At 66.8% G+C, this 54,160-nt stretch carries 59 protein-coding genes and 1 tRNA gene (2 of these 60 running past the window's edge); 27 read left to right on the plus strand and 33 right to left on the minus strand.

Annotated features, from left to right (window positions below; translation table 11 throughout):
* Together parC and CHB69_RS07700 are read right to left on the minus strand one after the other, a co-directional pair.
* Window positions 1-396: the start of a DNA topoisomerase IV subunit A gene (parC, locus tag CHB69_RS07695; RefSeq protein WP_089215413.1), read on the minus strand. The gene continues 1,905 nt to the left of window position 1, outside the view; only the first 396 of its 2,301 coding nucleotides appear in the window; it begins with the start codon at window positions 394-396; the stop codon falls past the left edge of the window.
* Between the two features lie 58 nt (window positions 397-454).
* Window positions 455-1,867 carry a M20/M25/M40 family metallo-hydrolase gene (locus CHB69_RS07700; RefSeq protein ID WP_089215414.1) on the minus strand — a complete coding sequence of 471 codons (1,413 nt, stop codon included), beginning with the start codon at window positions 1,865-1,867 and terminating at the stop codon, window positions 455-457.
* 120 nt (window positions 1,868-1,987) lie between these two features.
* Between CHB69_RS07700 and CHB69_RS07705 the strand changes: the two genes are divergently transcribed.
* From CHB69_RS07705 to CHB69_RS07715, 3 genes are read left to right on the plus strand one after another with little or no spacing between them, the layout of a single operon-like run.
* A complete protein-coding gene (locus tag CHB69_RS07705; RefSeq protein WP_089215415.1) occupies window positions 1,988-2,614 on the plus strand; it encodes a lysophospholipid acyltransferase family protein in 627 nt (208 codons plus the stop codon).
* Window positions 2,611-3,438: a DUF1295 domain-containing protein gene (locus tag CHB69_RS07710; protein ID WP_089215416.1), complete on the plus strand. Its 828-nt coding sequence runs from the start codon at window positions 2,611-2,613 to the stop codon at window positions 3,436-3,438. Before CHB69_RS07705 ends, CHB69_RS07710 begins: the two co-directional genes overlap by 4 nt.
* On the plus strand, window positions 3,405-3,830 hold the full coding sequence (locus CHB69_RS07715; protein ID WP_089215417.1) for a ribose-phosphate pyrophosphokinase: 426 nt from the start codon (window positions 3,405-3,407) through the stop codon (window positions 3,828-3,830). Before CHB69_RS07710 ends, CHB69_RS07715 begins: the two co-directional genes overlap by 34 nt.
* Window positions 3,831-4,083: 253 nt before the next feature.
* On the opposite strand, the gene wrbA is transcribed toward CHB69_RS07715, so the two are convergent.
* Both wrbA and CHB69_RS07725 read right to left on the minus strand, forming a co-directional pair.
* Complete coding sequence (gene wrbA, locus CHB69_RS07720; RefSeq protein ID WP_089215418.1) at window positions 4,084-4,686, minus strand: NAD(P)H:quinone oxidoreductase; 603 nt, start codon at window positions 4,684-4,686, stop codon at window positions 4,084-4,086.
* 82 nt (window positions 4,687-4,768) lie between these two features.
* Window positions 4,769-5,464, minus strand: a complete 696-nt coding sequence (locus CHB69_RS07725) for a pirin family protein (RefSeq protein WP_089215543.1) — start codon at window positions 5,462-5,464, stop codon at window positions 4,769-4,771.
* Between the two features lie 236 nt (window positions 5,465-5,700).
* On the opposite strand from CHB69_RS07725, the gene CHB69_RS07730 reads away from it, so the two are divergent.
* Together CHB69_RS07730 and ctrA are read left to right on the plus strand one after the other, a co-directional pair.
* Window positions 5,701-6,627, plus strand: a complete 927-nt coding sequence (locus tag CHB69_RS07730; RefSeq protein WP_089215419.1) for a LysR family transcriptional regulator — start codon at window positions 5,701-5,703, stop codon at window positions 6,625-6,627.
* A 139-nt stretch (window positions 6,628-6,766) separates the two neighbouring features.
* Entirely contained in the window at window positions 6,767-7,474 is a 708-nt protein-coding gene (gene ctrA / locus CHB69_RS07735) for a response regulator transcription factor CtrA (protein WP_089215420.1), read from the plus strand.
* Between the two features lie 377 nt (window positions 7,475-7,851).
* On the opposite strand, the gene CHB69_RS07740 is transcribed toward ctrA, so the two are convergent.
* From CHB69_RS07740 to CHB69_RS07750, 3 genes are read right to left on the minus strand one after another with little or no spacing between them, the layout of a single operon-like run.
* On the minus strand, window positions 7,852-8,265 hold the full coding sequence (locus CHB69_RS07740; protein WP_089215421.1) for a hypothetical protein: 414 nt from the start codon (window positions 8,263-8,265) through the stop codon (window positions 7,852-7,854).
* 15 nt (window positions 8,266-8,280) lie between these two features.
* Window positions 8,281-9,564, minus strand: a complete 1,284-nt coding sequence (locus CHB69_RS07745; RefSeq protein ID WP_245836621.1) for a glycosyltransferase — start codon at window positions 9,562-9,564, stop codon at window positions 8,281-8,283.
* 1 nt (window position 9,565) lies between these two features.
* Window positions 9,566-10,126: a helix-turn-helix domain-containing protein gene (locus CHB69_RS07750; protein WP_089215422.1), complete on the minus strand. Its 561-nt coding sequence runs from the start codon at window positions 10,124-10,126 to the stop codon at window positions 9,566-9,568.
* 89 nt (window positions 10,127-10,215) lie between these two features.
* Here CHB69_RS07750 and CHB69_RS07755 point away from each other — a divergent pair, with 89 nt between their 5' ends.
* Window positions 10,216-10,698 (plus strand): DUF6456 domain-containing protein, encoded by a 483-nt coding sequence (locus CHB69_RS07755; RefSeq protein WP_425442410.1) that lies wholly within the window; start codon window positions 10,216-10,218, stop codon window positions 10,696-10,698.
* 113 nt (window positions 10,699-10,811) lie between these two features.
* Here the strand turns inward: CHB69_RS07755 and CHB69_RS19655 are convergent, their stop codons facing one another.
* Window positions 10,812-11,756: an RNA-binding protein gene (locus CHB69_RS19655; RefSeq protein WP_141133933.1), complete on the minus strand. Its 945-nt coding sequence runs from the start codon at window positions 11,754-11,756 to the stop codon at window positions 10,812-10,814.
* A gap of 104 nt (window positions 11,757-11,860) precedes the next feature.
* On the minus strand, window positions 11,861-13,642 hold the full coding sequence (locus tag CHB69_RS07760; RefSeq protein ID WP_089215423.1) for an ABC-F family ATP-binding cassette domain-containing protein: 1,782 nt from the start codon (window positions 13,640-13,642) through the stop codon (window positions 11,861-11,863).
* Between the two features lie 133 nt (window positions 13,643-13,775).
* Here CHB69_RS07760 and CHB69_RS07765 point away from each other — a divergent pair, with 133 nt between their 5' ends.
* Window positions 13,776-14,519 carry an SIMPL domain-containing protein gene (locus tag CHB69_RS07765; RefSeq protein WP_089215424.1) on the plus strand — a complete coding sequence of 248 codons (744 nt, stop codon included), beginning with the start codon at window positions 13,776-13,778 and terminating at the stop codon, window positions 14,517-14,519.
* Window positions 14,520-14,653: 134 nt separating this feature from the next.
* Here the strand turns inward: CHB69_RS07765 and CHB69_RS07770 are convergent, their stop codons facing one another.
* Window positions 14,654-15,334 (minus strand): prolyl hydroxylase family protein, encoded by a 681-nt coding sequence (locus CHB69_RS07770; RefSeq protein WP_089215425.1) that lies wholly within the window; start codon window positions 15,332-15,334, stop codon window positions 14,654-14,656.
* 104 nt (window positions 15,335-15,438) lie between these two features.
* Between CHB69_RS07770 and CHB69_RS07775 the strand changes: the two genes are divergently transcribed.
* The 3 genes from CHB69_RS07775 to CHB69_RS07785 all read left to right on the plus strand — a co-directional run bounded on the left by CHB69_RS07775 (window position 15,439) and on the right by CHB69_RS07785 (window position 17,188).
* Window positions 15,439-15,515 (plus strand) — tRNA-His (locus CHB69_RS07775).
* A gap of 100 nt (window positions 15,516-15,615) precedes the next feature.
* Complete coding sequence (locus tag CHB69_RS07780; RefSeq protein ID WP_089215426.1) at window positions 15,616-16,665, plus strand: Glu/Leu/Phe/Val family dehydrogenase; 1,050 nt, start codon at window positions 15,616-15,618, stop codon at window positions 16,663-16,665.
* A 172-nt stretch (window positions 16,666-16,837) separates the two neighbouring features.
* Complete coding sequence (locus tag CHB69_RS07785; RefSeq protein WP_089215427.1) at window positions 16,838-17,188, plus strand: YbaN family protein; 351 nt, start codon at window positions 16,838-16,840, stop codon at window positions 17,186-17,188.
* 430 nt (window positions 17,189-17,618) lie between these two features.
* On the opposite strand, the gene CHB69_RS07790 is transcribed toward CHB69_RS07785, so the two are convergent.
* The 8 genes from CHB69_RS07790 to CHB69_RS07825 form a co-directional block, all read right to left on the minus strand.
* Window positions 17,619-18,059 carry a PilZ domain-containing protein gene (locus tag CHB69_RS07790; protein ID WP_089215428.1) on the minus strand — a complete coding sequence of 147 codons (441 nt, stop codon included), beginning with the start codon at window positions 18,057-18,059 and terminating at the stop codon, window positions 17,619-17,621.
* 103 nt (window positions 18,060-18,162) lie between these two features.
* Entirely contained in the window at window positions 18,163-19,488 is a 1,326-nt protein-coding gene (locus tag CHB69_RS07795) for a M28 family metallopeptidase (protein ID WP_089215429.1), read from the minus strand.
* Between the two features lie 96 nt (window positions 19,489-19,584).
* Window positions 19,585-20,109, minus strand: a complete 525-nt coding sequence (locus CHB69_RS07800; RefSeq protein ID WP_089215430.1) for a hypothetical protein — start codon at window positions 20,107-20,109, stop codon at window positions 19,585-19,587.
* Window positions 20,110-20,236: 127 nt separating this feature from the next.
* The gene (locus CHB69_RS07805) at window positions 20,237-20,770 is read right to left on the minus strand and encodes a hypothetical protein (protein ID WP_089215431.1); all 534 of its coding nucleotides are present in this window, start codon (window positions 20,768-20,770) and stop codon (window positions 20,237-20,239) included.
* 165 nt (window positions 20,771-20,935) lie between these two features.
* Entirely contained in the window at window positions 20,936-21,538 is a 603-nt protein-coding gene (locus CHB69_RS07810; protein WP_089215432.1) for a hypothetical protein, read from the minus strand.
* A 127-nt stretch (window positions 21,539-21,665) separates the two neighbouring features.
* A complete protein-coding gene (locus CHB69_RS07815; RefSeq protein ID WP_089215433.1) occupies window positions 21,666-22,157 on the minus strand; it encodes a GAF domain-containing protein in 492 nt (163 codons plus the stop codon).
* 35 nt (window positions 22,158-22,192) lie between these two features.
* On the minus strand, window positions 22,193-24,352 hold the full coding sequence (locus tag CHB69_RS07820) for a prolyl oligopeptidase family serine peptidase (protein WP_170935475.1): 2,160 nt from the start codon (window positions 24,350-24,352) through the stop codon (window positions 22,193-22,195).
* A gap of 89 nt (window positions 24,353-24,441) precedes the next feature.
* Window positions 24,442-24,837: a YkvA family protein gene (locus tag CHB69_RS07825; protein WP_089215547.1), complete on the minus strand. Its 396-nt coding sequence runs from the start codon at window positions 24,835-24,837 to the stop codon at window positions 24,442-24,444.
* Between the two features lie 24 nt (window positions 24,838-24,861).
* Here CHB69_RS07825 and dgcA point away from each other — a divergent pair, with 24 nt between their 5' ends.
* Window positions 24,862-25,854: an N-acetyl-D-Glu racemase DgcA gene (gene dgcA / locus CHB69_RS07830; protein ID WP_089215434.1), complete on the plus strand. Its 993-nt coding sequence runs from the start codon at window positions 24,862-24,864 to the stop codon at window positions 25,852-25,854.
* Between the two features lie 470 nt (window positions 25,855-26,324).
* Here dgcA and CHB69_RS07835 read toward each other — a convergent pair whose 3' ends face one another.
* On the minus strand, window positions 26,325-26,720 hold the full coding sequence (locus CHB69_RS07835) for a VOC family protein (RefSeq protein ID WP_089215548.1): 396 nt from the start codon (window positions 26,718-26,720) through the stop codon (window positions 26,325-26,327).
* Window positions 26,721-26,807: 87 nt separating this feature from the next.
* On the opposite strand from CHB69_RS07835, the gene soxR reads away from it, so the two are divergent.
* Complete coding sequence (gene soxR / locus CHB69_RS07840) at window positions 26,808-27,320, plus strand: redox-sensitive transcriptional activator SoxR (RefSeq protein ID WP_089215435.1); 513 nt, start codon at window positions 26,808-26,810, stop codon at window positions 27,318-27,320.
* Window positions 27,321-27,429: 109 nt separating this feature from the next.
* Complete coding sequence (gene aqpZ / locus CHB69_RS07845; RefSeq protein WP_089215436.1) at window positions 27,430-28,155, plus strand: aquaporin Z; 726 nt, start codon at window positions 27,430-27,432, stop codon at window positions 28,153-28,155.
* Window positions 28,156-28,192: 37 nt separating this feature from the next.
* On the opposite strand, the gene galU is transcribed toward aqpZ, so the two are convergent.
* The 6 genes from galU to CHB69_RS07875 all read right to left on the minus strand — a co-directional run bounded on the left by galU (window position 28,193) and on the right by CHB69_RS07875 (window position 33,156).
* Window positions 28,193-29,056, minus strand: a complete 864-nt coding sequence (gene galU, locus CHB69_RS07850; RefSeq protein WP_089215437.1) for a UTP--glucose-1-phosphate uridylyltransferase GalU — start codon at window positions 29,054-29,056, stop codon at window positions 28,193-28,195.
* A 118-nt stretch (window positions 29,057-29,174) separates the two neighbouring features.
* Entirely contained in the window at window positions 29,175-29,672 is a 498-nt protein-coding gene (gene yfiB, locus CHB69_RS07855; RefSeq protein WP_089215438.1) for an outer membrane lipoprotein YfiB, read from the minus strand.
* Between the two features lie 22 nt (window positions 29,673-29,694).
* The gene (dgcN, locus tag CHB69_RS07860) at window positions 29,695-30,894 is read right to left on the minus strand and encodes a diguanylate cyclase DgcN/YfiN (protein ID WP_089215439.1); all 1,200 of its coding nucleotides are present in this window, start codon (window positions 30,892-30,894) and stop codon (window positions 29,695-29,697) included.
* The gene (gene yfiR / locus CHB69_RS07865; RefSeq protein ID WP_089215440.1) at window positions 30,891-31,427 is read right to left on the minus strand and encodes a regulatory sequestration protein YfiR; all 537 of its coding nucleotides are present in this window, start codon (window positions 31,425-31,427) and stop codon (window positions 30,891-30,893) included. The genes dgcN and yfiR overlap by 4 nt, the downstream gene beginning before the upstream one ends.
* A gap of 135 nt (window positions 31,428-31,562) precedes the next feature.
* The gene (gene msrA, locus CHB69_RS07870; RefSeq protein ID WP_089215549.1) at window positions 31,563-32,099 is read right to left on the minus strand and encodes a peptide-methionine (S)-S-oxide reductase MsrA; all 537 of its coding nucleotides are present in this window, start codon (window positions 32,097-32,099) and stop codon (window positions 31,563-31,565) included.
* A gap of 55 nt (window positions 32,100-32,154) precedes the next feature.
* Complete coding sequence (locus CHB69_RS07875) at window positions 32,155-33,156, minus strand: M48 family metalloprotease (RefSeq protein ID WP_089215441.1); 1,002 nt, start codon at window positions 33,154-33,156, stop codon at window positions 32,155-32,157.
* Window positions 33,157-33,571: 415 nt separating this feature from the next.
* On the opposite strand from CHB69_RS07875, the gene CHB69_RS07880 reads away from it, so the two are divergent.
* From CHB69_RS07880 to rpsI, 3 genes are all read left to right on the plus strand, one after another.
* Entirely contained in the window at window positions 33,572-34,624 is a 1,053-nt protein-coding gene (locus CHB69_RS07880; protein WP_089215442.1) for a COX15/CtaA family protein, read from the plus strand.
* 178 nt (window positions 34,625-34,802) lie between these two features.
* Window positions 34,803-35,282, plus strand: a complete 480-nt coding sequence (gene rplM, locus CHB69_RS07885; RefSeq protein WP_089215443.1) for a 50S ribosomal protein L13 — start codon at window positions 34,803-34,805, stop codon at window positions 35,280-35,282.
* Window positions 35,282-35,779, plus strand: coding sequence for a 30S ribosomal protein S9 (gene rpsI / locus CHB69_RS07890; protein WP_089215444.1), 498 nt, complete (start codon window positions 35,282-35,284; stop codon window positions 35,777-35,779). Before rplM ends, rpsI begins: the two co-directional genes overlap by 1 nt.
* Window positions 35,780-36,085: 306 nt before the next feature.
* On the opposite strand, the gene CHB69_RS07895 is transcribed toward rpsI, so the two are convergent.
* Window positions 36,086-37,132, minus strand: a complete 1,047-nt coding sequence (locus tag CHB69_RS07895) for a phosphotransferase family protein (RefSeq protein ID WP_089215445.1) — start codon at window positions 37,130-37,132, stop codon at window positions 36,086-36,088.
* Entirely contained in the window at window positions 37,129-38,223 is a 1,095-nt protein-coding gene (locus CHB69_RS07900; RefSeq protein ID WP_170935477.1) for an Rv3169 family protein, read from the minus strand. The genes CHB69_RS07895 and CHB69_RS07900 overlap by 4 nt, the downstream gene beginning before the upstream one ends.
* A 200-nt stretch (window positions 38,224-38,423) precedes the next feature.
* Between CHB69_RS07900 and CHB69_RS07905 the strand changes: the two genes are divergently transcribed.
* The 3 genes from CHB69_RS07905 to CHB69_RS07915 all read left to right on the plus strand — a co-directional run bounded on the left by CHB69_RS07905 (window position 38,424) and on the right by CHB69_RS07915 (window position 41,002).
* Window positions 38,424-39,350 carry an alpha/beta hydrolase gene (locus tag CHB69_RS07905; RefSeq protein WP_089215447.1) on the plus strand — a complete coding sequence of 309 codons (927 nt, stop codon included), beginning with the start codon at window positions 38,424-38,426 and terminating at the stop codon, window positions 39,348-39,350.
* A complete protein-coding gene (locus tag CHB69_RS07910) occupies window positions 39,347-40,117 on the plus strand; it encodes a nucleotidyltransferase family protein (protein ID WP_425442411.1) in 771 nt (256 codons plus the stop codon). Before CHB69_RS07905 ends, CHB69_RS07910 begins: the two co-directional genes overlap by 4 nt.
* A gap of 120 nt (window positions 40,118-40,237) precedes the next feature.
* The gene (locus CHB69_RS07915) at window positions 40,238-41,002 is read left to right on the plus strand and encodes a phosphocholine cytidylyltransferase family protein (RefSeq protein WP_089215448.1); all 765 of its coding nucleotides are present in this window, start codon (window positions 40,238-40,240) and stop codon (window positions 41,000-41,002) included.
* On the opposite strand, the gene CHB69_RS07920 is transcribed toward CHB69_RS07915, so the two are convergent.
* From CHB69_RS07920 to CHB69_RS07940, 5 genes are all read right to left on the minus strand, one after another.
* Window positions 40,990-41,418, minus strand: coding sequence for an HIT family protein (locus tag CHB69_RS07920; RefSeq protein WP_089215449.1), 429 nt, complete (start codon window positions 41,416-41,418; stop codon window positions 40,990-40,992). The genes CHB69_RS07915 and CHB69_RS07920 overlap by 13 nt on opposite strands.
* A complete protein-coding gene (locus CHB69_RS07925) occupies window positions 41,415-42,509 on the minus strand; it encodes a CDP-alcohol phosphatidyltransferase family protein (protein ID WP_089215450.1) in 1,095 nt (364 codons plus the stop codon). The genes CHB69_RS07920 and CHB69_RS07925 overlap by 4 nt, the downstream gene beginning before the upstream one ends.
* The gene (locus CHB69_RS07930) at window positions 42,506-43,579 is read right to left on the minus strand and encodes a glycosyl transferase (protein ID WP_089215451.1); all 1,074 of its coding nucleotides are present in this window, start codon (window positions 43,577-43,579) and stop codon (window positions 42,506-42,508) included. Before CHB69_RS07930 ends, CHB69_RS07925 begins: the two co-directional genes overlap by 4 nt.
* Window positions 43,580-43,644: 65 nt before the next feature.
* Window positions 43,645-44,346 (minus strand): HAD family hydrolase, encoded by a 702-nt coding sequence (locus CHB69_RS07935; RefSeq protein WP_089215452.1) that lies wholly within the window; start codon window positions 44,344-44,346, stop codon window positions 43,645-43,647.
* A 34-nt stretch (window positions 44,347-44,380) separates the two neighbouring features.
* A complete protein-coding gene (locus tag CHB69_RS07940) occupies window positions 44,381-45,937 on the minus strand; it encodes a lipopolysaccharide biosynthesis protein (RefSeq protein ID WP_089215453.1) in 1,557 nt (518 codons plus the stop codon).
* A gap of 228 nt (window positions 45,938-46,165) precedes the next feature.
* On the opposite strand from CHB69_RS07940, the gene CHB69_RS07945 reads away from it, so the two are divergent.
* From CHB69_RS07945 to zapE, 3 genes are all read left to right on the plus strand, one after another.
* Window positions 46,166-46,948: a succinate dehydrogenase iron-sulfur subunit gene (locus tag CHB69_RS07945; RefSeq protein WP_089215454.1), complete on the plus strand. Its 783-nt coding sequence runs from the start codon at window positions 46,166-46,168 to the stop codon at window positions 46,946-46,948.
* Window positions 46,949-47,012: 64 nt separating this feature from the next.
* Window positions 47,013-47,504: a PaaI family thioesterase gene (locus CHB69_RS07950; RefSeq protein ID WP_170935478.1), complete on the plus strand. Its 492-nt coding sequence runs from the start codon at window positions 47,013-47,015 to the stop codon at window positions 47,502-47,504.
* Window positions 47,505-47,510: 6 nt separating this feature from the next.
* Window positions 47,511-48,632, plus strand: coding sequence for a cell division protein ZapE (zapE, locus tag CHB69_RS07955; protein WP_089215552.1), 1,122 nt, complete (start codon window positions 47,511-47,513; stop codon window positions 48,630-48,632).
* A gap of 227 nt (window positions 48,633-48,859) precedes the next feature.
* Here zapE and CHB69_RS07965 read toward each other — a convergent pair whose 3' ends face one another.
* On the minus strand, window positions 48,860-49,903 hold the full coding sequence (locus tag CHB69_RS07965; RefSeq protein WP_089215456.1) for a polysaccharide deacetylase family protein: 1,044 nt from the start codon (window positions 49,901-49,903) through the stop codon (window positions 48,860-48,862).
* Between the two features lie 305 nt (window positions 49,904-50,208).
* Here CHB69_RS07965 and mdh point away from each other — a divergent pair, with 305 nt between their 5' ends.
* The 5 genes from mdh to CHB69_RS07990 form a co-directional block, all read left to right on the plus strand.
* On the plus strand, window positions 50,209-51,171 hold the full coding sequence (gene mdh / locus CHB69_RS07970) for a malate dehydrogenase (protein ID WP_089215457.1): 963 nt from the start codon (window positions 50,209-50,211) through the stop codon (window positions 51,169-51,171).
* Complete coding sequence (locus CHB69_RS07975; protein WP_141133935.1) at window positions 51,168-51,731, plus strand: hypothetical protein; 564 nt, start codon at window positions 51,168-51,170, stop codon at window positions 51,729-51,731. Before mdh ends, CHB69_RS07975 begins: the two co-directional genes overlap by 4 nt.
* Window positions 51,728-52,618, plus strand: a complete 891-nt coding sequence (gene sucD / locus CHB69_RS07980) for a succinate--CoA ligase subunit alpha (RefSeq protein ID WP_089215459.1) — start codon at window positions 51,728-51,730, stop codon at window positions 52,616-52,618. Before CHB69_RS07975 ends, sucD begins: the two co-directional genes overlap by 4 nt.
* Before the next feature lie 106 nt (window positions 52,619-52,724).
* Window positions 52,725-53,015, plus strand: a complete 291-nt coding sequence (locus tag CHB69_RS07985; protein WP_089215460.1) for a GIY-YIG nuclease family protein — start codon at window positions 52,725-52,727, stop codon at window positions 53,013-53,015.
* A gap of 51 nt (window positions 53,016-53,066) precedes the next feature.
* Window positions 53,067-54,160: the start of a 2-oxoglutarate dehydrogenase E1 component gene (locus tag CHB69_RS07990; protein WP_089215461.1), read on the plus strand. The gene runs 1,720 nt beyond the window's last position; only the first 1,094 of its 2,814 coding nucleotides appear in the window; it begins with the start codon at window positions 53,067-53,069; its stop codon lies off the right edge, out of view.

Raw genomic sequence — 54,160 nt, forward strand, 5'->3', positions numbered from 1 at the left:
TTCGGTATAGCGGTAGGCGGCGGCGTTATCGCCGTCGATATTGCCGAAATTGCCCTGGCCATCGACGAGCGGATAGCGCAGCGAGAAGTCCTGCGCGAGGCGGACCATCGCGTCATAGACGGCGGTGTCGCCGTGCGGGTGGAACTTGCCGATCACGTCGCCGACGACGCGCGCCGACTTCTTGTAGCCCTGGCTCGGGTCGAGCCGCATCGCGCGCATCGCCCACAGCAGGCGGCGATGGACCGGCTTCAACCCGTCGCGCAGGTCGGGCAGCGAGCGCGCGGTGATCGTCGACAGCGCATAGACGAGATAGCGCTCCGACAGCGCGCTGTCGAAGGGAGTGTCTATGCTGTCGCCGGGCTGCGGAGAAGGAAAGTCGTCGTCGTTGGTCGCCATTGTTCGCGGCGGATAGCAAGGCGCGGGTCACATGGCAAAGGGACTGTTGCGCCCGCCGTCAGGGATTGTCGGCATAGGCTTTGATTAGGTCGTAGAGATAGTCGCGCCCGACATAGACCGAGCGCACCTCCATCCGTTCGTCGAGGCCGTGGACGCCGTTGCCGTCGGGGTCGCCCCACATGCCCGGAACGCCATAGGCCGGGATGCCGACGGCGCCGAGGAAGGTCGCGTCGGTATAGCCGTTCGCCATCGAGGGTATGACTTTCAACCCGGGCCAATATTTGTCGACGAGCGTTTGCATCGGGCCGATCACCCTGGCGTCGAGCGGCGGCGCGGGCGGCGCCGGGCGCTTCGGCGGCAATTGCGTCACGGTGACGCCCGGATCGTCGATGATCCGTTCGAGCTCGGCCTTGATCTCCTCGATCGGATGGCCGGGGAAGATGCGGCAATTGATGTTCGCGCCCGCGCGCTGGGGCAGCGCGTTCGCCGCGTGGCCGCCGTCGAGCAGGGTCGCGACGCAGGTGGTGCGCAGGTTCGAATGGAGGAAGCGGTCGCTGTTGACGAGCGCTTCGGCCTCCTTGTCGTCCGGGTCGCGCGCCAGCGCCGCCATCGCGTCGCCGATCGCGTCGCCGCGCACCGCGCCCGCCTCGGCAAAGAAGCGGCGCGTCGTGTCGGTCATTTCGAGCGGAAATTCATGGGCCTCGATCCGCGTCAGCGCGTGGGCGAGCTGATAGATCGCATTGTCGGGGACCGGGACCGAGCTGTGCCCGCCGGGGTTGCGCGTTTCGAGGCGGAAGTTGGCGAAGGTCTTTTCGCCGATCTGCACCGTCTGGCCGAGCACCTTCCCCTTGCCGTCGCTGTCGCCGCCGCCGCCCTCGTTGAGCGCGAATTCGGCGTCGATCAGCTCGCGCCTGTTGGCGGCGAGCCACTCGGCGCCGTTGAACGCGCCGTTGGTCTCCTCGCCGCAGGTCAGCGCGACCTTCACCGCGCGCTTCGGCTGATAGGCTTCCTGCTTGAAGCGGATCAGCGTGTCGATCCACACCGCCGCCTGCGCCTTGTCGTCACCCGTCCCGCGGCCATAGAAATAGCCGTTTTCCTCGACCATCCTGAACGGATCGCGCTGCCAGTCCTCGCGCTTCGCCTCGACGACGTCGATGTGCGCGATCAGCAGGATCGGCTTCGCCGCCGGGTCGCTGCCCGGATAGACGGCGACGAGGCCGCCCTCCTTCGGATGGTCGGGCGCCGCGAACAGCGTGAGTTGATCTTCCGTGAAGCCGGCCGTCCGCAGCCGCGCCGCCATGCGCTCGGCGGCGAGGGTGCAGCTGCCCGACGACAGCGTCGTGTTGGTCTCGACCAGCTCGCGATAGAGGTCGCGAAAGGCGAGCTGGTCGGGGCGCGGCGACGCCTGTGCTGCGATCGCCGGGGTTGCCAGCAGCAAGGTCGAGGTCAGCAGCGCGGTCAATGTCTTCATCTTCGTCGATCTCCCTTAGGTGCCTAAGGAAGCAGAACGGCCGATACGCCGCAAGCGCTATCGCTTTCGCTTGCGCACCATTCGCGTTTCGCGCAAGCCCGGCGCGGGAGAGGAGAGCAGGTGACGACGATCGAAGACCAACCGCCGGGCCGGCTCGCCCGGCTGGTGCGCGCCGCGATGCTGGGCTTCTATCGCCGCCGGGGCTGGACCGCGGTGGGCGAGGTGCCCGCGCCGCGACGCTTCGTCATCATCGCCGCGCCGCACACGAGCAACTGGGATTTCCTCTATTATCTGGGCCTCACCGCCGACCTCGGCATTCGCGCGCATTTCATGGGCAAGCATTCGCTGTTCCGCTGGCCGATCGGCGGCTTCATGCGGCAGATGGGCGGCATTCCCGTCGACCGGCGCGGCGGGCTCGACCATGTCCGGCAGATGGTCGCCGAATTCGCGCGGCGCGACGAATTCATGCTGACCATCGCGCCCGAGGGGACGCGCGGCAAGACGAAGAAATGGCGCACCGGCTTTTACCACATCGCGGTCGCGGCGAAGGTGCCGATGGTGGTCGGACTGATGGATTATGGCCGGAAAGCCGGCGGTCTCGGTCCGCTGATCTGGCCGACCGGTGATTTTCGCGCCGACATGGAAAAGATACTTGCCGTCTATCGCGATTGCACGCCAAAATATCCCGATCGTGCTGTCCGCTCGATTTCGGATATAGTGGGCGATGCGGAAGGAGCGATGACATGATCGGCGTCTGGCAGGTCCTGGCGGTCAACTTCGTCTGCCTGTCGATCGTGATCGTCGGGTTGTGGCTCGGCGCGCGCGAGATTCGCGACGTGTCGTTCGTCGACGCCTTCTGGCCTTTCGGGATGGTCCTGCTCGCCTGGGGCACGGTCTTGCAAGCCGGAATCGAGGGGCAGCGCACGCAGATATTGCTGTTGCTCGTCACCCTCTGGGGGCTGCGTCTTGCGACCCACCTGCTTTTGCGCTGGCGCGCGCAGGGCGAAGATTTGCGCTATCGCAGGATATTGGCCGGCGCGATGGAATCGCGTGGCTGGAGCTGGGACACCGCGGCGCTCGTTGCGGTGTTTCTGGTTCAGGCGCCGCTGCTGTTCGTCACCTGCCTGCCCGCGCAAATCGGCCTTTATGCCAGCGCCACCGCGATCGCCGGCCCGATCGGGGCACTCGCGAAAATCGGGGCGCTTGCCGCGATCGCCGGCATCGTCTTCGAAAGCGTCGGCGATGCACAGCTCGCCGCCTTCCGGCGCAATCCGGCGAACAGGGGCAAGGTGCTCGACGCCGGCCTGTGGCGCTACACCCGCCATCCCAATTATTTCGGCGATGCGCTGACCTGGTGGGGGCTATGGCTGATCGCCGCCGACGCCGGGCTGTGGGCCGCGCTCGCCAGCCTGATCGGTCCCGTCTTCCTGACCTTCACCCTGACGCGCTGGTCGGGCAAGGCGTTGCTCGAAAAGGGGCTGCACAAGACGCGTCCCGGCTATGCCGATTATGTCGAACGCACCTCGGGGTTCGTCCCATGGCTGCCAAAGCCGCGCGCGATCAAGGCCTAGGCGATGCGCCGGTTGCGGCGGACGCGCGCGCGCTCGGCGATGCGCCGCGCATCCGCGCGATCCTGACCAATGCGGCACGCGAGGGACGCAGCGTCAGCTATTCGGAACTGCTCGGCGACCTCGGATTTCGCTTCACGCGTCCCAAGATGCGGGCGCTGTGCAAGACGCTGGGCGAGGTAGACCGGCTCTGCGCGCTTGACGACGAGCCCGATCTGGCGGTGCTGGTCGTGCGCGAGAGCGACCGCTTGCCCGGTCAGGGCTGGTGGGTCGGCGGCACGGCGCTGCTCCTCGGCTATGACGGCCCGTGGGAGGGCGCGGCGGCGGCACGCTTTATCGCCGAACAGCAGCAGTTGGCCTTCGATTACTGGGCGTCTCGACGGCGCCCCGATTGAGTATGGATCCCGGGGCCAGAACCCTCGTCAGGGTTGATACCCAAGCGTTCGGTTCTTGCCTGAACGGCTGGGTTGGGGTGGGGCCTCGAAACCTTGCGCGAGGTCGATAGGCCCCACCCCACTGCGACTAGGCAGCCCTTCGACAAGCTCAGGACTGCCAAGTCTTCGTTGCCCCTCCCCTTAAGGGGAGGGGCTCCCTTGTCCCTACGGCCGCAATCGCCCGTCAGCGGACGTCACGCGGTCCGTTCCGGAACTACGCCGAAAGCTTCGCCGCGGTCTTCGCGACGCGTTCGCCAAGGTAGCGCGCGCCGCCCAGGTCGGCTTCGCTCGGCTGGCGCGATCCATCGCCGTCGGCGAGCGTCGTTGCGCCATAGGGGGCGCCGCCCTTGACCTCGTCGACGCCCATCTGGCCGGCATAGCCATAGTCGAGCCCGACGATCGTCATGCCGAAGTGGAGCAGGTTGGTGAGGATGCTGAACAGCGTCGCTTCCTGCCCGCCATGCTGCGAGGCGGTCGAGGTGAAGGCTGCACCAACCTTGCCCGTGAGCAGCCCCTGCGCCCAGACGCCGCCGGCGGTATCCCAGAAGCTCGCCATCTGGCTGGCCATCCGGCCGAAGCGCGTCGGCGAGCCGACGACGATCGCGTCATAGTTCGTCAGCTCCTTGGGGTCGCTGAGCAGCGTATGTGCGGTGTCGGTCTTGAAACCCGCCGCCTTCACCACCGCCTCGGGGGCGGTTTCGGCGACACGGCGAATATCGACTTCGGCACCCGCGGCGCGCGCGCCTTCGGCGACGGCGTCGGCCATCTGCTCGATATGACCATAGCTCGAATAATAGAGCACCAGAACCTTTGCCATGTTGAATTTCCTTTCAGTCGGGAGGGGAAGGGGGTGGGCCGCCGCCGCAAGGGAGGGGGATTTGGCGGCGGCCCGGGGCTCGTCACAGGCTGTCGACGAGCACGAGTTCGGCGTCGTCGAGCGCTTCGACCTCGATCCGTTCGACGTCACGGATCGCGATGCCGTCGCGCGGGTCGGCGTCTTCGCCGTTGACGCGGATGCGGCCCTTGGCGGCGACCAGATAGGCGTGGCGGCCGGCGCGGAGGTCATAGGCGACGCGGTCGCCTGCATTCACCGTCGCTGCGGCGACGCGGGCGTCGGCGCGGATCGGCAGGGCATCATCGCCTTCGATACCGCTCGCCAGGGTCACAAAGCGCCCCGAACGATCGGCCTTCGGGAACTGGCGTGCGCCCCAGCCGGGATTGCCGCCCGCACGGTCGGGGATGATCCAGATCTGGAACAGCGTCGTTTCCTCGTCCTCGAGGTTGAACTCGCTGTGGGTGACGCCGGTGCCGGCGCTCATCACCTGAACGTCGCCCGCGGCGGTGCGACCGGCGTTGCCCATCGAGTCGCGATGGCTGATCGCGCCGGTGCGGACATAGGTGATGATCTCCATGTCGCGGTGCGGGTGCGGCGGAAAGCCCGACTGTGCGGCGATCGCGTCGTCGTTCCAGACGCGCAGCGCCCCCCAGCCCATGCGGTCCGGGTCGTGATAGTTTGCGAAGGAAAAATGGTGGCGGGCGTCGAGCCAGCCGTGGTTGGCATGACCCAGCGTATCGAATTTGCGGATGTCGATCATCGGATAGCCTTTCGCACGCGCCGCCTTTGGCGATCTTGCCGGCGGCGCTCTCTCGTTGCAGCCAAGATAGCGATTGGGGTCGTTTCGAAAATAGCGTAGATAGAAACTGATCGTTTCCATTATGCTCGTCATTGCGAGGAGCCGAAGGCGATGCGGCAATCCAGAGCGCGCGTAAACCGCCCTGGATTGCTTCCCCCGGCTTTCGCCGGGGTCGCAATGACGAAGGAGTAACAAGGATGGCGCTACCCGATTATGAAGGCTGGGCCTGTTTCGTTGCGGTGGCGGAGAGCGGCAGCTTTACCGCCGCGGCGCGCTCGCTCGGGCTGTCGAAGGCGAGCGTGTCGAAAGCCGTGACGCGGCTCGAAGCGTCGCTGGGGGTCACCTTGCTCCACCGCACGTCGCGCACCGTCACCGTATCGACCGCGGGCGAGCGGCTGCTCGGCGATGCACGCGCGATGGTCGCGGCGGCGACCGCGGCGACCGAGGCGGCGCGCGGCGACCGGAACGACCTTGCCGGGCCGATCCGGCTCGCGGCGCCGATGAGCTTCGGGATCAAGGTGCTCGGCGCGCCGCTCGCCGCCTTCATGGCGCAGCATCCCGCGGTCGAGGTCGAATTGACGCTGAGCGACGCGCGGCACGATCTGGTCGCCGAGGGGATCGACCTCGCGCTGCGTATCGCGCCGCTCGACGATTCGAGCCTGCTCGCACGGACGATCGCGCCGGTCGCGGCGTCGGTGATCGCGAGCCCGGCCTATCTCGAGCGCCACGGCACGCCGCGCCATCCGCTCGACCTCGCGGCGCACCGGCTGATCGGCTATGGCCACCGCGAACGCGCACGCCCGCTGCGGTTCGAACGCAAGGGCGAGGAAGCGACGGTCGTTCCGGCGGGGCCGCTGTTCACCAACAATGGCGATGTGATGATCCCGCTGCTCGTCGCGGGCGGCGGCATCGCGGTCCTGCCCGACTTCATTGCGGAGGCCGAACTCGCGTCGGGCGCGCTGGTGCCTATCCTCTCCGACTGGTCGCTGCCGCAGGCCTTTCTGCACCTCCTGTCGCCGCCATCGCGGCTCCGTCCGGCGCGGGTCAGGGCGCTCGCCGATCACCTCGTCGAGACGCTGAAACGCAGCTGCGCGGGCCGCGACTCGCCGGAATCAGGCGATTAAATCAAAATTAACCTTTCCCCTTCATTGCTTTCATGGTTAATATTCCGGCAGTCCCGAAACGGGGGCGCGTCGGCATATCGCGGAATGATCGTGCGGACGGGTCGCGGGGTCATCGGGCGAAACAAAATAGGGGCGGCCAATGCGCGTATTGCTGATCGAGGACGAGCCGACGACCGCGAAAGCGATCGACACGATGCTCACCACCGAGGGCTTCAACGTCTACACGACCGATCTGGGCGAGGAAGGCCTCGATCTGGGCAAGCTCTATGATTACGACATCATCCTGCTCGACCTGAACCTGCCCGACATGCACGGCTATGACGTGCTCAAGAAGCTGCGCACCGCAAAGGTGCAGACGCCGGTGCTGATCCTGTCGGGCATTTCGGAAATGGATTCGAAGGTGCGCTCGTTCGGCTTCGGCGCCGACGATTATGTCACCAAGCCCTTCCACCGCGACGAACTGATTGCGCGCATCCATGCGGTCGTGCGCCGCTCGAAGGGGCACAGCCAGAGCGTCATCAAGACGGGCAAGCTCGCGGTCAATCTCGACACCAAGACGGTCGAGGTCGACAGCGTGCGCGTGCATCTGACCGGCAAGGAATATCAGATGCTCGAGCTTTTGAGCCTGCGCAAGGGCACGACGCTGACCAAGGAAATGTTCCTGAACCATCTCTATGGCGGGATGGACGAGCCCGAGCTGAAGATCATCGACGTCTTCATCTGCAAGCTCAGGAAGAAGCTGGCGCTCGCGTGCGGCGGCGAAAATTACATCGAGACGGTCTGGGGTCGCGGCTATGTGCTGCGCGACATCGACGACGAAGGCAATGAGGTGCGCCGCGTCGCCTGACGCGCCGGCTTTCCCTCGACAGTCTGGTAGTGAAGACCGGCGCGGAGCGATCCGCGCCGGTTTTCTTTTTGGGGAGTATGCCGTTCGGGCGGATGGCGGTTTTGGGGTGGCCGGTTGCCATCGCCGTCTTTGGCGATCGCGGGCTGGGTCCGCTTCGCCGTTTCAAAGTTCAGCAAAGTTCAGCCTTGTGCGGCCGCCGATGGGTCGCGTTCGGCGAACATGCCGCGCCGGCTCCCGCCCGCATCCATAAACCGGGGTGTGACCGCTTTTATCTACATGTCGAAAGAGCCGATACGAAGGCTGGCACAGCCGAATGATGTAGGACAGCGGTTTTTGCGGCGGATGTCCGGCTTGGGGTGGGACGCGGCCGTGCCAGATTAAGGCCAAGCGATAGGATTGGAGGGCTCGCTTTCTTCGATTTCTTCCGAAAACCTGCCTCTTTCCATCAGATGTGCGAGAGCGCCACGAGCGACTGGCGCAATGTTCTCGGGCCAGTCGCTACGGATTACCTGATCAGCGGTGGGATTCTTCGGGATACGTTCATCTGCGATAGCCTGCTGCATAAGCTTGCATACTTGCCGTACCGCTTCGGCCTCGCTGTCCGTCATCGCAGGATACCAGTCAGGCTCACCCTCATACGGGAACCAGTCAAAAAATGACTCGAACCATTCGACCGGACCAGACTCTTCAACACCCCGATCACCCTCAGAAAGGCCGAGTAGGCTCTCCATAATGCGGTTGCGGACGCGTTGCGCGACCAGTCGTTCGGAAGGTTGTTCGTCGTTAGCCATTGCAGGCCTTGTGCACTAATTGAAGATGTCCGCAATCGGTCGTTTTCCGACACCGGACAAAGGGGCTTCGCCCCTTTCGCCCGCTTTCGAAGACGCGCTAATTCTTCCGGTGCCGGCCGTAGTGACCGCGCAGCGTCGCAGATGCTCGGCGAGTTCGCGGCCGTTGCGGTCCCAGTTGAAGCGGCCCGCGAGGCTCGCGGCGACGGCCGACGGTAGCGGTGGGGCGGCGAGGATGGCGGAAATCGCGGCCGCGATCGCGTCGGGGGTCCGCGCGGCGATCCGGCCCGCTGCATCGGATGTAACGAGCTCGGCCGCGCCGCCCGCGTCGCTGATGACGATCGGCGTTCCGCACGCGAGCGCCTCGACCCACGCATTGGCCAGACCCTCGCTTTCCGATGGCATGACGACGACGTCCGCGGCGCGGTAGTGCGCGGCGAGGTCGGTGTGCGCGACGGGTCCCTCGAAATGGACGCGGTCGGCGACGCCGAGCCGCTGCGCGAGCGCCCGGTAGCGGCCTTCCTCCTCGCCCGCGCCGACGAGACGATAGCGGACCCCCGGCAGCGCAGCGAGCGCCTCGATCACCAGCGCTTGCCCCTTGCGCGGGATCAGCGCGCCGACGGTGAGGATCGTCGGCGCGTCGCCGATGCCGAGCGTGGCGCGCGCCGCGGCGCGATCGCCGGGGCCGGGCATGAAGCGGTCGGTGTCGATTCCCGTATAGTGAACCGCGATCTTTGCAGCGTCGATGCCGATTGCCGCCATATCGCGGCGCATCGCTTCGGAGACCGCGAGCAGCCCGGCGGCGTCGCGGGCGGCTTCGAGCAGTTGCGGCCGGCTCGCCGGATCATGGCCGAAATGGCCGATGTCGGCGCCGCGCGCCTTGATCGAGAAGGGCAGGCCGAGCGCTTTCGCGACGCGCATCGCGGCGGGACCGTCGGGGTAGAAGAATTGCGCGTCGATGATGTCTGGCCGCAGGTCGCGCGCGATCGGCAGCACCGCGCGGGCGATCGCGGCGGGGTTGAGGCGGGTGCCGATGCGGGGAAGGAGCCTGAAGCGCGGACGATGGACCGAGAGGCCGTTCCACGTCTCGCGCCGCGGCAGATGGCGCAGCGCCGCATAGCGCGGGTGGAGCGACAGCGGCCAGGGCGGCAGGCCTATGGGCGCAACGACGCTGAGCTCAACGTCGGACTGCGCCGCGAGCGCGCGCAGGCTGCGCTCGACGAAGAGGCCGAAGTTCGGGCGCGCCGCGTCGGGAAAGAGCGTCGCGATCGACAGGACGCGCAAATTGGGAGCGGGGTCCACCTTAGAGGGTGCGGATCAGCCGCACCGCGACCGCGGCCCATGGCGGGTTGCTGACCACCTGTTGCCGCTGGCCGGTGCCGAGCGGGAGGAGGTGGAGCTTCTCCCCGTCGACGTTGAGCAGTCGCGCGAAGAAGAAGCGCCCGGCGGGGCGCGGGACGAGGAGGTCGCGGTTGAGCGCCTGTCCCCAGTCGCCTTCGATGCGGCGGCACCATATTTCGTCGCCGGCGCGATAGTCGCCGATCGACGAGGTGACGCGCACCGCGACCATATCCTCGCTCGGCCGGGCGGTGAGTGCCTGTTCGGTGCGGGTGGGCGCCTGCGCGCCGTCGGCGCCGAGCAGCGCGGTGATGGTGAGCTGCGTATCCTGCGGCAGCTGGACGAGTTCGGCGGCATCGACGCCGAGCGCCCTGGCGATGCGGTTCATCCAGCCGAGCGACAGGGTGCGCGTCCCGGTTTCGAGGCGGCCGATCGTCTGCGCGGTGGTCGGCGGATCGCAGCGCTGCGCGACCTCGTCGAGCGTCAGACCCTTGGCACGGCGCACCGCGCGGATGCTGTTGATCATCGCCTGCCCTTCATAACCAATTTGGTTTCTTCTTTCCTACATGGCGATCCAATGTCAAGAGTGATTCGCCGAGCAGCAGGAGATCGCCGATGACCGCACGCCGTCTTGAAACCCGCCTCCATCCCGACGACCGGGTCGATCCGGGCAAGGCGGGACCGCAGGTGATGCGGCATGTGACGGTCAATGCGGCCGAAAGCCCGCTCGCCTGGCTCGCGGCGCGGGGGCATCTGAGCGACGCGCAGCTTCGCGCGGGCGAGCGGCTGCGCGCCGATTACGAGCGCGCGGGGTTGTCCGCGCGGGTGACGATGCGGTGGGATGCGGCGCCACCGGGCAAGAGCCGCGGCGGCGCGCGCGCGGCGGATGCGTCGCTCGCGCGCATCGACGCGCACCGGCGCTTCCATGCCGCGCTCGAGGCGGCGGGGCCGGGGCTTGCGGACATTTGCTGGCGGGTGATTTGTGCGGGCGAGGGGATCGGCGGCGCCGAAAAGACGCTCGGCTGGCCCGTGCGGTCGGGCAAGCTGGTGCTGACGCTGGCGCTCGACCGGCTGGCGCGCTTCTATGGGACGGGGTGAATGATGACGGTGGCTGGAATCAACCGAAATTAGCCAATGAACATATTTCGTATCGCATTCAAAAGCCGACACGATCTACAATGGATCGATAGGGCAACAGGAACATCGAGCGATTACGTTACCACGATTGGCTCATATCCCATTTTGATTGCGGTCAAAGGCCAACCCCCGAGAGAGGGCGGGTAGGTTCTGATTATCGTGAACCGATAAGGCCGCGATGTGAATTCATGGCAGCCGTCTTTTTGGTCGGGGCATCGCCATATCGCAGTGATCTGCGTTGCAGCGGATAGGAATGTATTTTCGCATGTTGTCTGGATCGCATCGCTCGACAGATCTGCGCAATCGATCGTATATCTCTGGCCATTGCGCACGTCGTCCTCGGTGAACTTCAGTGTGGCGAGCGCGCCTGCCGAATAGTGCTCGCTGTCGCCATACGCCCAATACGATTTTTTATCCGATAGCTGTTCACACGCCTTTTGCAGGCGTGATTGGCTCTTCTCATTCTCATGACCAAGATAATGATACTGCACGGAGACAGCCCGTATACCGATAGGCTGAAACGGAGCGTCCGCCCTGTCGGACCTTTTGCTTGCATATTTCAGTTCGATCACATCGCGCTGGCAAAGCCCCGCTTCGGAAGAAGCGTATGGCTCTGTAGCAATGGTCGTCGGAGAAGTTGGCCCGGTAAGGACCGATATCAGGTCGCCGAGAACAAGGTCTCGCCGCCTTGATTCCGACATCTCTATACGCTCGGGATGAAAGGTCCTGACGCGCGTTGCAGCTTGGAGAATGCCCGACATGGCAATCACTGCCGCTAGCGAAAGCCCAAGACGAAAAACCCGCATACGCCCCTCCCGGCCGTGCCGCTCAAAAGCACTATGTGCCTGCGTTCGTAAATGAGAGGTATTGATGCGATAAATTGCCGGCGGAACATCGTACGGCGGAGGTGGAGAGCCGCACCGCCGATATTTATCCAAGGTCCGCCTTTCACAGCACCTCGATTGAAAGGTGCCCTTCGTCTTTCCACTCCATTTGCGCCCCTCGTCGCCGATTTTCATGCAATGCCGGAAACGACCGATAGGCGATGATCGGCATTTCATAACCTTGTCATTCCCGCTTTCGCGGGAATGACAAACGGCCGCTTCTCGCCCCGAGGTTGACGTTATCCGAGCGCCTCGACCTCTTCGGCCAACGCCAGCCAGCGGTCTTCGGCGGCGGCTTTTTCCTGACGCAGCGTTTCGAGCTTTTCGGTCAGCGCGGTGAAGCGGGTATGGTCGCGGGTGAACAGGCTGCCGTCGGAAAGCTCGGTCTCGATGCCCGCCATCTCTGCGTCGATCGCCTCGATCCGGCCGGGGAGGAGGTCATAGTCGCGCTGGTCCTTGTAGGAGAGTTTCCTGCGCTGTTGCGGCGGGGGTGGGGGCGTAGCGGCTGTGCTTTCGCCTTTCGCTCTTGCGGCCGCGGGTTTGCTGCGCTTCGCCTCCCAGTCAGCGTAGCCGCCGGCGACGACATCGACCTTGCCCGACCCGTCGAGGCCGAGCGTCACCGTCACCGTGCGGTCGAGGAAATCGCGGTCGTGGCTGACGAGCAGCACGGTGCCGTCATAGTCGGCGATGACTTCCTGCAAGAGGTCGAGCGTTTCGAGGTCGAGATCGTTGGTCGGCTCATCGAGGACGAGCAGGTTCGATTCGCGGGCGAATTCGCGCGCGAGCAGCAGGCGCGAGCGCTCGCCGCCCGACAGCGCGCTGACGTTCGCCTCGACGACGCCGGGGTCGAAGAGGAAGTCCTTCAGATAGCCCTGGATATGCTTCTTGACCCCGCGCACCTCGACCCAGTCGCCGCCGTCGGCGAGGATGTCGCGCACGCGCTTTTCGGGCGACAACAGGCTGCGCTGCTGGTCGATGACGATGCCATCGAGCGTCGGCGCGAGCGTGACCTTGCCCTCGTCGGGTTCGATTTCGCCAGTCAGGAGCTTGAGCAGCGTCGACTTGCCCGCGCCGTTGGCACCGACGATGCCGATGCGGTCGCCGCGCTGGATGCGGAAATCGAAATCGCGGATGATCGTCCGGTCGCCGAAGCGTTTGGAAATATGGTCGGCGACGATCACCGACTTCGAGCGGACATCGTCGTTGGCGAGGCCGAGCTTGGCGACGCCGGGGCCGCCGATCATCGCCGCGCGCTGCGCGCGCATCTCGACCAGCTTTTCGAGCCGCCCCTGGTTGCGGCGGCGGCGCGCGGTGACGCCGCGCTGGAGCCAGTGCGCTTCGAGCTTCAGCTTGGCGTCGAGCTTTTCGGCGGCGCGCGCTTCCTCGGCATAGACCGCCTCGGTCCACGCGTCGAAGCCGCCGAAGCCGATCTCCTTGCGGCGGATGCTGCCGCGGTCGAGCCACAGCGTCTGGCGCGTCAGGCGGGTCAGGAAGGTGCGGTCGTGGCTGATCGCGACGAAGGCGCCGGTGAAACGCGCCAGCCAGCCTTCGAGCCAGTCGATCGCCGCGAGGTCGAGGTGGTTGGTCGGCTCGTCGAGCAGCAGCACGTCGGGGTTCTGCGCGAGCGCGCGGGCGATCGCGGCGCGGCGGCGCTCGCCCCCCGACGCACTCGCCGCCTCGCGGTTCATGTCGATGCCGAGCTGGTCGGCGATCGCCGCGACCTCATGGCTTTCGGGCGGGTTGGTTCCGCCGACGGCATAGTCCATCAGCGTCGCATAGCCCGAAAAATCGGGTTCCTGCTCGAGCAGCACGACATGGGTGCCGGGGACGATGGTGCGCTTGCCCTCGTCGGGTTCGATGCGGCCTGCCAGCAGCTTGAGCAGGGTCGTCTTGCCCGCCCCGTTGCGGCCGATCAGCGCGAGCCGGTCGCGCGCGCCGATATAGATGTCGAGTCCGCGGAACAGCCAGCCGCTGCCCTGCACGAGGCCGAGACTTTCATAGGATAAAATCGGTGCCGCCATGATGAACGGCTCGCTACCGGCGCGTTCAGCGCGATGCAAGCGGCGTTCGGGCAAAGGGCGGAACGGGTCCGCTCCGTCGGCGTTACGGGGACGGCACAAGCATTGCCGGATTTCCGGCCGACAGGAGATATTTATGAAAACGCAGATGTTCACCGCCATGGCGACCGGGCTGGCGCTGATCGCAGCGACGCCCGCCATTGCGCAGCAGGGAGGAACGACGGTGACGACGGCGACGACGCAGGGGCCGATCCTGAGCTTTTCGGTGAGCGAGGAGGTTCGCGCGCGGCCAGACCAGGCGACGGTTGGCGCGGGCGTGCAGACGACCGCGCCGACCGCGGTCGAGGCGATGCGCGCCAATGCTGCGGCGATGGACAAGCTGATCGCCGCCGCGAAAAAGCAGGGCATCGAGGCCGAGAATATCCAGACGAGCGGCATCAACCTGTCGCCACAATATGATTACAGCAACCGCAGCGACGGGCAGCCGCCGCGTTTTCTGGGCTATCAGGTGACGAACAGCGTGCGCGCGACGACGAACGACATTGCCGGAATCGGCCCGCTGCTCGACGCGCTGGTCGCGGCGGGCGGCACCAATATCGACGGGCCGTGGTTCGCGATGAAGGACCCCGACGCGATGCTCGTCGGCGCGCGCGGCGCGGCGATCAAGGCGGCCGAGGCGAAGGCGCTGGATTATGCGAAGCTCGCCGGCTATCGCGGGGTCGAGCTGGTGTCGATCGGCGAAGGCAGCTTTGGCGGTCCGCAGCCGCCGATGCCGATGGTGCGGATGGAAATGGCGGCCGACGCCAAATCGACTCCGGTCGAACCGGGGCAGGTCGGCAACACGCTGACGCTGAGTTTCCAGTACCGGCTGGTGCGGTAGGGCTTCGGGAGAAACGAGTCCGTATTCCCGAGCGAAGACGAGGCCTCCGGCGTGGGAGCTTCTCGCTTCGCTCGAAGGAGCCCCTCGGCTTCGCTCGGGGAAGCGGATGTTGGTTCCTCTTTGTCCGCTGCCGCCTAACCCAGCTCCCCCTCGGCCCAGGGCCAGGGGCGCTCGCGGAACCATTTGGTGATGATATATTTGCGCCCCTTGCGCACCTTCATCCCGTGGTGGAGCGTGTCGGGGTTGGGCTCGCCGTCGGGACGGACATTGTTCCAGGCGAGCAGCTTGCCGGCTTCGGGCTGGTGCATCTTGCCGGTCGCAAGGAAGCGCGTGGCGCCGCCGGCGGGAGGCTCGTTGAGATAGACCATCAGCGTCCAGCTGCGCTGGCCGGGGATCGCGCAATAGGTTTCCCAATCCTCTCCGTGCGGGTCGAAATAGTCGGTGTGCGCCTTGAACTCCTGCCCCACGTCATAGCGCTGGCCCTGCAGCGGCTCGCCATATTCGAGCGGGATGCCGGTGAGGTCGTGGAGCCGCTGGTTGACCGCATGGACGAAGGGATCGCGATGGTCGAGGTCGCAGGTCGTGCTTGTGCGAAAGGCGGCGTCGCCGTTGGGATCGGCGATCGTCGAGGGGTGAACGTCGCGGTCGATCCGCGCGATCAGCCCGGCGCAGGTTTCGGCGTCGAGAAAGCGTGGCAGCATGAACTGCTGGAGCTTCGGTGTCGGGGCGCGGCGGATGCCGGGAACGGCGGCGAGCCGATCGGCGGTGCGGTCGGCGTGCGAGGTCGCGAGATCGACGAAGCTGGGGGCGGCCATGGCGCCTCTTTAGAGCGGGCCGCCCGCGCGAACAATGCTTGACGAAAGCGGGCGTGCCGCCTATCGCCCGCCCGCTGCCGGCGGCGCGTCCGTCCGGCCCTGTGGCGATCGTAGCTCAGTTGGTTAGAGCACCGGTTTGTGGTACCGGGGGTCGTGGGTTCAAGTCCCATCGGTCGCCCCATTTTCTCGATCTTCGCGCATATCGCGGCTTTGGGCGTGACTCGCCGGGCCTGTTGTATTATTACGCCTTCGCGTAATTTTTGAACGTGAAGGGTCAAGCCATGTCCGCTGTCTGGGATTTCGCCGATTTCGACGATCACGAGCATGTCCACATGTTCCGCGATCGCGCGAGCGGGCTGACCGCGGTGATCGCGGTGCATTCGACCCACCTCGGCCCCGGCGCGGGCGGGGTGCGATACTGGCATTATCCGCAGCGCGCGGCGGCGATCACCGACGCGCTGCGCCTGTCGCGCGGCATGAGCTACAAGAATGCGATGGCGGGGCTGCCGATGGGCGGCGGCAAGGGCGTGATCCTGGCCGACGAGGGGCAGGCGAAGACCCCCGAACTGCTCGCGGCGTTCGGCCGCGCGGTCGAATCGCTCGGCGGCGCTTACGTGACCGCCGAGGATGTCGGGATGAGCGACGCCGACATGGTCGCGATCGCCAAGGAAACGCGCCACGTCAGCGGCCTGCCGGTGGCGAGCGGCGAAGCGGGCGGCGACCCCGGCCCGCTGACCGCGCTCGGCGTCTATCTGGGCGTCAAGGCGGCGATCGCCGAAGGGCTGAAGACCGATAGCGCGAAGGATGTCCGCATCGCGATCCAGGGTGTCGGCAGCGTCGGCGGCGGGCTCGCGCGGCGGCTCGCGGCCGAGGGCGCGAAGCTGACCCTCGCCGACGTCAACATCGCGAAGGCAAAGGCGCTCGCCGAGGAACTCGGCGCCGAACTTGCCGATTCGGCGGCGATCATGGAGGTCGAGGCCGACGTGCTGAGCCCCAATGCGCTGGGTGCGATCCTGACCGAACGCAGCATCGAGGCGCTGAAGGTGCCGATCGTCGCGGGCGGCGCGAACAACCAGCTCGCGACCGCGGCCGACGGCCAGCGCATCCACGACCGCGGCATCGTCTATGCCCCCGACTATGTGATCAACGCGGGCGGCATCATCAACGTCGCGCTCGAATATCTCGGGCAGGGGAGCCGCGAAGAGGTCGAGAGCCGGATCGCGCAGATCCCCGGCCGCCTGACCGAAATCTGGACCGAGAGCCGCGCGAGCGGCACGCCCGCATCGGTGGTCGCCGACCGCATGGCGCAGAAGCTGATCGGGCGGGGGTGACGAGGTACTAAGCCCCTCCTCTTCAGAGGAGGGGTTGGGGTGGGGCTATCGGCGTAAGCTCAAGGCCGCGATGCCCACCCCGCTGCGGCTGGCGAGCAAGCTCGCAAGCCTCGCTGCCCCTCCCCTGAAGGGAGGGGTTTTGTTGTGCGCGATTTCCGCTAAGCCCGCAGCGATGAAGCGGCATTTCTATCTGGTCGGCGGCTGGGCGTCGCTGGCGCTCGGGGCGCTGGGGGCGTTCCTGCCGCTGCTGCCGACGGTGCCCTTCGTGATTCTCGCCGCCTTTTGCTTCGCGCGCTCGTCGCCGCGGCTCGAGGCGTGGCTCGTCACCCATCCGCAGTTCGGCCATCACATCGTCGCGTGGCGCGAGAAGGGCGCGATCAGCCGCAAGGGCAAGATCGCCGCGACGATCGCCTTCGCGGTCAGCATCGCGCTCGCCGCGATTTTTTCGCCATGGCCGTGGGTGATGGTGCCGGTGATCGCGGCGGCGGTGACCGGAAGCTGGATCTGGACGCGGCCCGAGTGAGGGGCAGCGGGTTGGATGGCGGATTTGGGGGGAAAGGAGATGCATCCGATCCTCCCTGTCGCGCAGCGATGGGGAGGTGGCAGCCGCTTAGAGCATCGTGCCGGAAATCTGCACCATATCCCCGAGCGAAGTCGAGGCGGCGACGCTGCGGTTCTCGCTCCGCTCGAACGAGCCCCTCGTCTTCGGCCAAAGGCCGAAGTTCATCCTGAGCGCCCGCCAGGGCAGTCGAAGGGCTCGGGGATGCGGATGATTCAGATTTCGCGCAATTTGCTCTAGAGCAAGATCACCTTTGACTGAATAAGCCGTGTGCTCCCGCGCAGGCGGGAGCCCATCTCCCGACCCTTCTGTCTTGAACCCGCCGGAGATGGGTCCCCGCCTGCGCGGGGACACACGCGCTTTCTCAAGCGCTTCATTCAAAGATGATCGGGCACTAGGTCTTCCGCTTCTGCCCGTAGTGACCGGGCAGGGTCGGCGTGTGGCTCAGCCCCGGCCGCCAGGTCGTGAGCTTGGGCGCCGGGACGAGCTGGAAATCGACCTTGCTGTCGGCGGTGACCAGATCGTCGCCGTGCGACGCCCGGAGGCGGACGGTTTCGATCGGCTCGTCGGTTTCGAAGCCGAATCGCGTATCGGCGACCCAGCGCACCGTGCCCATCATCGGCTGGTGCCCCGGCATGAAGAGCGTCATTCGCTCGCCGATCTGCAGCATGTGCGGCGCCTTTCCGCCGACGCCGGTTTTCGAAACATTGCGAATCGTCACGTCGAACCGGCCGAGCCGCTCGCAGCCGAGCGACGCCTTCACCAGACGCGCCTGGCGCGGCTGGCGTTTCTCGGCTTCGGCCGGTGAGGCGGTATCGGCCTCGGGGTTGGACATGCGCGACCCAATTCTTGCCGCCCGTCACCCACGCCAGGCGGTTATCGTGGTCCCATCACAGGCTCTAAAGGAAGAAGGTAAATAATCAAATAGCGTCGGGCGATCATTCGGCCGGCTTCGGCAAACCGGCGAAGGTGACCAGGCTTTCGCTGCCGTCGGCCGAAAGCGCTGAAACGCCGAAGAAATGGTCGTCGATGACAACGCCGGGAAGCACGAGCTGCGCGCTATCCGCGGGAACGTCGCGGCTCTCGGTCCAATCGGTCCGATCGGCCCGGCGCCAGCGAATCCGATAACCGGCGGCGTCCTTCACGGGGGCCCAGCGCACGGTCGTATTCGAACTGACCGCGCCTTCGATGCTCGCGGTGGCGGGGGCGGCCGGCGCGTCGGCGAGTTCGCTGGCCAGCGCGACATTGAGGTCGGTCACCCGCGCCAGATAGGGAAAGTCCATATAATCGACGGTGTCGCCATAGAAATGCCCGTCCTCGGTGCGCAGATCCTGATGCTGATGGTCGTAATTTTCGACCCCGGCGGTGAAGCGGATCGCGGGATAGCCCATTTTGAGCGACGGCAGATGATCGCCGCCGCGGCTGAAGCGGTCGGGGCGGCGGACCGCCACCACCTCGAGCCCGATGCCGGGGGCATCCGATGCCGCGCGCGCCGCGGCTTTGGCGAGCGCTCGCGAGGGGCCGTCGTCCTCGCCCCCGATCGCGCGGCGCGCCATTTGCGCGGGCAGGTCTTCGGACGCGCGGATGCCTTCGCTGAACACGCGGACGCGGTCTTCGACGATCGCGCCGTCGGTGCCGCGCGTGCCGCCGACGATGTCGTTGTTGAGCATCGCGGCGACGTGCCAGCCCTCGTCCCGGGCATGGCGGGCGAGCAGTTCGCCGCCCCACAGCCCCTGTTCCTCGCCCGACAGCAACGCATAGACGATCGTCGCGCGATGCGGCCGCTGCGACAGGATGCGCGCGGCCTCGAGCACCAGCGCGGTGCCCGATCCGTCGTCGTTGGCGCCGGGGGCGTCGCTTTCGGCGTCCATCACGTCGGAGACGCGGCTGTCGATATGGCCGGCGATGATGATGACGCGATCGGGTTCGCCGGTTCCTTTCTGGATCGCCAGCACATCCTCGACCACCACCCCGCCGGGCGCGCGCGGGCCTTCGAACCGGCCGCCGGTCGACATGACCGACAGGCAGCCGCCGCACGCCTGCCCGATCCGCTCGAATTCGGCGGCGCCCCAATCACGCGCCGCGCCGATCCCGCGCTTCGGATCGCTGGCCGACGAGAGCGTATGGCGGGTGCCGAAGGATACGAGCTTTTCGACGAGCATCTTGAGACGGGCCGGGTCGGCGGTGGCGGGTGCCGTCTTGTCCTGGGCGACGGCAGGGGCGGCAACGAGCAGCAGGGCGAGCAGCGATGACGAACGAATCATGCGCGCAGCTTGGGGCTCAATCTCCCGTTGCGCAACCCGAACGGCACAGCCCCGCCGACACGGGGTCGACGGGGCTGTGTGTCGGGGTGCCGCGGCTTAGCGGAGTCCAGAAAAGTCGATGTCGCGGATGCGGCCGTAGCGCACCTCGCAGCTGAACTTGCCGCGGTCGTAATAGCCGCCGCGATCCCAGCGCCCGCGATAGCCGTCGCGCACGACGAGGCGACCCTTGACCTTGTAGCCGTCGCGCTTGCGGTCGATGTCGGTGATTTCGGTAACCTCGGCACGGCCGTAACGGCTCGCGCTGCGCTGAACCGCGCCGACGCACTGGTTTACCGCGCTGCGGCCGCCGCCATAGCGGGCATAGTCGTAGCGATAGCCATAGCGCGGATCGTCGTAGCGCCCGCGATAGCGGTCGTCATAGCGATCGTAGCGATCATTGTCCGAGGCGAGGATGGCGGCGAGGCCGCCGATCACGACCGCGCCGGCGATGATCTCGCCCGCGTCGATGCCGTCGTCGTCATAGCGGTCGCGCGCCATCGCGGGCGCGGCGCTCAGCATCGCGCCGGCGGCGGCCGCGCCGATGGCGGCCTTGCCAAGGGTGTGAGGGATCGTGCGAGCCATGCTCTGCTCTCCTGCAAATGCGGCCTGCACCATCGCGGGCCTGTTGCAGAGTTAATAGCAAGGGCGGGGTGACATGCGGCTGAACCCCTCGCTTATCTGCGGTTCAGCAAGCGGTCGCGCCGCCGCATCAGTCGACGCGGACGTCGGTAACGCGGCCATTGCTATAGGTGCAGCCAAAGCTGCGCGTCCTCTCGCCGGGGCGTGACAGGTCGCCGGTGACATAGACGCCATAGCCGACGTCGGGGCGTGTGCCGCCGATGCTCTGGACGCGGGCGCCCTCGCCCGCCTCGGCCTCCGCGGCCCAGCTGCAGGCGTCGGTCGCGCGCTGCCCGATTTCGTTGCTCGTATAGCGCGGCATGTCGGGCGCATCGCGCTCGTCCCGATAGCCTGCGTCGCGCGGCGCGTCGGGGTAGGGCGGTTCGTCGCGATAGTCGTCGTCGCGGCCATCCTTGCCCGCCGCGCTCGCGATCGCGGCGATCGCGCCGATGAGGAACAGCCCGCCGATCACGTCGCCGGCGTCGATGCCGTCGTCATGGCGATGCCCCCAGCCGCCGCCGTGATGACCGCCGCCGTGATGGCGCCCGCGCGCTTCGGTGGGCGCGGCGCCGAGCGTGGCGAGGAGAAGAGCGGTGCCTGCGGCGAAGCCGGTCAATGTGCGCATCGTGCGGTGGTCCTGTGCGGCGGGCGTGTCGGCCGGGCCCGCATCATGTTGTCCGATAGACCCGTCAGGCTTTCGCGAGCGTGAACCGCTCGAAGGAAGAAAGGCCCGCCATCATAGGGATGACGGGCCTTCCGCGCGCGCGGCGCCCCCCAGCAGCCGCAGCGCCTATTCGTAGAAAGTCTCGGTCGTCGTCTCGACCGTTTCGGTCACCACCGGCGGCGAAGTCGTAATGGTCACGCTGCCGGGCGAATAGCCGCCATAGCCATAGCTGTATCCCTGCCCGCGGCCGCCGCCCGGATAAGCGGTCGAATAATAGGTGCCCGGCGGCGCCGGAGCGGATGCAGGTGCGGGCGGCGGCGGGGCATAGCTCGTCCCCGGGCGCCCCTCGACCGTGCCCTGATAATATCCGCGATAGAAGCGGCCGTCGGACGCCTGAAACGTGCCGTCCCAAGTGCCCGTCCAGCGTCCGCTGGCATCGTAATTGCCGTTGTAGGGGGCCGCCGACGGCTGGCCGCTGCCGTCCCATGCGCCGGCCCAGCGCCCCTCGGCGTCGTAACTGCCGCCATAAACCGCGTCGGGCTGCGCGGGCGGCGGCGTCTCGCTCGCGGCCGGCGCCCGGTCGGCGTTGCCGGCATAGACCCGGTCATCGGGCGCGCCGGGTGCGCCATAGTCGAGCGCGGGCGCCGGATTTTGGGTAAAGGCGCTCGCGGATTGAGCCCCGCCGAACAGCGACGCGGCGGCAGTGCTCAGGAGCAAAAGGGTGCGCATGGCCGACCTCCCTGCTGGCGCGACTGCCGCGTCCGGCGACAACCGCTTGGGTTACAGCCTGTTAGCAAATTCCGAACGATTGCGCGAATCCGTTAACCTTTTGCCTTACGTCCCATTTTGGGGCGGGTCAGGCGCCCGCGAGCGCCGCGGCGATCCGCGCCACGAGCGCTTCGGCGCCCACCTGATCCTCGGCCGCGAAGCGCCCGGGCCGGGGGCTGTCGAGGTCGAGCACGCCGATCAGCCGGTCGCCCGCGACGATCGGCACGACGAGTTCGCTGCGGCTCGCGGCGTCGCACGCGATATGGCCGGGAAAGGCGTGGACGTCCTCGACCCGCTGGCTCGCGCGCAGACGCGCCGCGGCGCCGCACACGCCCTTGTCGAGCGGAATGCGGATGCACGCCGCCTTGCCCTGAAAGGGGCCGAGCACCAGCTCCTCGCCGTCGAAGCGATAGAAGCCCGCCCAGTTGAGATCGGGGATCGCCTGCCAGATCAGCGCGGCGACATTCGCCATATTGGCGATCGCATCGGGCTCGCCCGCGACGAGCGCCTCGGCGGCGTCGGCAGCCTCGGCCCACAAGGCGTCGGTTTCGGTCGCGGTGAAGGTCAAAGCATAGGACATGGGCGTCTTTCAACGAGGGTCGGAACCGATAGGGCCTATTCGACGGCGAGGCCGGTCCATTTCGCGGCGAAGGCATATTTGTCGGCGGCCTCGTCGATGATCTTGTCGGTCGGCTTGCCCGATCCGTGGCCGGCGCGCGTTTCGATGCGAATGAGGTGCGGCTTGTCGCCCGCGTCGGCGTGTTGGAGCGCCGCGGTATATTTGAAGCTGTGCCCCGGCACGACGCGATCGTCGGTGTCGGCGGTGGTCACCAGCACCGCCGGATACTCCACCCCGTCGCGGATGTTGTGATAGGGCGAATATCGGATCAGATTTCTGAAATCGGCCTCCTTCGACGGATAGCCATAATCGTCGACCCAATAGCGCCCGGCGGTGAAGCGGTCGAAGCGCAGCATGTCCATCACGCCCACCGCGGGCAGCGCCGCGGCGAAAAGGTCGGGGCGCTGGTTGGTCACCGCGCCGACGAGCAGCCCGCCGTTCGACCCGCCCTCGATCGCGAGCTGGCCCTTGCCGGTGATGCCTTGCGCGATCAGATATTCGCCCGCGGCGATGAAGTCGTCGAACACATTCTGCTTGTTCGCAAGGCGCCCGGCGTCGTGCCACGCCTTGCCATATTCGCCTCCGCCGCGCAGGTTCGCGATCGCGAGCACCCCGCCCTGATCGACCCAGGCGAGCTTGGTCGGCGAGAAGGCCGGGGTCATCGAGATGTTGAAGCCGCCATAGCCGTAAAGCAGCGTCGGCGAGCCCTTGCTGCGGTCGAGCCCCTTCTTCATCACCACGAACATCGGCACTTCGGTGCCGTCCTTCGACTTGTAGAAGCGCTGTTCGACCGAAAATTGCTTCGGATCGAAGGTCAGCTTGGGCTCGGCGAAGATCGTCGTCTTTCCGGTCACCGTGTCGAGCCGATAGATGGTCGTCGGCCGCGCATAGCTCGAAAAGGCATAAAAGGTTTCGGGGTCGCCGGGCTTGCCGTCGAAGCCCGACGCGGTGCCGATGTCGGCGAGGTTGATCTCGGCGACCGGCTGGCCGTCCAGCGTCACCATCCGCGCCTCCGACTTGGCATCGCCGAGATAGGAGAGAATGATGCGGCTGCCGACCTGCGACGCGCCGACCAGCGTGGCCTCGCTTTCGGCGACGAGCGGGGCGATCGCGTCGGGCTTGCCGATGTCCATCGCGACGAGCCGCTGGCGCGGCGCATCCTTGTTGGTGAGGAAGACGAAGCGCGAGCCGTCGTTGCCGACATATTCCCAATTGTTGGCGAAATCGTCGACGAGGATTTGGGGCTTCGGCGCCTGTTTCGACAGGTCATAGAGCGTCAGGCCATAGCGTTCGTCGGTGCCCTGCGACGAGGTGACGAGCAGGTAGCGGCCGTCGTCGGTCACCTGTGCGGTGTGGTTGAGCGCGGGCTTGTCGGGGGTCGCGTGAATCAGCAGGTCGGCGCTCTGCGGGGTGCCGAGCCGGTGGAAATAGACCGCCTGATTTTCGTTGAGCGACTGGAAGGTTTCGCCGTCCTCGGGCACAGGGAAGCGCGAATAGTAAAAGCCGCTGCCGTCCTTCGCCCAGTCGAGCGCCGAAAATTTCACCCACCGAATCTCGTCGGGCAGATCCTTGCCGGTCGCGACATCCTTGACGCGCACGATGCGCCAGTCGGTGCCGCCGTCCTGTACCGCATAGAGGAGGTGGGTGCCGTCCTTCGACGGCGTCCATTCGGCGAGCGCGGTCGCGCCGTCCTTTGCCCATAGATTGGGGTCGATCAGCACGCGCCCTTCGCCGCCCAGCCCGTCGCGGACATAGAGCACCGACTGCGGCTGCAACCCGTCGTTGCGCGTGTAGAAATAGCGGCTTCCCGCCTTTTCGGGCAGGCCGAAGCGCTCGTAATTATAAAGCTCGGTCATCCGCTTGGCGAAGACGTCGCGCCCCGGCAGCGTATCGAGATAGGCGTCGGTGACCTTGTTTTCGGCGGCGACCCATGCCGCGACCTTCGGATCGGTGCGCACGTCGTTCTCGAGCCAGCGATAGGGATCGGCGACCTCGACCCCGAACTGCGTATCGACCGTGTCGCCGCGCGCGGTCGCCGGATAGGCGAGCCCGCTCGCCGGTGCCGCCGCGGCCGCGCTTTCCGCCGCCTGCGTTGCTCCCGGTACGGTCATCAGCAGGGCAAGCGCCAGCGGCGCGCGATATTTGGGTCGAAGCATGGCAAGGCGATCCTCATGGCTTGGGTAATAATCGTGCGCGGCACTGTAAGCATCGGTGGGGGACGGGCAAGGGGGTTTGGGGGAGGCAATCAATGCGCGGGCGAGACCCGCACGCTCCAATAGAGGATATAAAGCAGGCCCGCCCAGATGAGCAGGATGGCGATCATGCCGGCGCGGCTCGACGGGCGCTCGCTTGCGGCCTCGGCTACCCCGCGAAATTCGGCCCACAGCGTTGCCGGGATCAGGCGCCGAACAGCCCACAGGCCCGCGGGGACGAGGATCAGATCGTCGATCCAGCCGAGGACGGGCACGAAATCGGGGATCAGGTCGATCGGCGACAGCGCATAGGCGGCGACCGCGACCGCGAGCAACCGCGCGGCCACGGGCACGCGCGGGTCGCGCGCGGCGAGCCACGCGGCGTGCGCCTCGATCCTCAGCCGATGGCCCAGATCGGCGATGCGTTCGGAAAGGGATTTGCCCGGCATGGCCGACAGCATTACTTCACTTGCATGGCTATCCAACTGAAAAGCGCGCGCGTCGAACGCTGGCCGGTCGCGGGGCAGTTCGTCATCAGTCGCGGCGCGACCGACCATGTCGACGTCGTCGTCGCCGAGATCGAAGGCGAAGGCGCGCTGGGCCGCGGCGAAGGCACGCCGGTCTATTATCTCGGTGAGGATGCGGCCGGGTGCCGCGACCAGATCCTCCACACCGCGGCGCATATCGCGGCGATGGGTGCGGCCGAGGCGCGCGCGGCGATTCAGGAGCTGATGCCGCCGGGCGCCGCGCGCAACGCGCTCGATTGCGCGCTGTGGGACCTCGAGGCGAAGCAGCGCGGGCTGCGCCTCTGGCAGCTTGTCGGCTGCGACGGTGCCCCGACCGCGCGCGTCACCGCCTTCACCATTTCGCTCGGCACGCCCGGCGCGATGGCCGAGCAGGCGGCGACCGCGGCGGCCGACGGCTATCGCCTGCTCAAGATCAAGCTGACCGGCACGGACGACCGCCTGCGCGTCGCCGCGGTGCGCAAGGGCGCGCCCGATGCGCGGCTGATCGTCGATGCCAATGAAAGCTGGGGGCAGGTCGATCTTTTGACCGAGGCCGAAGCACTCGCCGACCTTGGCGTCGAGATGATCGAGCAACCGGTGCCGGTGGGCACCGACGCGCTGCTCGACGGCGTCTATGCGCCGGTCCCCTTCGTCGCCGACGAAAGCTGTCACACCGCCGCCGACGTCGCGCGGATCGGCGCCTTCTATGACGGGGTGAACATCAAGCTCGACAAGGCGGGCGGGCTGACCGAGGCGCTGCGGCTCGCCGATGCCGCCGACGCGGCGGGGCTTGCGATCATGGTCGGCTGTATGCTGTCGACCAGCCTCGCGATCGCGCCTGCCTTCGTCCTCGCGCAGCGCGCGCGCTGGGTCGACCTCGACGGCCCCGCGCTGCTCGCACGCGACCGCGAGGAAGGGTTCGAGTTTCGCGAGGGGATGGTGGGGCCAAGGATCGGGTGACCGTCCGCACTGGGGTGGGTTTGAGACATTGGCTGCACCCCTCCTCTTCAGAGGAGGGGCAGCGAGACTTGGGCGCTTCGCGCCCTAGTCGCAGCGGGGTGGTGCTCGAAGTCTTGCGCGCTATCGCGCGCCACCACCGGCGTCGGGTGAACAGTCCCCCGGACTGTTCAGGTCGGTCCGGGGGACCGACCGACCCGACACCCCCCTCCTCTGAAGAGGAGGGGCTTAAGAAGGTCCGCAATCGCTCGGATGCCGCCTTCCAAACATTTCGCGCAGAGACGCAGAGAACGCAGAGATTTTCACGCTTGCCCTCTGCGCTCTCTGCGTCTCTGCGCGAATCTGGCGACGGCCTGACGGCAGCAATCGGTCGTTTCCGGTCATTGCGTCCAGATTGGCACGAATGGCCGCTTCCACCCGTCATCACCTCATCCCCTTCGCCGTCGCGCTGACGCAGTGCCGGCTTGCCCGGCTCAACGCCCGCGCGGCTCGGCGTAGCTCACCACCTCATATTCGATGCCGTCGGGGTCGAGGAAATAGAAGCGGCGCCCGGGCTCGTAGTCGCCGTGGTTGAACGGGGTCAGGCCGACCGCCTTGACGCGCATCTCGATCGTGTCGAGGTCGTCGACCTGCACCCCGACATGGTTGAGCGGCGCGCCCTTGGGATAGCGCCCGTCCGCATCTTCGCCGTCGGGCCCGGTATAGAGCGCGACATAGGCGGCCTCGCTGCCGAGGTGGATGGTGCGTCCGCCGTCGCGCGCCGGGCCGCGCCAGCGTTCGTGCCAGCCGAAGATCGCCGACAATATGCCCGCGGTCCGGTCGGGATCGCTGACGGTCAGGTTCACATGTTCGATAAAGGGGGACGTCACGGTCTTCGCTCCTGATTCGGGTTGACGTCGCGCCATATGAAAGCTCAACTGAGGTTGAGATCAAGCGAAAGCCGAACGGAGACGAGAATGCACCGGACCGACCTGATCGCGATCGGCGAACTGGCCGCGCGCACCGGCGTCGCGGTGTCGGCGATCCGCTTTTACGAAGCGAAGGGACTGGTCGAGGCGCTGCGCACGCGCGGCGGCCAGCGCCGCTTCCTGCGCGCCGACATCCGCCGCGTCTCGTTCATCCTGATCGCGCAGCAATTGGGATTGAGCCTCGAGGAAATCGCCGACGAACTGGCGCGCCTTCCCGCCGGGCGGACGCCCAACGCCGCCGACTGGGCGCGGATCAGCACCGACCTGCGCGCGCGGATCGACGCGCGGATCGCCGCGCTCGAACGCACGCGCAAGCTGCTCGACCAGTGCATCGGCTGCGGCTGCCTGTCGCTGAAGAAATGCAGGCTCTATAATGCGCAGGACAAGGCGGCGCAGCGCGGCGCGGGGCCGCGCTACCTGCTCGGCGACCGGCCGGGGGAGATTGCCGAGGTGAGCGATGGCGGCAAAACGGGCGCATCGCGCCCGTCGCCCGGACCATGATGAACGAAAATGGCTCGTCTTCGGAAAAGCTTGCGGTGCGCCGCCCCGGCGCTAGGATGCCGCTTGCGCCGGCGGCGCTTATGGCCATCCGGCGGAAGGAGAGGGTCATATGAGCAATATGCAAAAGGGGTTGGCCGAGTTTATCGGCACTTTTTGGCTTGTCTTCGGTGGCTGCGGCAGCGCGGTGATCGCGGCGGGATTTCCCGACGTCGGCATCGGCCTGCTGGGGGTCGCGCTGGCTTTCGGTCTCACCGTTCTCACCATGGCCTATGCGATCGGCCATATTTCGGGATGCCATCTCAATCCGGCGGTAACCGTCGGCCTGTGGGCCGGAGGGCGCTTCGAGGCGCGCGACATCCCGCTCTATGTCGTTGCACAGGTGCTCGGCGCGATCGTCGCGGCGTTCCTGCTCTTCTACATCGCCAGCGGCAGCCCGGCCTATGATCTGGCGACCAACGGTCTCGCCGCCAACGGGGTCGGCGAGGGATCGCCGGGCGGCTATGACCTCTGGTCGGGCCTGATCATCGAAATCGTGCTCACTGCGGGATTCGTCTGGGTGATCATGGGAGCGACCGACGGCCGCGCGCCTGCGGGTTTCGCGCCGATCGCGATCGGACTTGCGCTCACCTTGATCCACCTGATTTCGATCCCCGTGACCAACACCTCGGTCAACCCGGCGCGCAGCACCGGCCCGGCGCTCGTCGTCGGCGGGCTGGCGCTCCAGCAGCTGTGGCTCTTCTGGCTCGCCCCGCTGATCGGCGGCGCGGTCGGCGGCTGGCTCTATCGGACCGTGGGCGCCGACACGCATCCCAAGCCCGATATCGAGGGGCAATAGGGGCGGCGCGCCGGCCGGAGTCCCCGGTCGGCGCCGCCTATTTCAACAGGTCGACCGCAAAGGCGCGCACCTCGTCCGCCATGTCGGGGCGTTCGAGCGCGAGCGCGAGATTGGCCTGGATATAGCCCGCCTTCGATCCGCAGTCGTAGCGGGTGCCGTCGAAGGTCACGGCATGGAAAGGCTGCTGCCCGATCATCGACGCCATCGCATCGGTGAGCTGGATTTCGCCGCCCGCGCCCTTTTCCTGCCCTTCGAGCACGCGCATCACCTCGGGCTGGAGGATATAGCGGCCCGAAATGATCAGGTTCGACGGCGCCTCGGCGACCGGGGGCTTTTCGACGAGGCCGGTGACTTCGGTCAGCGCGCCGTCGCGCGCGCCCGGCGCGATCACGCCATAGCTCGATACCTTATCCTGCGGGACTTCGAGCACCGAGATCAGATTGCCGCCGACCTTGGCATAGGCATCGACCATCTGCTTCATGCAGCCGGGCGAGCCGTGCATGAATTCGTCGGGCAGGAAGATGGCGAAGGGTTCGTCGCCGACGATGTCGCGTGCGCACCAGATGGCGTGGCCGAGCCCGAGCGGTTCCTGCTGGCGGACATAGGCGCAATTGCCGGGGCCGAGGCGCGTCGGTGCGAGCACCGACAGATTCTTGCCGCGTTCGGACATCGTCTTTTCGAGCTCGAAGGCGATGTCGAAATGGTCCTCGATCGCGCTCTTGCCGCGGCCGGTGACGAAGATCATCTGCTCGATCCCCGCCTCGCGCGCCTCGTCGACCGCATATTGGATCAGCGGGCGGTCGACGACCGGCAGCATCTCCTTGGGAATAGCCTTGGTCGCGGGCAGGAAGCGGGTGCCGAGGCCGGCGACGGGAAAAACGGCTTTGCGGATCGGTTTCATGGGAACGGTCCTATTGGCGGCGAGATCGAAATCAATGGGCAAGATCGTCGATACGACGAAACCTCTCGACCCTGCGTCCCGTCGATATAGCGGTCCGCCGATCTTGGCTCGACGACTATTATGGCGTGACGATGATCACGACGCGGCGATTGTCCTGCCGCCCCTCGGCGGTCGCATTGCTCGAAACGGGCAGCGCCTCGCCGCGGCCCACCACCTGTCCCGGCGCGAAATGCATGCCGCCCGCGCGCATCGGCCGCGCGACCGTTTCGGCACGCTCCTGCGACAGCGCGAGATTATAGGCGTCGGTGCCGACCGAGTCGGTATGTCCCTCGACCCGCGCGGTCCCGATCCCCACCGCGACCAGATGCCGGGCCATGGTGGCGATGCGATCCTCCTGTTCGGGCGGCAGCTTGCTCTCGTCGAAGGGGAAGAGCAGCCGGTCGTGAAAGGTCAGCGACCAGTCGGGATCGCCCTCGACAAAGCCTTCCGCCCTCAGCACCGCCATTTGTTCGGCGGTGAAGCCCGCGGGGCGCGGCAGGCTCTGGCACGCGGCGAGCGTCGCAAGCAGCAGCAACAGCGACAGGTTGCGCAGCGGAGCAAGAAGGGGCTGGGTCATGGGGGGCTTTCCGTGCTTTCGATCAGTTTCGGTTCGACAGCTTGTGCGCGTACATGTCCGAATCGGCGACGGTGAGCAGCGCGGTGCCGTCGCCGCCGTCATCGGGGTAGATCGCAACGCCCACGCTGACCGCGGGGCGATAGTCTTCGCCATCGGTCAGCGCGACGGGTTCGGCCACGGCGTTGCAGATGCGCAGCGCCAACTCCTCGGCATCGGCGCGTGCGTCCACCGGTTCGGCGATGACTGCGAATTCGTCGCCGCCGATCCGCGCTGCGAAGTCGGCGCGGCGCAGGACGGCTCTGATCCGCGCGGCGAGCGCAACGAGCACCGCATCGCCCGCCGCATGGCCGAAACCGTCGTTCGCCGCCTTGAAATTGTCCACGTCGATGAACAGCAGCGCGAAGCGCGACCGGCGCGTTGCGGCGCCCTCGATGCGCGCGGCGAGCTGTTCGTCGAAGGCCGCGCGGTTCGGCATCGCGGTGAGCATGTCGTGCGAGGCGCGGTGCGCGAGCATCGCATGCTCGCTTTCCATATGGCCCTGCCAGCCCTGAAGCTCGTCGAGCAGCGCATTGATGTCGCCGCCGAGCCGGTCGAGTTCGGCGATGCCGAGGCTCTGCACGCGCTTGTCGAAGCGGCGGTGCAGGCGCACGTCGTGCGCGACGCTCGCGATTTCGCCGAGCGGCTTGACCAGTTCATATTCGAAGCGCCGCGCGAGCGCGACCGTGCCGAGGCCGGTGACGATCAGGCAGATGAGGCCGGCGAGCAGGCCGATGCGGACATAGTCGAGCAGGGTCGAGGAATCGCCGCTTATTTCGATCGTGCCGATGCGCGATCCGTTGCGCCTGACCGGCAGCGCAAAGGGTTCGGGAAAGAAGATGCGGGTGAGCAGCGGCGCCGGATCGGGCTGCGGCGAGACCCATTCGGTGAGCAGTGCGCCGCGATCGTCGAGGATACGCAGCTGCGCGATGCCAGGAATATGGGTAAGCGGCTCGATCCCCTCGCGCGCCGCCTGCGGGTCGCGGAAGACGAGGGCGGGCTCGACGCCATAGGCGCCGAGCTGCGCCGCAAGCTCGATATTGCGATCGGCATAGCCGCGCAGCGCGGCGACGCCCGCGAGCATGATCGCGAGGCCCGAGAGCGCGACCGCGAACAGGGTGACGCCGAAGTGAAAGCGCGAGAGCAGCTTTTGCAACGTGGTGCGCGGCGGCTTGCGGTCGCTCATGATACGCTCCGCCCGATCTGGAGCACGCGCGGATCGACCCGAAGCGGCCCGCGCGCGATCGCATCGAGATTGACCGAAAAGCTGAGCCCTGCCTCCCGATGGGCGAGGCAGAACATCGCCCCATAGAGGCACGCCGGATCGTCGTCGGTGATCGTCAGGACGGGGCGCGCGCGGACCCATTGCACCAGCCGCATCCGGTCCGCTGACGACAGGCGGCCGAGGTAGAGGATATCGCAGCCGCCGTTCGCAATCACCGCGCCGGCAGAGGTCTTTCGCAGGCTCAGCGGCCGGTCGCCGGGAATGTCGGGCGCAAGCGAACTGGCGAGGCGCGGCGTGCCGACCTGGCAGAGCGTCAAACTGTCGCCCGCGCGCCGGCCGGGCCAGCCGACATAGCTGATGATCCCGCCGACCATCCGGTTGACCGCTTCGGTCAGGCCGCCGCCGCTTTCGTCGACGATCGCCTGGCTTGCCTGCTGCACCGTCATGCCCGGCGTGGCGAGCGCGGCGCCGATCAGGAACAAGGATGCCAGCACAACCGAAAAACCCCAGCTTGCGCCGGGAAACCAGCGCCCGGCTGCGGCCGCGTCCGCTAGCTTAACCTATGTAAAAGTCAAGAAAATTGGCGTCATGACGTCAATTTATGTCCCGAATGGAGACAGTTTTGCCGGTCAGGCCGGGCGCAGACGCTCGCCGAATCCCTTGCGCAGCTTGGCGAGCTTGGGGGGGATGACCGCGAGGCAATAGGGGTTGCGCTGGCCTTCGCCGTCCCAATAGGCCTGGTGATAATCCTCGGCCGGATACCAGTCGGACGCGGGTTCGATCGTCGTCACGATCGGCGCGGGCCAGCCGGGCTGCGCGCGCTCGATGCCCGCACGCGCCGCCGCGGCCTGCGCTTCGTCCAGCGGAAAGATCGCGCTGCGATATTGCGTGCCGACGTCATTGCCCTGGCGGTTGAGCTGCGTCGGATCGTGCGTCGCGAAGAAGACGTCGAGCAGGTCGTCGTAGGAGATGACCGCGGGGTCATAGCTGATGCGGATCGCCTCGGCATGGCCGGTATCGCCGCCGCACACCTGCTTGTAGGTCGGGTCGGCGACGCTGCCGCCGATATAGCCGCTCTCGACACCTTCGACCCCGGCGAGCGATTGAAACACGGCCTCGGTGCACCAGAAGCAGCCACCGGCGAAAATCGCGGTCTCACGGGTCATCATTTGTCCTTTGCGGGAAAAGTTCGTCCGGTGCCCAAAATAGGAAGCGGCGGCGCTATTCCAAGGGCGGTGGCGCGTCGATCAGCGGCGGATGGAGCGGTCGGCCCGCGGCGTCGGCCGCCTCGATGGCGGCAATCTCCTGCTCGAAGCTCTTCACCCGGTCGCCCCAGCGCGGGTGCGTGCCCGGCTGGATCAGCACCGGCCCGTTGCGCGTGCCGAAGCGCTCCCAGAAACGGATCGCGGTCTTGGGATCATAGCCGGCACCGCGCATCAGCCACACCGACAGCCGATCGGCCTCGACCTCGGTCTGGCGGAACAGCCGTGCGCTGCGCCCGAAATTCTGGAACAGTCCGCGATCGACGCCGGCGGCGTCGAGCCGCTCGCGGTGGCGCAATATATTATGCGCCAGCTCGTGCGCGACCGCTGCGGCAAGCTCGTCATCGTCGGCGGCGAAGGCGGCGAGGCCGGCGCTGATCAGCACCAGCCGCCCGTCCGCTGCGCCGCTTTCGGTATCGCGCGCCTCGACGCGAAAATCGCTTGCGCAGCCGGCGACGGGGTGGAGCGCAAAGCGCGTCGCGGCGTTCGACACGATCGTCGCGGCATCGAGAGGCGTCGCCGCCATCCGCGTTTCGAGCGCAGTGATGCGCGCAAAGGGATCGTCGGCATCGGCCGGGACGAGGATCGCCGCATCGTCGACCGCGGTGATCGTCTCGCCGGTCCGAAGGCCCGCCTCGGCGGCCGGCGAGCCCGGGGCGACCGCGGCAAGGAAGGGAAGGTCGAAGGCGGCCGCGCCATAGGCGGCAAGCGCTTCGCCGCGCCGGTCCGCGCCGTAAAGCCGCGGATCGCCCCAGATCCAGCCATATTGCGCCTGTTTCTCCGGGCACCAGCCGGCGTTGGCGGTGGTCAGCCGAAAGCCGATCGCCGCGACCCGCGCTTCGAGCGCGGCGAGAGTGCGATAGGGCGAGGCGGGCGATGCAGTCTCCGCGGGCACGGCCGCTGCGGGAGCGGTGAGTGCGGCGGCGAGCAAGGCAAGGAACGGACGGACGAGCGGCGGCATCGGCGCGGGCTTATCAAGCTCCGCCTGTCGCGACCATGAATTTCGCGACGCGAAAGGCGGCCGTATCGCTGGAAATTGCAACCGCTTTCGGACGATACCAGTCGTAGGGATAAGGAAGCCCCTCCCCTTCAGGGGAGGGGCAACGAAGACTTGGCAGTCCTGAGCTTGTCGAAGGGCTGCCTAGTCGCAGTGGGGTGGGGGCCATCGGCCTTGCGCTACGCCCATGACCCCCACCCCAACCCCTCCCCTGAAGGGGAGGGGCTTAAAGGCCGCAACGTCCTCTCCCCACCCCAAAGCCGCCGCGCGTCTGCAAGGGACATTATCCGCCGACAAACAGGAACTGCCCGCATTGATCGACCCGCGTGCAACGCACCGGCCTCTTGCCTATCGCGGGGCGAGCGACGATAGGGCGGCGATGACCGAGGCTTCGTCCGCCAGAACCCGCCCCGCCGCGCTGTCGCGCTGGCTGTGGGTCGTCGCATTGCTCGTGATCGCCATCGTTGCGGTCGGCGGCATCACCCGCCTGACCGAATCGGGCCTGTCGATTACCGAGTGGAAGCCGGTGTCGGGTATCCTGCCGCCGCTGAGCGATGCGGCATGGCAGGCCGAGTTCGAGAAATACAAGCAGATTCCCGAATATCAGCAGATCAATCGCGGCATGTCGCTCGCCGCGTTCAAGGGCATTTTCTTCTGGGAATGGCTGCATCGCATCCTCGGGCGGTTCGTCGGGCTCGCGCTGCTCGTGCCGCTCGTCTGGTACGCTTTCCGCCGCGCGATCCCCGCGGGCTACGGCTGGCGGCTGTTCGCGCTCGCCGCGCTCGTCGGGCTGCAGGGCGCGATCGGCTGGTGGATGGTCGCCTCGGGGCTCGTCCAGCGCACCGACGTCAGCCATTTCCGCCTCGCGACCCATTTGCTGACCGCGCTGTTCCTGCTCGCGGGCCTCGTCTGGACCGCGCGCGACCTCGCGCAGCTGGCGCGCGATCCCGGCGCGCGTCCGGCGCGGCTGACCGGCGGCGCGATCGCGGTGATCGCGGTGCTCGTCGTCCAGCTCTTGCTCGGCGCGTGGACCGCGGGGCTCAACGCCGGCTATGTCGCGAACACCTGGCCGCTGATGAACGATCGCCTCTTCCCCGAAGGTATCGACTGGTCGTCGGGCGCGTGGATGGCGATCACCAACGACCCCTTCCTGATCCATTTCCTCCATCGCTGGTGGGCGTGGGTCGCGGCGCTCGCGCTGCTGCTTCTTGCGCGCGCGCTGTGGCGGCGCGGCGGCCGGACCGAGGCGCGGCTGCTGCTGCTCGTCGTCGCGGCGCAGATGACGCTCGGCATCGCGACCGTCGTCACCGGCGTGTCGATGTGGATCGCGGTGCTGCATCAGGTTACGGGCGCGCTGCTGGTCGCGACCACCGCCGCGGCGCTGCACCGGCTGGGACGCTGCGACGCACAGGGCGCTGCCCCCAAAATGTGACGCGAGGTATCATATTACCCGTCAGCAATCGCGCGCTGAGCTTGACTTTCGGCGCGTCACTCGTCATTGGGCCGCATCGAAGCGCCGCCGCGTCCGTTCGGATCAGGCGGCGCGGTTTGTTTCCGGACGGCGGGCGGCAAGCCCTATGCCCAAGTCCATCTCTGTCAAGGAGCGTGCCATGAAGGCGCTGACCAAGACGACCCAGTCGGCGAACGCCGCGACGGTCGAAAAGAAATGGGTGCTGATCGACGCCGACGGCCTGGTCGTGGGCCGCGTCGCGACGATCATCGCCAACATCCTGCGCGGCAAGCACAAGCCGAGCTTTACCCCGCATGTCGATTGCGGCGACAATGTCATCGTCATCAATGCCGAAAAGGTGCAGTTCACCGGCAAGAAGATGGCCGACAAGCGCTATTACAAGCACACCGGCTATGCCGGCGGCATCAAGGAAACCAGCCCCGCGAAGATCCTCGAGGGCCGCTTCCCCGAGCGCGTGCTCGAAAAGGCCGTCGAGCGCATGATCCCGCGCGGCCCGCTCGGCCGCCAGCAGATGCGCAACCTGCGCATTTTCGCGGGCACCGACCATCCGCACGCCGCGCAGAACCCCGAAGTGATCGACGTCGCGTCGATGAACCGCAAGAACAAGGTGGGTGCATAATGGCTGACGAACAGACCATGACCGATCTCAAGGATCTCGCCGGCGCCGTCGAAGGCGTCGAGACCCCGGAAACGCCGTCGGCGCCGCTGCGCGAGCAGCAGCTCGACAAGCAGGGCCGCGCCTATGCGACCGGCCGCCGCAAGGACGCCGTCGCCCGCGTGTGGGTCAAGCCCGGTTCGGGCAAGATCACCGTCAACGGCCGCGACCAGGAAGTCTATTTCGCGCGCCCGACGCTGCGCCTCGTCATCAATCAGCCCTTCGGCCTGACCGACCGCGTCGGCCAGTATGACGTCGTCGCGACCGTCAAGGGCGGCGGCCTGTCGGGCCAGGCGGGCGCCGTGCTGCACGGCATCGCGCAGGCGCTGACCCGTTACGAGCCCAAGCTGCGCGGCACCGTGAAGGCCGCGGGCTTCCTGACCCGCGACAGCCGCGCGGTCGAGCGCAAGAAGTACGGCAAGGCGAAGGCCCGCCGCAGCTTCCAGTTCTCGAAGCGCTAATCATTTTTCCGCCGACGGGTGGAGAAAAGGAAGGGCGGTCCGGCGACGGGCCGCCCTTTTTCGTGGCGGACGAGCGGGGATGTCGGTTTCGGGGTGGGGAGCGGACGTTGCGGCCTTTAAGCCCCTCCCCTTCAGGGGAGGGGTTGGGGTGGGGGCCATCGGCGTAGCGCAAGGCCGATGGCCCCCACCCCACTGCGACTAGGCAGCAAGCTGCCAAGTCTTCGTTGCCCCTCCCCTGAAGGGGAGGGGCTTCCTTATCCCTACGACTGGTATCGCCCGTTTCCAGACGATCCGCGAACTGCCGGCCTAGAGCAAATCGAGGCTTCCCAGCGCGAGCGCCTGCCGCGCCGGGCGTTCGGCCATCACCGCGAACATCTCGTCCCCGCGCGGCGTGCGTTCGACGTTCATCGACGCGAAGACCGCCATGAAATAGCCGCTGAGCGCGCCGACGCGATAATCGTCCCACAGCGCGTCGGCGTCGGCTTCGATCCCCTGCGCCCGCAAGGCCGAGAGCCAGCGGTCGAACGCCGGGCGGTCGGCGGCCGCGCGCTCGACCGGATCGGCGATGCTGGTGCCGACCAGATAGGCAAGGTCGGCGGCGCCGCTGCCGCGGCCAAGCGTCTGCCAGTCGACCAGCCAGCATTCGCGCGGGTCGGGCGCGAAGAGGATATTGTCGAGGCGAAGATCGCCGTGGACGATCGTCCGCGCCGCCGGCGTGCGCGTCAGCCAGGCTTCGAGCCGCTCGACGAGCGCCGCGCCGACGCCCAGAATGTCGGGCGCGAGCCGTCCGGCATAGCGCTCGCGAAAGCCGAGATAGAGCTGCGGAAACAGCGCGCGGACCAGATCGCCGCTATCGCGCGAAAGCCACGGCAGCGCGTCGAGCCGCGCATCGTTCCACAGCAGCGCGTGCAGCCCCGCCGCCGCGTCGATACAGGGGCCGAGCGCGTCGAGACCCATCCCCGCGAGCTGATCGCCCGGCCGCGCGGGAGCAAGGTCGGCGAGCAGCAGAATGAAGTCGACGCCGTCCGGCGCAATCTGTGCATGATAGCAATGCGGCGCCGCGACGCCGCTGTCCGCCGCCAGTTCGCGATACCAGCTCACTTCCTTGACATAGGTGCCGGTCAGCGCCGCGATATTGCGGCTCGCCGCGTCGTGGCTCGGGCATTTGGCGACGATGCTCGCGGGCGCGTCGTCGATGCCTTCCGCCCAGTCGAGCGTCAGGCGGAAGCTGTCGCACATCTGGCCGGTCCCGACCTTGGCGGTCGTGAAGCCGCGCAGCGCGCCCGCGGGTTGCCCCAGCCGCGCCGCGATCCAGGCCGGGGTCATCGCCTCCGGCGACGTCGGAAAGCTCATCGCGCGGGGTCCATCAGGCCCGTAAGGCCGGTCGGCGCGTGCGGGCCGACGAATAATTGTTCGAGTACGCCGGTGCCGCGATGCATGGCATCGCCGTCGGCCAGTTCGGCGGTGACGAGCGCCTGGATGTGCATCGCGAGCGGATTGGCCCAGCTTCGTTCCTCCTCGGTCAGCGCGTCATGCGCGACGACCGGATCGGCGCCGTGATCGAAGCCATGGCCCCAGACTGGATGCGTGTAGCCGAGGCCGCTCATCGCGAAGACCGGCCCGGACGGCACGAGTGCCAGCGTGCTGCGGGCTCCGAGATCGACGTCGAGCCGCGCGAGCCGCCGCGTTCCCGATTCCCACGTCGCGGCGAAGGTCGCGCCATCGAAATGGCGTTCGACGCCGCCATCGCCGACGATCACCGCGCGGCGGTTCCACGGGCTGCCCTCGCCGTCGTCGTTGCTGTGGAAGAAGAGCGAGCGGCCGGCGAAATTGCACGGCGTCCACAGCCAGAAGAACTGGCTGAAATTGCCCTGCGGCGGCGGCTGCGATTCGGCGGCCCCGACGGGGCGTATCCCCCAGCTGCGGTCGCGCGTGCCGGTCCAGCCGGCATCGAGGTCGATCCGCTGTCCGTCGACCGACAGCCAGCCCGACCAGCGGCCGTTCTGCGTCATGCGCGTATAGTCCATGAACAATCGCGTGCCGTTGCGGCGGACGAAGCGCGGCTCCAGAATCGGGAAATGACGCCCGGTGAACAGCAGCTCGCCCGCGAGCAGGCCGTCGTTCGCCGCGATGGTCAGAGCGAGGCGCTCGAGCGGGGCGTCGATATGGATCGCGATCGGGCCGACCGCCAGGTCGAGCCGCTCGCCGCCCGAGCGGCGGCTCGCATGGAGGATATGCTGCACGCCATCGACGATGACGCTGAAACTCGCATCGACGATGCCGAGCTGCGGGTAAAAGCCCATCGCCGCGGCGAAGAAGAGCGACCCGTCGGCGCTGTAGCCGTTGAAGAAATAGCGGTCATAGAAATTGCGGTCGGTGCCCGCGAAAGCCACCGGCTCGCTCGTCTGGTGCAGCGGATACTCGTCGCCTTTTGTCAGCATCATCCTCATCCCGTTTTTTCTTGCAACCTAACGGCAGGATGGGCTGCGTCAATCCGGCCGCGAGGCGGCGGGCGACATGGCGCGGATGTTGCCGGCGAGGCCGGGCCGCACGGCGGCAGCGATGGTGCGAAAGGATCGCGGCGCTTGTCGCGACCCGCAGCGCGCGGTAGGGCGCGCGAGACGCGCAGCAAGGACGGCGAGGCTTGGTCAAATTTCTGTTCGTGGCGATCCTGCTTCTGCTGCTGTTCGGCGGCGGCGCGAAGGCGGTGTTGCGTGGCGGCGCCAGGTCGCTGAATCTTGCCGATCGCCTGCTCGGGCCGGGCGACGGCGCGCGGCTGTTGCTCGCCGATCAGCCCTATGGCCAGGGGCCGCGCCAGTCGCTCGACATATGGGTGCCCGAAGCCGCCCAGCCGCACGACCGGCTGCCAGTCGTCGTCTTCTTCTATGGCGGCGGCTGGAACAGCGGCGCGCGCGAAAGCTATGGCTTTGCGGGCCGCGCGCTCGCGCAGCAGGGGTTCGTCACCGTCATCCCCGACTATCGGCTGGTTCCGCGCGCGCACTGGCCCGATTTCCTGAAGGACAGCGCCGCCGCGGTCGCGTGGGTGCATCGGCATATCGCGAGCCTCGGCGGCGATCCCGACCGGATCGCGCTGATGGGCCATTCGGCGGGCGCCTATAATGCGATGATGCTCGCGCTGGATCCGAGCTGGCTGCGCGAAGCGGGCAGCGATTTTTCGGTGATCCGCGGCGTCGCCGGGCTCGCCGGCCCCTATGATTTCCTGCCGTTCGAAAAGGGGGGCTTTGCCGACAAGGCGATGGGCAAGGTCCGTCCGCTCGAAAAGACACAGCCGATCGCCTTCGCGCGCGGCGATGCGCCGCCGCTGTGGCTCGCCACTGGTGACGCCGACGATGTGGTGCGCCCGCGCAACAGCCAGAATCTGGCGGCGGCGATTCTGCGCGCGGGCGGCGCGGCGGCGCTGCGCATCTATCCCGGCATGGGGCACACGGCCATCGTCATGGCGCTGTCGGCGCCGTTCCGCGGCAAGGGTCCGGTGCTCGAAGAGGCGAGCGATTTCCTGCGCGGCGTCACCGCGCGCCGCATCGCGCCGATCGGGGCTGCCGCGCAGTGAACGGACTGATCCGCGTCCTCGTCATGGCGGGCAGCCGTCCGGGTCCCGACCCCTTGCTCTCGGGCAGCGGCGTGGCGACCAAGGCGCTGCTCCCCATCGCGGGCCGTCCGATGCTCGCGCATGTCGTCGCGGCGCTGCGCGCGGCGTCCGAAGTAGGGCCGATCACCATTTTGGCGCAGCGCAGCGCCGAACTTGCCGCACATCCAGCGCTCGCCGGTTTCGCCGACCTGCATTTCGCCGATTCGGGGCAGGGGATCAGCGCGTCGCTCGCCGCCGCGCTGCCCGAGGGCGATGCGCCGGTGCTCGTGACGACCGCCGACAATGTGCTCCTGACGCCTGCGATGATCGCCGAATTTCTGGCCGGTGCGGAGGATAGCGACGTCGCGGTTGCGATGGTCGAAAAGCGGGTGCTGCTCGCGCACTATCCCGAATCGAAGCGCACCTGGCTCAAATTCCGCGGCGGCTGGTGGTCGGGCGCCAACCTCTTTCGCCTCCGCGGACGCCGCGTGCTGCCCTTGCTCGATTTCTGGGGCCGGATCGAGCGCGACCGCAAGCGGGGCATGAAGATCGTCGCGGCCTTCGGTCCGGCGCTGCTGCTCGCGGTGGTGCTGCGGCTGATCACCATCCAGCAGGGCGTCGCGCGCGCCGGGCTGCGCTTCGGCCTCAAGGCGAAAATCGTCCCGATGACCGAGCCGGAGGCGTGCATCGACGCCGACAAGCCCGCCGACGTCGAATTGATCGAAAGCATCCTCGCCGCCCGGCCCTGACCGGCGGGGTGCGCTTTTTTGGTGAAACGAACGTCAAGCGGCTCTTGAGTGCCGGTTTTGCCGTGATTTCCGAGCCGTGAAATGTTCCATTTCACTCGAAATCACTCTAGGGCGTCAGCCATGAGCATCAAGAAAGCCATCATCCTGTCCGCCGGGCAAGGGTCGCGCCTGTTGCCGCTGACCCGCGACCTGCCCAAATGCCTGATCGAGTTCAACGGCCGCAGCCTTTTGGGCTGGCAGGTTGCGGCGCTCGTTGCCAACGGGATCAAGGATATCGTCGTCGTGACCGGTTTCCGGACCGAACGCGTCGAGGATCACGCGCTGGAACTTTATCGCGACACCGGCGCGCGCGTTCGCACGCTGTTCAATCCCTTCTTTCAGGTCGCCGACAATCTGGGCACCTGCTGGATCGCGCGCGCGGAAATGGACCGGGATTTCATCATCCTCAACGGCGATACCATCGTCTCGGACGAAATCGTCGCCCGGCTGATCGCCGGCGCGGTCGATCCGATCACCGTGACCGTCGATGTCAAGGACAGCTATGACGACGACGACATGAAGGTGACCCGCGATGCCGAAGGGCGGCTCCACGCCATCGGCAAGCGGCTGTTGCCCCCCGACACCGACGCCGAATCGATCGGTATGCTGGCGTTCGCCGGCGACGGGCCGGCGATCTTTCGCAATCAGGTCGATCAGATGATGCGCACGCCCGACGGCGTCGAGCGCTGGTATCTGCGCGCGATCGACATCATCGCCAAGGGCAACCGGGTCGGGACCGTGTCGATCGAGGGCCTCGAATGGCAGGAAGTCGATTTTCCCGGGGACGTCGAGGCCGCCGATGCGCTGACCGCGCGATGGGCCGCGGAAAAACGCTACGCGAAATAGGGTTTCAGCCAGGCGACGAGCGCCGCGACCTGTGCCGCGTCCGGCTTCGCCGCCTGGCCGAGATCGGGCTGACCGGGCCAGCCCGCATCCGTCACCGTCATGCCGGCCGCCGTGCGGTTCCCCTCATAACGGGGGATCACATGAAAATGCACATGCGGATCGACCATCATCAGCATCAGATAGTTGATCTTGGCGTAGCTCACGGCCGCCGACAGCGCCGCCTCGATCGCCGAGGTGACCGCCTTGAGCTCGGCATGGGCGGCGGCCGGCAGGTCGCCGAACGCCGTTGCGGGTGATTTTGCGGCCAGCACCAGCGCGCCCAATGTCGGCTGGGCCGGGCGCAGCAGGATGAGCCAATGATCGAATTCGGCGATCAATGTCGCGGGATAGCCGAATTTTTCGATGGTTTCGTTCATGGAACGGGCTCCTCCATCCAGCTGACGATCGGCCGCCCCGAACGGTGTGTGCGATAGGCCTGGGCCAAACGCACCGCATGGACGGCCAGCGAGATGACGGTCCACCAGGCGAGCGCGACAAGGCCGACGTCGGGACGCCCGGCGAGCAACGCGACGAACAGGATCGCCATATTCGGATTGCGGCGCGCGGTGATCAGGCGAAAATCGCTGTCGAACCGCCGCCAGACATGAATGTCCATGCCGAAGTCCTTGAGGAACAGGCCCTCGATCACCCGCTGGAGAATATAGCCCGCGATCACCGCGACCATCACCAGTGCGAATGTCTGGGTCGAAAGCGCCAGCCCCCAGCTGCCCAGGCCGACGCCCCAGAAATACCACCAGAAGGGCGGATGGATCAGGTCGACGCCATGGTCGGCGACATTGCCCCATTTGGACGAGGTGATCGTGCAGCGTGCGAGCTTTCCATCGACGGTGTCGAGCACCATGAAGATAAAGCCCGCGAGCATCCCGGTCCAATATTGGCCATGGGCGAAGAGATAGGTCGCATAGATGCACAGCGCCGCGCCGATCGCCGTCACCATGTTCGGCGTCATGCCGATGCTCGCTGCGCCGCGCGTCAGCCACAGCGCCAGTTCGGGCCAGAGATATTTGGTCAGCAGGTCGGTGACGCCCTTATAGGCGCCGAAATAGCTGCGGCGTTCGATTTCGCGCCGGGTGGCAGGGGTCAGATCGCGCACGAAAGGTTGTTCGAGTTTGCGAAGCTGGCGGTTGTAGAGCTTTCGCCCGTCCGCCAGGTCGACGACCGAGGCGGTCATCGGATCGCGGCCCAGCGGCGCCTGTCCGACCACCGGTACGCCGTTCCACGCGAAAACCAGCCCGGGCTGGCCCAGGACTTCGCGGAGCAGCATCGGGTCGAAAACAAAGTCGAGGTTGAACAGCAGTTCGTGCCCCGGCGCGACCGCCGCGCCGTCCTTCCCGGCGCTTTCCGCCAGCCGGCGGCAGCGTTCGGCGTTGGTCATGCCCCAGATGGGCGTGGCATTGTCGCCGATCAGGCGCACCGGCCCGGCGGCGGTCGCGATCGTGCCGCTCATCCGTTCGCCCTCGCAAAGTCGAGGATGAGGTCGGCCTGGCGCCGGGAGGCGGGGATCGGGGACTGGTCGATGGAATCGCGCATGGCCGTTTCCTGAGCATCAATGAAGCCGGGTTGCAAGTCCGCCGCCCGGGCCAGCGCGCGGGGCAGGTCGGCCAGATCCTCGATCACCTGGCCCAGCCGCCAATGCGCAAAGGCGGGATCGCCCTGCCATGCCCGCCGGTCGAGGTTCAGGAAAATGCAGGGGCGCGGGCGCACGACAAATTCATAGATCTGGCTCGATACGTCCCCCAGATAGACGTCGGCGCTCGTCGTATAGCTCATGTCGATCGAATGGTGGCTGCCCATATCGACGCGCACATGGGGGGCCTGCGACGTGATCGGCGGCACCTGGCGCGCCAGCTTGATATGCGGTGCGACGATGACGTTCCATCCGTCGAGCGCTTCCAGCGCCGCGAGAATGGCGGGGCCGTGGCGGATCCACGACGACAGCTCCGCATCGAAATGCGGATTGTAGAGAAGCACCGGGCGGTCGTCGGGGAAAAAGCGCTGAGGCTCCGTGTCGAGTTCGAATTTGGGATAGCCGGCGACGACGATATTCTGCTCCGTGCCCAGGCCGCGCTCGATCATTCGGCGGCGATCTTTGATCCCGCCGACCAGCGTCAGGTCGAAATAGCGGTGGCGTTGCTTATATCCTCCTTCGCGATCGCCCGCCCCATGCTTGATGAGAATCGTGCGCGAAGGAAATCCGGGGACGCGGGAGAGCCAGGCGGTGGTGATTTCGGTCGTCACGAGAACCGGGAAGCGCGTGAGCGTGCGATAGTTGAGCAGCAGGGTGGCCAGCCGCGACGGCTGGCGAAAGAGCGTGTCGGGGCCGGGCGGGCGGCGCAGGCGCACCGGATCGAGCAATCCCTGCGGATCGCGGCTTCGGATCAGATCGAGAATGCGCTCCGACGGCGACAGGACCGAAATCCGCACATCGTCGCGGCGGGCAAGTTCCAGCGCGGTCGGCAGCCAGTGATAGAGTTGCTGCGCTTCGGCGATGGCGAGAAAGGCGATGGAGGTCGGCAAGGATAGACTCCGGGAGGCGCGGAATTAGCCGGGAATGTGGAGCTGCGACAAGGGCGCAATCGAAGTTAGCAGGCCGCGGTATCGGTTTCGAAATCCGCCGTCCGCCAGCCGTGCCGCGCCGCGTGCGCGGCCGGCCCTTTGCCCCGCCCGATCAACCAGGCTTCGTGGGCGAGCGCAAAGGTCGGGGCATCGCTGACATGATCCGAATAGAAGCGGATGCGGCGGGCGCCGCCGGGGACGTTGGCATCGAGCCATTCGGTCACGCGCCGGGCCTTTTCCGCGCCATAGCAATTGCCCCCGTCGAGCGCGGGCAGCCAGTTGCCCGCGGCATCGCGCTGGTGGCGGGTGGCGACGACGGCGTCGAATCCCAGCGCTTCGGCGATCGCATGAGCATAGAATTCAGGCGCGGCGGTCGCCATCAGCAGGCGAAACCCCTCGGCGCGATCGCGCGCCACGGCGGCGCTGGCACCCGGCGGAACATCGGCGGGGACGCGCCAGCCCGCAAAGCGTTCCGCCAGCTTTTCGGCGCGGTCCGGGGTCAGGCGCGGCCCCAGCATCAATCGAATGGCGGCGGGCTTGAAACGATCGCGCCCATAAAGCCGCAGCGCATGGCCGAGACCCAGCGCTGCGAGGCCGGGCAGCAGCAGCAGGCGCCAGGGGGCTTCGTGCCAGGCCGCCCAGATCAGGAACAGGGTGAAGGTCGGCCGGCGCAGCAGGGTGCGGTCGAGGTCATAGATGGCGACGCGCGTCGCTGTGGGGTCTGTCACGCGGATCGGGTCCTTTTGGCGGGATTCGTTGGAGTCATGACGCTTCCGATAGGGTTCCGCCTTGGAGGCGCAGCCGTCGCCCGACGCTGCCGAGTGAGGCGCGGTCGGCGTCGGGCAAGGCGAACCGCACCGACAGCCAGATGGCGGCCATGGCCAGCAGGATGATCAACGGCAACGCCGCGGCGTCGGGCAGCCGTCTTGCCACAAAGGCCAACAGCCCCGCCACCAGCGCAACCAGCCCGCCGCGCAGCGCTACCGACAGAAATTGCCCATCGAAGGGATGCAGCTTCTCGGTCAGGGCGAGCTGGAGCATCGGAATGCCCGCCATCACGATCAGGCCGGCCGCCATGCCCAGCGTAACCCCGGTCAGCGCGTCCATATGACCGACGATCAGCGAACCCGCCCCGATGGCGACAAGGACGCCGGCGATGCTGGCGGTGAGCTGGTGGCGAAAGGCCGCCACGACTTGCAGGATGGGCTGCGAAATGCCGAGAACCGCCTCTGCCGCGCGGGCGAGGAACAGGATGATGACCGCGCCCTGCGCGACATGCGCCTCAGCGCCGAACAGCCCGAGCAGCGACGAGCTGCCCGCCGCCAGCACCGCCGCCAGCGGCAGCGCGACGGCTGAAATCAGGCGTGTCGCATAGGCATAGATGGCGGCGACCTGTGCGCGGTCGGCGCGCTCGGCGCTCGCCGCGAGCGGCGCGAGGACATAGACGAAGGCGATGCGGACGAGCTGGACGACGCTCGACAGCTTGCGGGCGATGGTGAACAGGCCCGCCGCCGCGGCGCCGCCCGCGCCGGGGATCAACAGGTTGAGGATCAGCGCCGGCGCATCGCCGAACAGGCGGGCGATGACGTTCGAGGGCAGGATCGAAAGTCCCGCCCAGAAGGTGTTCTTCGCGGTCGCGCTGCCGCGCGGCGCGCGGCGCAGCTCGGCGAAGCTGTAATAGCGCGCGAGCAGCCGGACGCAGAGGAAGGCGGTCACCGCCAGCGAGCAGATGTGCGCGATGAACAGCCCCTTGAGCCCGAGCCCGCCCGCGAAGAACAGGCCCGCAAAGACGAGCCGCAAAATCTGTTCCCAGACGATCCGCAGGCGGATCTCGGCCCCGAACACCATGCGCGCGCGCATCGCCGACGTCGCAATCTCGACGAACGCCCAGAGGGGGAGCGCCCAGACGAAGAGCTGGATCGCAGGCACGACGAGCGGCCGGTCGCGCGTCGCGACGTTGAGGAAGGGGGCGAGGTCGGCGGCGAACAGTGCGATCCCGCCGGCGACGACCAGGCACGGGCCGACGCCAAACAGCATCGCGGTGCGCAGTGCGGCTGCGGCTTCGGCATCGCTCGCCGATTGCGGCACGGTGCGCTGCATCGCGCTCGTCATGCCGAGGTCGAAGATATTCTCGATCAGGTTGATCGCCGCCCAGAGCACCGCATAGAGGCCATAGCCCGCGAGCCCGAACATCGCGACATAGAGCGGCTGCGCGACGATCTCGACCACCGCGCCGAGCCGCGCGAGCACGGTCGTGCCAAGCCCCTTCGCAACATGGCGACTGGTGACGGCTGGCGCTGGGGCGGGCTCTTCGCTCATCGCTGCGCAAGTAGCATCATTCGCCGCAAAAAAAAGCTGTGTGCACCCGCGGAGGCGGGTGCCCATCACCCGACGGCGCAAAATAGAGCCGGAGGGAGATGGGGCCCCGCCTTCGCGGGGACACACGAAAGGGATAGGGCCAAAGAGATTCGATGGGGACATCACCCCCTTGCCGTCGCGGTTCATCGGGTCTAGGCGTCGGCGCGATTGCACAAGGGAGCCCGCGATATGGCCGAATTTCGCCTGCCCAGGAACAGCCGCGTGAAGAAGAATGGCACGGTTCACACTGCCGAGGGCGCGACCAACGTCAAAAAGTTCAAGGTCTATCGCTACAATCCCGACAGCGGCGAAAATCCGCATTTCGACACCTTCGAGATCGATCTCGACACATGCGGGCCGATGGTGCTCGACGCGCTCATCAAGATGAAGAGCGAGCAGGATTCGACGCTCACCTTCCGCCGCTCGTGCCGCGAGGGCATTTGCGGCAGCTGTTCGATGAACATGAACGGCAAGAACGGCCTTGCCTGCACGACCGCGATCGAGGATCTGAAGGGCGACATCCGGATCACCCCGCTGCCGCACATGGAAGTCATCAAGGATCTCGTCCCCGACTTCACCCATTTCTATGCGCAATATGCGTCGATCGAGCCCTGGCTCAAGACCAAGACGACGACGCCGAGCGGCAAGGAGCGGCTGCAATCGCCCGAGGAGCGCGAGAAGCTCGACGGTCTCTACGAATGCATCCTCTGCGCCTGCTGCTCGACGAGCTGCCCGAGCTATTGGTGGAACAGCGACAAGTTCCTCGGCCCCGCGATCCTGCTCCAGGCCTATCGCTGGCTCGCCGACAGCCGCGACGAGCTGACCGGCGAACGCCTCGACGAGCTCGAGGACCCGTTCCGCCTCTATCGCTGCCACACGATCATGAACTGTGCCAATGCGTGTCCCAAGGGCCTGAACCCTGCGCGCGCGATCGCCGAGATCAAGAAGCTGGAAGCCGAGCGGCAGGTTTGATGGCGGCTGACGCCAGGGATGGGGGAGCGGGCCGGTGCCGCTCCGCCTTCGCGGACGATCGACAATGAACGACAGCATCGAGGAGCCGAAGCGGCGCGACAATTTCAGCGCCGAAGAGGTCGGCGACGGCTGGGTCAGCTGGAATCTCAAGGACCCGAGCCGCTTCAACAGCTTCATCGAGCCCTTGTCGGTGCGCGTCGAGGCGCCGACGCCCGACGGCCGCCCGTGCGCGCGCGTGCGCATGTTGCCGCAGCGCAAGCACAGCAACCTCGGCGACAATGTCCATGGCGCGGTGACGCTCGCACTCGTCGACATCGCGCTCTTTGCCGCCTCGCACCAGTTCGGTGCGCTCGACGCCGGCCATTCGGTGACGCTCGATCTGTCGACGCAGTTCGTCGGCGCCGGGCGGACCGGCGAGCCGATGGACGCGGTCGTCGAGCTGGTGCGCGAGACCGGCCGGCTGATCTTCCTGCGCGGGCTCGTCGTCCAGGGCGCCGGGGACGAGCATATCGTGCTGAGCTTCGCCGGCACCATCCGCAAGGCGAGCAAGCGCTGAGTGCCGCTGCTCGCGACCTATGACGCGCTGGTCGCCGCGGGCGAGCTGAAGCCCGACCCCGAGCAGCGCGCGGCGGCCGAACGGCTCGCGCTGCTCCAGCAAGAGCTCGAAGCCGCGCCGCCGCGCGGCAGCCTGCTCTGGCGTATCGCCCGCCGCAAGCCGCCGTCGCCGCGCGGCGTCTATCTGTGGGGCGCGGTCGGGCGCGGCAAGTCGATGCTGATGGATCTCTTCTACGATCGGCTCGCGATCCAGCGGAAGCGGCGCGTCCATTTCCACGCCTTCATGCAACAGGTCCACGCGCAAATGCGCGAGGTCCGCAAGACCGAGAGCGGCGACCCGATCCCGCAGGTCGCGGCGATGCTCACCGACAATGTCCGCTGCCTCGCCTTCGACGAGATGGTCGTGAACAACAGCGCCGACGCGATGATCCTGTCGCGGCTGTTCACCGCGCTGATCGAGCATGGCGTGACCGTCGTCGCGACCTCGAACCGCCCGCCCGCCGATCTCTACAAGGACGGGCTCAACCGCGAGCATTTCCTGCCCTTCATCGCGCTGATCGAGGAGCGGCTGGACGTGCTGGGTCTCAACGGCCCGACCGATTATCGCCGCCACCGGCTCGGCGACGGCAAGCGCTGGTTCGTGCCCGCCGACGCCGCGGCGACCGGGGCGCTGTCGGCGGCCTTTTTCCGCCTGACCGACTATCCGCCCGAGGACCGCGCGCATGTCCCCTCGCTCGACCTCGACGTCGGCGGCGGGCGCGTGCTCCATGTTCCCAAGGCGCTGAAGGGCGTCGCGGTCTTTTCGTTCAAGCGGCTGTGCGGCGAGGCGCGGGGGGCGGCGGACTATCTCGCGGTCGCGCGCCATTTCCACAGCGTGATCGTCGTCGGCATTCCGCGTATGGGGCCGGAAAACCGCAACGAAGCGGCGCGCTTCGTCACGCTGATCGACGCGCTCTACGAATATAAGGTCAAGCTGCTCGCGAGTGCCGCGGCCGAGCCCGACCAGCTCTATGTCGCGGGCGACGGCGCGTTCGAATTCGAACGCACGGCAAGCCGCCTCGCCGAGATGCAGTCCGATGCGTATCTCGCGCTAGGCCACGGGCCCGGCGACAGCACCCGCGAGGTTTGAAGCGATTTTGCTCAGGGCGAGGAGGGAAGCCGCAGGAATATGTCAATATTTCAAGACTTCCCGACGAAGCCATGGGCAAAATCGGTCAAATCCCGAAGGGACGCCGAAATGGCTTCGATCTCGTCTCCGCGCGGCCTTGCGGATAGAGCCACTATCCCCTGTGGCCGCGCGAAGGCGATATCTTCGCCATTTCGACGCCTCGCGGGTGCTGTCGCCGGGTCCGTGGCCTAGGCCATGGCCAGGATGATGCCGCCGACGACCTTGCCCCAGCGCGATGAGTTCGCCGCGACATAGGTGAGGCTGCGGACATAGCGCACCTCGTGCGCCAGATGGCCGATCGCCTGTTCGGCGACGCGCTTCCAGGTGCGCACCGGACGCGGGGCGGCGGCTTCGATGCGGCCGGGCTGGGCGGGCGGCAGCGGCAGCCCTGCAAAGCCGCCGCTCGACACGCGCGGATCGTCGGCGACCGCGCGGCACAGCGCCCTGAGCCGCGCGACCGCGAGCCGGTTGACCACCGCGCGGTCGCGGCTCATCAATTCGAAACTGTGGCTGAACGCCGAAAACTGGATCGCGCCGCTCGCCGCCGCATGATCCAGCGCGTCGCGCATTTCCTCCTTCGACATCGCGCAAAGCTGCGCGGGGCGAAAGCTGCCGGGACGGTCCATCAGCCCGCTCACCGGTACTTCGCACACACCGTGGTGAAAGCGCATACCGAGATTGTCGGCATCGAGCCCGATCCTGCACTCGCGGCCCAGATAGGCGGCATTGAAGCTGCTGTCGTAGCGAAAGCCGAGCGCGGCGAGCGCGGCGAGCGTATCGTCGTTCGCGCCGAAATTTCCCGCGCGAAAGGCGATCGGGTCGGGCGCGCCCGCGCTCACCAATATGTCGCGTGCGAGGCCGATCAGCTTCTTCTGCGCGGGCAGGGCAAAGTCGGCGATGTTGCGGCCGGTCTGCTTGCCGACCGGATTGAAGCGCGCGAACTTCAGCCATTCGGTATGGATGTGCAGCTGAACCTCGTGCCCGCGCGACACGATCGGGTGGACGATCGCCTCGATGATCTTGGGGCCATAGACGAGCGCGGGCATCGGATCGACGAAGAAAACGCCCTTGATCCCGTGCGCCTCGAGCACGTCCATCTGATATTCGATCCCGAAATCGCCGTCGCGGCAGCGGCCGAGGACCGAGCTTTCGAAATTGGCACGCGCATCGGCGCCCTGCTGAAAAAGGGCAGCCGACAATTCGGTGTCAAAGCTGATGATCGCCCGCGTCATGTCGCGCACGCGTAGCAAGGGCAGGATAAGGGACGGTTAAGCCACGCCCAAGGTTCGGAAGCGCATCGCTCGGCCGGCGACGGCGGAAGCGGCGGCGCGACCCGGATCGGCCGGGCTCTGCGGGTAAAAGATATTGCGAACTATTTGCAAAGAAAGCCGGATTTTCGTCCTTTTCGCGGTTGTTTCCTTAAGGGAATCGGCGTAGGGGCGTCGCCATCCTTGGGACCGGCAAGAGGCTTTGGCCCGTGCCCCCGCCGGTCTGTGACCTAATTGCCGGGCTTGCCACGAAGGGAGTGCCGCGCACCATGGGACGTAAGAAGATCGCGCTGATCGGCGCCGGGAATATCGGCGGAACGCTGGCTTTGCTCGCCGCGCAAAAGGAACTCGGCGACGTCGTGCTGTTCGACGTGGTCGAAGGCGTGCCGCAGGGCAAGGCGCTCGACCTGTCGCAGGTCGGGCCGATCGCGGGCTTCGACGCGAAGATCACCGGCTCGAACGATTACAAGGACATCGCGGGCGCCGACGTCATCATCGTCACCGCCGGCGTCGCGCGCAAGCCGGGCATGAGCCGCGACGACCTGCTCGGCATCAACCTCAAGGTCATGAAGGCCGTGGGCGAGGGCATCAAGGCCAACGCCCCCGACGCCTTCGTCATCTGCATCACCAACCCGCTCGACGCGATGGTGTGGGCGCTGCGCGAATTCTCGGGCCTGCCGCATAACAAGGTCGTCGGCATGGCCGGCGTGCTCGACTCGGCGCGCTTCAGCCACTTCATCGCCGACGAATTCGACGTCTCGGTGAAGGATGTGAACACCTTCGTCCTCGGCGGCCACGGCGACACGATGGTGCCGGTGGTCCGCTATTCGACCGTCAACGGCATCCCCGTCCCCGACCTCGTCAAGATGGGCCTGTCGTCGCAGGACAAGATCGACGCGATCGTCAAGCGCACGCGCGGCGGCGGCGGCGAGATCGTCGCGCTGCTCGGTACCGGCTCTGCCTTCTATGCCCCCGCGGCCTCGGGCATCGCGATGGCCGAAGCCTATCTGGGCGACCAGAAGCGCATCCTGCCCTGCGCCGCCTATGTCGACGGCCAATATGGCGTCGACGGCCTCTATGTCGGCGTGCCGGTGATGATCGGCGCGGGCGGCGTCGAGAAGATCGTCGAGATCGAACTCGACGACGAAGATAAGGCGGGCCTGCAGGTCTCGGTCGATGCGGTCAAGGAACTGCTCGACGCGTGCAAGGCGCTGGACCCGTCGCTGGCGTGACAATCGTTCTCGCAGTTCTCGCCGCGGCGAGCGGCCCGGCAGGCGGATCGGCATATCCGGTCGAAGCAGTGCTCGATGATGCACGCTCCGCCTGCGCGGTCGCTTTGAATGGCGAAGCTGTGGACAATGAATTGGCGTCGGCTGGTTGGGCAGTCGCCGAGCCTATTGCCGGAAGCTGGCTTGCCGAGGAGTTGGCAGAAAAATGGGACTCCGTCGGCACGTCGCACCGGCAGTTCGTCAAGGATAGTGGTGGGCGTCAGCTTTATGTGATCTTCGGTATGGACCGAGATACGAGGTTTACGCAATCGATCTGCACCGTCCGGGAACCGAAAGCGGTTCTGCGCAGTGACGGGGCAAGGATCGTGCAATGGGCGGGGCGTGCCCCTGTCGCCCCAGCATTCGCCATGCCAGATTTGAAGGGTTTGGATGACGTCGGTTTTCGTAAGCTCTGGAATCCGGGCCTGAATGACAATTCGGACGAAACTCAGATCAACTACGCCAAAGGTTTCGGCCTGACTTATTACGCTGTCAGGATTGAAGAAGGAACAGAAGTGCAATGAGCATCCTCATCGACAAGAATACCAAGGTCATCACGCAAGGGATGACCGGCGCCACAGGCACCTTCCACACCGAACAGGCGCTCGCCTATGGCACGCAGATGGTCGGCGGCGTGACGCCGGGCAAGGGCGGCACGACGCACATCGGGCTGCCGATGTTCGACACCGTCGCCGAAGCCAAGGCGGCGACCGGCGCGACCGCAAGCTGCATCTATGTCCCGCCGCCGTTCGCCGCCGATTCGATCCTCGAGGCGATCGACGCCGAGATGGAGCTGATCGTCTGCATCACCGAGGGCATTCCGGTGCTCGACATGGTCAAGGTGAAGCGCGCGCTGTCGGGCTCGAAGTCGCGGCTGATCGGCCCGAACTGCCCCGGCGTGCTGACCCCCGACGAATGCAAGATCGGCATCATGCCGGGCAGCATCTTCAAAAAGGGCAGCGTCGGCGTCGTCTCGCGCTCGGGCACGCTGACCTATGAAGCGGTGTTCCAGACCACCAACGCCGGCCTCGGCCAGACCACCGCGGTCGGCATCGGCGGCGACCCGGTGAACGGCACCAACTTCATCGACGTGCTCGAACTCTTCCTCGCCGACGACGCCACGAAGAGCATCATCATGATCGGCGAAATCGGCGGCGACGCCGAGGAGCAGGCGGCGCAGTTCCTGATCGACGAAGCCAGGCGCGGCCGCAAGAAGCCGATGGTCGGCTTCATCGCGGGCCGCACCGCGCCTCCGGGCCGCCGCATGGGCCACGCCGGCGCGATCGTGTCGGGCGGCAAGGGCGACGCCGAAAGCAAGATCGCCGCGATGGAAGCCGCGGGCATCACCGTGTCGGCGAGTCCGTCCGAACTCGGCACGACGCTCGCCGAGGTGCTGAAGGAACGCGTTTGATTTTGGAGCGGTCTGCCAATTCGTGTGTCCCCGCGAAGGCGGGGACCCATGGCAGCGTCGAATGGGTCCCCGCCTTCGCGGGGACACGCGGAAAGCGAGGCTGAAGATGGTTCGACCCGGCTATGTTTACATCATGGCGAGCCAGAAAAACGGTACCATCTATATCGGCGCGACGAGCGATCTGCCCCAACGGGCATGGCAACATCGCGAAGGCATGATCGAAGGTTTTACAAAGGATTATGGCTGCAAATTGCTGGTTTGGTTCGAGGTGTTCGAGAGCATATATGACGCCCGGCAGTTTGAAGCGCGAATGAAGAAATGGAACCGGGCTTGGAAGATCAAGCGAATCGAGGAACGAAATCCCGATTGGGCCGATCTATTCGAGACGCTTGTTTAGTCCCCAGGAGATGAGCTCCTGCCTTCGCAGGGGCACGAAGGGTTTGGAAAAATGAACCTCGAACGACAGAGCTTTGATATCGACGAGCCGCAGGCGGGGCCGAGCTGGGCGCCGAAGAACTGGCCGCCCGTCGACAGCGACGACTGGACCGCCGCGCTCGACCCGCAGCAGATGCAGGTCGCGGTGAAGGCTGCGGCGGCAAAGGCGGGCGCACCGCTCTCGAACGCCGAGGTCGAGCGCGCCGCCGACGATTCGATCCGCGCGATGATGCTGATCCGCACCTATCGCGTGCGCGGGCATCTTGCCGCCAATCTCGATCCGCTCAATCTGTCGACGCGCGAGCTTCCGGCCGACCTCACCCCCGAATATCACGGCTTCGTCGGCGCCGATCAGGACCGTCCGGTTTTCATCGGCGGCGCGCTGGGGCTGGAAAAGGCGACGGTGCGCGAGATCGTTTCGATCCTGCAGGCCAATTATTGCGGCCACGTCGGCCTCGAATATATGCACATCGCCGACGTCGAGGAGCGGCGCTTCCTGCAGGAGCGGATGGAGGGCGCCGACAAGCGCGTCGAATTCACCCGCGAGGGCAAGCAGGCGATCCTCAAGAAGGTGATCGAGGCCGAGGAATGGGAGAAATTCCTCGCCAAGAAATATGTCGGCACCAAGCGCTTCGGGCTCGACGGCGGCGAGGCGATGATCCCCGCGCTCGAAAGCATCATCAAATATGGCGGCGCGCTCGGCGTGCGCGAGATCGTCTATGGCATGGCGCATCGCGGGCGCCTGAACATGCTCGCCAATGTGATGGCGAAGCCCTATCGCGTGATCTTCCACGAATTCCAGGGCGGCAGCGCGAACCCCGACGACGTCGGCGGGTCGGGCGACGTCAAATATCACCTCGGCACCTCGACCGACCGCGAATTCGACGGGATCAGCGTCCATATGTCGCTCGTCCCCAACCCCTCGCACCTCGAAGCGGTCGATCCAGTGGTGCTCGGCAAGGTGCGCGCGCAGCAGGTCCACCGCGACGACCTCGAAAAGCATGAGCAGGTGCTGCCGGTGCTCATTCACGGCGACGCGGCCTTTGCGGGGCAGGGCATCGTGTGGGAATGCCTCGGCTTCTCGGGCGTTCCCGGCTATAATACCGG

The organism is Sphingopyxis indica, from assembly GCF_900188185.1.
Taxonomy (GTDB): domain Bacteria; phylum Pseudomonadota; class Alphaproteobacteria; order Sphingomonadales; family Sphingomonadaceae; genus Sphingopyxis; species Sphingopyxis indica.

Excerpts from the sequence above, each read along its gene's own strand:
- CHB69_RS07700 (WP_089215414.1), bottom strand. The coding sequence starts at position 1,867 with ATGAAGACATTGACCGCGCTGCTGACCTCGACCTTGCTGCTGGCAACC.
- CHB69_RS07710 (WP_089215416.1), top strand. The coding sequence starts at position 2,611 with ATGATCGGCGTCTGGCAGGTCCTGGCGGTCAACTTCGTCTGCCTGTCG.
- CHB69_RS07715 (WP_089215417.1), top strand. The coding sequence starts at position 3,405 with ATGGCTGCCAAAGCCGCGCGCGATCAAGGCCTAGGCGATGCGCCGGTT.
- wrbA (WP_089215418.1), bottom strand. The coding sequence starts at position 4,686 with ATGGCAAAGGTTCTGGTGCTCTATTATTCGAGCTATGGTCATATCGAG.
- CHB69_RS07725 (WP_089215543.1), bottom strand. The coding sequence starts at position 5,464 with ATGATCGACATCCGCAAATTCGATACGCTGGGTCATGCCAACCACGGC.
- CHB69_RS07730 (WP_089215419.1), top strand. The coding sequence starts at position 5,701 with ATGGCGCTACCCGATTATGAAGGCTGGGCCTGTTTCGTTGCGGTGGCG.
- ctrA (WP_089215420.1), top strand. The coding sequence starts at position 6,767 with ATGCGCGTATTGCTGATCGAGGACGAGCCGACGACCGCGAAAGCGATC.
- CHB69_RS07740 (WP_089215421.1), bottom strand. The coding sequence starts at position 8,265 with ATGGCTAACGACGAACAACCTTCCGAACGACTGGTCGCGCAACGCGTC.
- CHB69_RS07750 (WP_089215422.1), bottom strand. The coding sequence starts at position 10,126 with ATGATCAACAGCATCCGCGCGGTGCGCCGTGCCAAGGGTCTGACGCTC.
- CHB69_RS07755 (WP_425442410.1), top strand. The coding sequence starts at position 10,216 with ATGACCGCACGCCGTCTTGAAACCCGCCTCCATCCCGACGACCGGGTC.
- CHB69_RS19655 (WP_141133933.1), bottom strand. The coding sequence starts at position 11,756 with ATGAAAATCGGCGACGAGGGGCGCAAATGGAGTGGAAAGACGAAGGGC.
- CHB69_RS07760 (WP_089215423.1), bottom strand. The coding sequence starts at position 13,642 with ATGGCGGCACCGATTTTATCCTATGAAAGTCTCGGCCTCGTGCAGGGC.
- CHB69_RS07765 (WP_089215424.1), top strand. The coding sequence starts at position 13,776 with ATGAAAACGCAGATGTTCACCGCCATGGCGACCGGGCTGGCGCTGATC.
- CHB69_RS07770 (WP_089215425.1), bottom strand. The coding sequence starts at position 15,334 with ATGGCCGCCCCCAGCTTCGTCGATCTCGCGACCTCGCACGCCGACCGC.
- CHB69_RS07780 (WP_089215426.1), top strand. The coding sequence starts at position 15,616 with ATGTCCGCTGTCTGGGATTTCGCCGATTTCGACGATCACGAGCATGTC.
- CHB69_RS07785 (WP_089215427.1), top strand. The coding sequence starts at position 16,838 with ATGAAGCGGCATTTCTATCTGGTCGGCGGCTGGGCGTCGCTGGCGCTC.
- CHB69_RS07790 (WP_089215428.1), bottom strand. The coding sequence starts at position 18,059 with ATGTCCAACCCCGAGGCCGATACCGCCTCACCGGCCGAAGCCGAGAAA.
- CHB69_RS07795 (WP_089215429.1), bottom strand. The coding sequence starts at position 19,488 with ATGATTCGTTCGTCATCGCTGCTCGCCCTGCTGCTCGTTGCCGCCCCT.
- CHB69_RS07800 (WP_089215430.1), bottom strand. The coding sequence starts at position 20,109 with ATGGCTCGCACGATCCCTCACACCCTTGGCAAGGCCGCCATCGGCGCG.
- CHB69_RS07805 (WP_089215431.1), bottom strand. The coding sequence starts at position 20,770 with ATGCGCACATTGACCGGCTTCGCCGCAGGCACCGCTCTTCTCCTCGCC.
- CHB69_RS07810 (WP_089215432.1), bottom strand. The coding sequence starts at position 21,538 with ATGCGCACCCTTTTGCTCCTGAGCACTGCCGCCGCGTCGCTGTTCGGC.
- CHB69_RS07815 (WP_089215433.1), bottom strand. The coding sequence starts at position 22,157 with ATGTCCTATGCTTTGACCTTCACCGCGACCGAAACCGACGCCTTGTGG.
- CHB69_RS07820 (WP_170935475.1), bottom strand. The coding sequence starts at position 24,352 with ATGCTTCGACCCAAATATCGCGCGCCGCTGGCGCTTGCCCTGCTGATG.
- CHB69_RS07825 (WP_089215547.1), bottom strand. The coding sequence starts at position 24,837 with ATGCCGGGCAAATCCCTTTCCGAACGCATCGCCGATCTGGGCCATCGG.
- dgcA (WP_089215434.1), top strand. The coding sequence starts at position 24,862 with ATGGCTATCCAACTGAAAAGCGCGCGCGTCGAACGCTGGCCGGTCGCG.
- soxR (WP_089215435.1), top strand. The coding sequence starts at position 26,808 with ATGCACCGGACCGACCTGATCGCGATCGGCGAACTGGCCGCGCGCACC.
- aqpZ (WP_089215436.1), top strand. The coding sequence starts at position 27,430 with ATGAGCAATATGCAAAAGGGGTTGGCCGAGTTTATCGGCACTTTTTGG.
- galU (WP_089215437.1), bottom strand. The coding sequence starts at position 29,056 with ATGAAACCGATCCGCAAAGCCGTTTTTCCCGTCGCCGGCCTCGGCACC.
- yfiB (WP_089215438.1), bottom strand. The coding sequence starts at position 29,672 with ATGACCCAGCCCCTTCTTGCTCCGCTGCGCAACCTGTCGCTGTTGCTG.
- dgcN (WP_089215439.1), bottom strand. The coding sequence starts at position 30,894 with ATGAGCGACCGCAAGCCGCCGCGCACCACGTTGCAAAAGCTGCTCTCG.
- msrA (WP_089215549.1), bottom strand. The coding sequence starts at position 32,099 with ATGACCCGTGAGACCGCGATTTTCGCCGGTGGCTGCTTCTGGTGCACC.
- CHB69_RS07875 (WP_089215441.1), bottom strand. The coding sequence starts at position 33,156 with ATGCCGCCGCTCGTCCGTCCGTTCCTTGCCTTGCTCGCCGCCGCACTC.
- CHB69_RS07880 (WP_089215442.1), top strand. The coding sequence starts at position 33,572 with ATGACCGAGGCTTCGTCCGCCAGAACCCGCCCCGCCGCGCTGTCGCGC.
- rplM (WP_089215443.1), top strand. The coding sequence starts at position 34,803 with ATGAAGGCGCTGACCAAGACGACCCAGTCGGCGAACGCCGCGACGGTC.
- rpsI (WP_089215444.1), top strand. The coding sequence starts at position 35,282 with ATGGCTGACGAACAGACCATGACCGATCTCAAGGATCTCGCCGGCGCC.
- CHB69_RS07895 (WP_089215445.1), bottom strand. The coding sequence starts at position 37,132 with ATGAGCTTTCCGACGTCGCCGGAGGCGATGACCCCGGCCTGGATCGCG.
- CHB69_RS07900 (WP_170935477.1), bottom strand. The coding sequence starts at position 38,223 with ATGATGCTGACAAAAGGCGACGAGTATCCGCTGCACCAGACGAGCGAG.
- CHB69_RS07915 (WP_089215448.1), top strand. The coding sequence starts at position 40,238 with ATGAGCATCAAGAAAGCCATCATCCTGTCCGCCGGGCAAGGGTCGCGC.
- CHB69_RS07920 (WP_089215449.1), bottom strand. The coding sequence starts at position 41,418 with ATGAACGAAACCATCGAAAAATTCGGCTATCCCGCGACATTGATCGCC.
- CHB69_RS07925 (WP_089215450.1), bottom strand. The coding sequence starts at position 42,509 with ATGAGCGGCACGATCGCGACCGCCGCCGGGCCGGTGCGCCTGATCGGC.
- CHB69_RS07940 (WP_089215453.1), bottom strand. The coding sequence starts at position 45,937 with ATGAGCGAAGAGCCCGCCCCAGCGCCAGCCGTCACCAGTCGCCATGTT.
- CHB69_RS07945 (WP_089215454.1), top strand. The coding sequence starts at position 46,166 with ATGGCCGAATTTCGCCTGCCCAGGAACAGCCGCGTGAAGAAGAATGGC.
- CHB69_RS07950 (WP_170935478.1), top strand. The coding sequence starts at position 47,013 with ATGAACGACAGCATCGAGGAGCCGAAGCGGCGCGACAATTTCAGCGCC.
- CHB69_RS07965 (WP_089215456.1), bottom strand. The coding sequence starts at position 49,903 with ATGACGCGGGCGATCATCAGCTTTGACACCGAATTGTCGGCTGCCCTT.
- mdh (WP_089215457.1), top strand. The coding sequence starts at position 50,209 with ATGGGACGTAAGAAGATCGCGCTGATCGGCGCCGGGAATATCGGCGGA.
- sucD (WP_089215459.1), top strand. The coding sequence starts at position 51,728 with ATGAGCATCCTCATCGACAAGAATACCAAGGTCATCACGCAAGGGATG.
- CHB69_RS07985 (WP_089215460.1), top strand. The coding sequence starts at position 52,725 with ATGGTTCGACCCGGCTATGTTTACATCATGGCGAGCCAGAAAAACGGT.